Origin of the sequence: Pseudomonas sp. GD03903 (assembly GCF_029840045.1) — a bacterium.
Classification (GTDB): Bacteria; Pseudomonadota; Gammaproteobacteria; order Pseudomonadales; family Pseudomonadaceae; genus Pseudomonas; species Pseudomonas pseudonitroreducens.
Genome location: NZ_JAOCBT010000001.1, coordinates 168,171 through 224,527, shown reverse-complemented (window position 1 = coordinate 224,527; position 56,357 = coordinate 168,171). Strand labels below are relative to the sequence as shown.

The following is a 56,357-nucleotide window of genomic DNA, read 5'->3' as shown; positions in this document are numbered from 1 at the left end:
TGCCAGCGCTACTACGGCGAGGGCGATGAGTCCGTACTGCCGCGCAACGTCGCCAGCTTCAAGGCGTTCGAGAACGCCATGACCCTGGACATCGCCATGGGCGGTTCGACCAACACCATCCTGCACCTGCTGGCCGCAGCGCAGGAGGCGGAGATCGCCTTCGACCTGCGCGACATCGATCGCCTGTCGCGCAAGGTGCCGCAGCTGTGCAAGGTGGCGCCGAACATCCAGAAGTACCACATGGAAGACGTGCACCGCGCCGGCGGCATCTTCTCCATTCTCGGCGAACTGTCCCGTGGCGGCCTGCTGCACACCGACGTGCCGACCGTGCACAGCCCGAGCATGGCCGACGCCATCGCCCAGTGGGACATCACCCAGACCCGGGACGAGAAGGTCCACACCTTCTTCAAGGCCGGCCCTGCCGGCATCCCGACCCAGGTGGCGTTCAGCCAGAGCACCCGCTGGGACACCCTGGACGACGACCGCGCCGAAGGCTGCATCCGCAGCGTCGAGCACGCCTACTCCCAGGAAGGCGGCCTGGCCGTGTTGTACGGCAACATCGCCCTCGACGGTTGCGTGGTGAAGACCGCTGGCGTGGACGAATCCATCCACGTGTTCGAAGGCCGCGCAAAGATCTTCGAAAGCCAGGACGGCGCCGTGAAGGGCATCCTCGCCGACGAAGTGAAGCCGGGCGACATCGTGATCATCCGCTACGAAGGCCCGAAAGGCGGCCCGGGCATGCAGGAAATGCTCTATCCGACCAGCTACCTGAAATCCAAGGGCCTGGGTAAGGAATGCGCCCTGCTCACCGACGGCCGCTTCTCCGGCGGCACCTCGGGCCTGTCCATCGGCCACGCCTCGCCGGAAGCCGCCGCGGGCGGCGCCATCGGCCTGGTGCAGGACGGCGACAAGGTACTGATCGACATCCCCAACCGCAGCATCAACCTGCTGGTGAGCGATGAAGAACTGGCCACCCGCCGCGCCGAGCAGGACAAGAAAGGCTGGAAGCCGGCACAGCCGCGCGCGCGCAAGGTGAGCACCGCGCTGAAGGCCTACGCCCTGCTGGCCACCAGCGCCGACAAGGGCGCAGTGCGCGACAAGTCGCTGCTGGACGGTTGAGTCAGGCGGTGAGATGAAAAAGCCCGGCGAATGCCGGGCTTTTTTGTGCGCGATGAAACCAGGAGATCAACCGTCCTTCGAGTCGGTCTTGGCACAACCGCCCGTACCGGGCTTGATGCCACGCTCGGCGTCGCAGATGGTGCCCGACACCTCCCAGATCAGGCTCGATTTGGTATCTGCCTTGGGCTTCATTTCCAGCTCAAGTTCCTTCCCCTTGCTATCGGTCGCACTGGTCTTGAACTTGATGACCCCGTCCTTCACCGAATAATCACCCGTGATATTGGTGGTCACGTCGAATTTTTCTGGAATCCCATAGGCTCCGGCGTCACACCCCTTCGTGGAGCCCACTTCCGCGATGCACAGGCCAACTGCGGTTTTAACACCGGAAATCTCAGTCATCGCGGCCGCTGCTTTCGACCGGGACGAATAGTCCGAATACAAGGGCAAGGAAACCGAAGCCAGAATCCCGATGATCGCCACCACGATCATCAGCTCAATCAGAGTGAAGCCACGTTGTTGCTTATGCATTTGCATGCTCCCAGGGATTGGGCCGGAACCCCGAATGGCTCCGGATGCATTCCAGTGAAGTCACGCCAACGGGTTAAAACATTCAGAGGCGTCCGCACAGCCTGTTGAAAATTCAGCACTTTTCTCCTTCGCCGAAGGCCCTGCGCGGCACCTGCCCAGCCAGTACGTAGGAAAACAGCCTTCTCCATTTATCCCTCCTTGCCTCATGGCACTGTGCGATCCCGCTCCGGGCCAGTAAAATCGCGCTCTTTTTTCCCGGACCGCCGCCCATGAGCTCCCTCGAGAACCCGTCCGCCGCCCAGGATCAGCCCGACCTGGTCTACGGCCTGGAAGACCGCCCTGCCCTGCCCATCGCCCTGCTCGCGGCGCTGCAGCACCTGCTGGCGATCATCGTGCCGATCGTCACCCCGGGCCTGCTGATCTGCCAGGCGCTGGGCGTGTCGCCGCGCGACACCAACCTGATCGTGTCGATGTCGCTGGTGATCTCCGGCATCGCCACCTTCGTCCAGTGCAGGCGCTTCGGGCCGTTCGGCGCGGGGCTGCTGATCGTCCAGGGCACCAGCTTCAACTTCGTCGGCCCGCTGATCGCCGGCGGAGCGCTGATGGTGAAGAGCGGCACGCCGGTGGAAGCCGTCATGGCAGCGATCTTCGGCGTGGTAATGGCCGGCTCCTTCGTGGAAATGGGCGTGTCGCGCATCCTGCCATTCGTGAAGCGCCTGATCACCCCGCTGGTCACCGGCATCGTGGTGCTGATGATCGGCCTCACCCTGATCAAGGTCGGCCTGATCAGCATGGGTGGCGGCTTCTCCGCCATGGCCAACGGCACCTTCGCCAACGGCGAAAACCTGATGCTGTCGGGCCTGGTACTGGCGATCATCGTCATTCTCAACCGCATCCCGGTGGTGTGGATGCGCAGCGGTGCCATCGTCATCGCCCTGGCGGTGGGCTACGCGCTGGCCGGCTACCTGGGCCGCCTGGACTTCACCGGCATGCACGAAGCGCCGGCCTTCCAGGTTCCGGTGCCGCTGCACTTCGGCCTGGGTTTCTCCTGGAGCCTGTTCATCCCGATGCTGGTGATCTACCTGGTGACCTCGCTGGAAGCCATCGGCGACGTCACCGCCACCAGCAAGATCTCCAAGCAGCCGGTGGAAGGCCCGCTGTGGATGCAGCGCATCAAGGGCGGCGTGCTGGTGAACGGCGCCAACTCGCTGCTGGCCGGCCTGTTCAACACCTTCCCCAGCTCGGTGTTCGCGCAGAACAACGGGGTGATCCAGCTGACTGGCGTCGCCAGCCGCCATGTCGGCCTGTGGATCGCCGCGATGCTCGTCGTGCTGGGCCTGTTCCCCAGCGTCGCCGGGGTGATCCAGGCCGTTCCCGAGCCGGTGCTCGGCGGCGCGGTGATGGTGATGTTCGGCGCGGTCGCCGCTTCCGGCATCAACATCCTCGCCGGTACCCATCTGGACCGTCGCGCGCTGCTGATCATCGCCGTCAGCCTGGCGCTGGGCCTGGGCATCTCGCAGGTGCCGGAGTTCCTCGCACACATGCCCCACGCGATCCGCAACGTGCTGGAATCCGGCGTCGCCACCGGCGGCATCTGCGCGTTGCTGCTGAACTGGTTCCTGCCCGAGTCCGACGCCGCCAAGGCTTCGCACAACGGTTGATCCAACCACGACGCCACCTGCGGGTGGCGTCGTCGTTTATGCTCCCTGGCATGACCACTTCCCTGCGCATCGGCGTCATCGCCGACACCCACGGCCTGCTGCGCCCCGAAGCGCTGGCGGCGCTGCAAGGCTGCCAGCGCATCCTGCACCTGGGCGATATCGGCCCCGCCTCGCTGCTCGACGAGCTCCGCGAGCTCGCTCCGCTGGACGTGGTGCGTGGCAACAACGACAGCGACGACTGGGCTGATGCGCTGCCGGAGACCTTGCTGCTGGAGCTGGGCGGGCTGCGGCTCTACCTGATCCACGACCTCAAGCAGTTGGCCATTGATCCTGCGGCCGAAGGCATCGACGTGGTGCTGGCGGGGCATTCGCACAAGCCGCTGAACGAGGTGCGTGCTGGGGTGCTGTACCTGAATCCGGGGAGTGCAGGGCCGAGGCGGTTCAAGTTGCCGGTTGCCTTGGCGATCCTGGAGATTGTCGACGGGCAGCCAAGGGTGGAGATGGTTTCACTCGTCTGAGAGCGTTCGCGAGCAAGCTCGCTCCTACAGGTAAATTCGGCGCTCATGCCTTGCCCTCACCCCAGCCCTCTCCCAGAGGGAGAGGGGGCAGATCGTACCGGCTGATACTGTTGGTTCTCCCTGCACCGTTCGGTCCCCTCTCCCTCTGGGAGAGGGTTAGGGTGAGGGGGCGCCAGCCATGTCGATTTTGCAAATTGACGGTGGGCTTATGGTTCGAGCAACTGCGCGGCCAACTGCGCCACCGCCTCCTGCCGCTCGGTCTTCTCCGCGCGCCGCTTGCCATTGAGGCTCGACCACTCCGGATGCGCCCGCGCCTTGCGCAGCGCCTCGGGCAGCTTGCCTTCGCGCCATTGCTTGTCTTCCGGCGACTGCAGGTGAATCGCCTCCACCGCCGCGTGCCCACGGGTCTGCAACGCCGCCAGCAGTTGCCGTTGGCGCAGCGCCAACAGGCGCAGCACGCCGTCATCCACCGACAGTTCGCGGCTGCCCTTGAGCTTGCCCAGCAGGCGCTGGCCGTAATGGCCGACGGTCTGCCAGGCGCCGCCGGCAATGGCGCCCAATGCGGTCGCCGCGCCGAGGGTCAGGCCACCGACCAGCAGATCGATACCCGCTCCCGCTGCCGCGCCCGCCGCAACACCGCCACTCAGGCGAATACCGAGTTGGCGCAGGGTTTCCGGGTTGAACAGGTCATCGCCCCAGCGGCCGTCCATCAATGGCAGATCAGCCGCGCGGGCATCGTCCTTGCGGAAGGCGTAGAGGCTGAGCAGCGCCTTCACGCAGCTGTCTTCGCGCTGGCGCACCTGGTTGCGCAGCGTCTCGGTGGCGGCGCGCACTGCCGCATCGCCGGCCGGCACCAGTTGGCGGCAGGCGGCGACATCCACCAGCAGTTCGGCGATCAGCCGCGCACCGGCCTCGCGGCGAGCAACGGCTTGCGCTTCGTGATCGGCCACCAGCCGGTCCAGCTGCGGCCGCGCACGCTCCAGCAGCAGCGCCAGGCTTTCGTAGAGGCGGCGTTCACCATCCAGCGGCGGCGCCACGCTGTCGAAGCGCACCAGCGCGTGCAGACCGAGACGGGACAGCGCCTCGCGCCACTGCTCTTCACGATGCTGCGGGCTGGCGACGAAATTCAGCACCGGCAGCAGCGGCCGGGCGCAGGCGGCTAGCACCGCCAGTTCGTCGCGGTACTTGGCCAGCACTGGTTCGCGGGCGTCGATCACGTAGAGGCCCGCGTCGGAGGCGAGCAACTGGCGCAGCACCTTGGCTTCCTGCTCGAAGCGGCCGCGGGCTTCGCTACCGTCGAGGAAACGACGGAGTTTCTCCGGGCCATCCAGGCGTTCGCCGGGGCGCTCCAGGCCGTCGAGGAAATCGCGCAGGGCGATGGCGTCCTCCAAACCCGGCGTGTCGTACAGCTCCAGCAGCGGCTCGCCATCCACCGACAACCGTGCGCCTTCCACATGCCGCGTGGTACTGGGGCGATGGGATACCTCACCAAAGCCCACGTCGCGGGTCAGGGTCCGCAGCAGCGAGGTCTTGCCGACGTTGGTGTGGCCGACCACGGCCAGTTTCAGCGCATCAGTCATGCCCGGTCTCCAGCCAACCCAGCGGGGATGCCGAGGTGTGAGGCAAATTCAGGCGTTCGATGCCGGCGTGCCAGTCGCCCAGGCGCTCGGCGTCCAGCGCTTCGCCCGGCGGCGCCTGCAGCAGCCAGACGCGGGTGGCGGCGGCGCAGCGCGACAGTTCGGCGATCAACGCCAGGGTGCCGCGGTCCGGCGAACGGCGCGGGTCGCAGGCGATCACCAGGCGCGCCGGCGGGTAGCGGGTCAGTTGCTCCAGCAGGCGGCGACGCTGGGCGCCGTCGTCGAGGTCGCCGGCATTGGCAATCCCCTCCGGCAGCTTCGGCGGCCAGTTGGCTCGGTCCAGCAGTTCGATGGAGACCAGCAATGCGCCATCGGCGGTGGACGCCGGCAACTGCGCTTGTGGTTCGATCAGCTCATCCGGCGCGGCATCGCTGACGCCCAGCCGTTCGCTGGCTGGCATCAGGCGTTCGCGCAGCAGGGCGTAGCCGGGCAGCGAGACATCCAGCGCCAGCTGCGCGCGCCCGCGCTTCCAGCGCCACAGGCAGAGCAGCCAGAGCGCGCCGCGTAGCAGCACGCCATACACCAGCAGGATACCCACCAGCCAGCCGGCCCAGGCGTGGCGCGCGTTTTCACTGGCCACCAGGGCATCGCCGCTGGCGCGCACCAGATCGGAATCCGGCTGCGGGAAGCCGAGCAGCGACGGCAGTGCGCCAAGCCCGTGGGTCAGCGCGATGAAGGTGTCACCGCCAAGGATGGTGGTCTCCCAGACAAAGCCGTAGCGCCGCGTCGCCAGCAGCGCCAGCATCACGCCCAGCGCGGTCGTCAGCGCGACGAGCCACAGGCCATGGACCAGCAGGCCGAGCGCCCAGCGTGTGAGTTTCTGCCGATCCAGCAGGACCAGCAGGGCAGGCGCCAGTTGAGCAGCATGGGCGTCGCGGGCGAGCTTGCCGCTCAGCCACAGCCACAGACGACCCAGCGCCCCGGCTGCCTCGCCGCCGGCGAAGAACGCCAGCGCCCAGCCGATCAGGGTAATCAGGTGCAGACCGAGCAGGCTGGCCAGGGCCCAGAACACGTTGACCGGGCGCTGCCCGTCGCCCAGCGCGGCAAAGGCCAGGCCAGCGCCAGTGAACAGCGCCAGGGCCAGCAGCAGATAGATGGCCAGGCGTGCGCCCTGGTTCCAGGTACGCAGGGCAGCGCGCTGGCCGTCGCGTTCGGCCAGCAGCAGCGCACGGTGCTGCAGGCGCTGGGCGAGGTCGCCACCGCCGACGATGGCACGGCGATTGGCCTCGCTGTCTTCCAGGGGGCCGACCTGTTCCTCGCGCAGGCGCACAGCCTCGCACAGCCACAGGGATTGGAGGGCGGACTCGCTCACGGGTTCTCCGACATCGGTGTTCGCCAGCAAGGATAACCGCTGCTCGCCGCGGCGTCCCGGCACCGCCGGTAACACCCTGCATCGTCAACCAAACCAAGGAGGGGCTCTCGTCCGGCGCAGGCGGGCTCAGACTCAGCCGATAGCACTGCCCCTATAAAAACAACAATGAGGCCTCGCCATGCTGCGCTCGCTGCTCAGTGCCTTGCCCCTGCTGCTCGCCGCCACCACCGCGGCGGCCGTGGAAACACCGCCGGTACGCCCCTCCGACTGGGGGCCGGATACGCCGCTGATGCAGGCCGTGCCGCCGCGCCAGCTGGACGCCAGTGTCAGCGCCCGGCAGTCCGCCAGCAATACCTCGCAACTGTGGATTAGCCAGACCGACTTCCGCCTGCACGACGACATCGGCTTCTTCATCCGCAAGATGCTGATCCAGATGAGCCCGGTGGCGGGCACTGGAACACCACTGATGCTCGACGACCCGAAGTCCATGGTCGCGCGCATCCAGGCCGGGGACATCTTCGTCGCCGACGCCACCCTCGCCAGCCTGCTCAACGAAGAGCTGCGCAACGCCAACGCGCCGGTGCGCAACCTGAAACTCAGCACCCGCGCCGATGGCCAGGAAGTCCACGGCGAACTGCTGCGCAAGGGGCGCTGGCGGCCGCTGCGGATGGTCACCGGGATCGAGCAGGCCGGGCCGCTGAAGGTGGCGCTGGTGCCGCAGCGGATCTACGTCGACAACGTGGACGTCACGCCGTCACTGAGCGCCGCGTCCATCGAGATGTCCGAGGTGCTGCAACTGCACACCGCGCACATGCAGCTGATCGGCAACCGCATCCTGGTCGACCTCGACGGCCTGTTCCCGCCGCCGCGCCTGGACTTCACCGTGCGCCGCCTGAAACTCGCCGATGGTGGCATGGACCTGCTGCTGGGCAGTGAGCTGGCCGAGCTGAAATGGCCGCAGCTCAAGGCACCGAAAAGCTACATGTTCATCGAGGGCGGCGACATCAAGATGGCGCGGACCATCCTGGTGAAGGCCTACGCGCTGTTCACCAGTCTCAGCCCCGACGCACCGCTGCTGTTCAACCTCTACGATTACCGCCGCCAGCTGCAGTACGGCGAAATCCGCCTGCGCGAGGACGGCATGGTGCACATCGCCGTCTCGCCGGTGAAGGCGCCCGCCCCGGAGGAGAAAGCCCTATGAGAACCCTCCTCGCTTCCCTGCTCCTGCTGGCGTTTGCCGGCAACGCCGCCGCCGAGAGCGCCATCGACAAGCAGCAGCGCGAACTGGGCGTGCTGCGCCAGGGCTGGTTCCAGCAGACGCCGCCGGCAGCGGACTTCAAGGCCAGCCGGCCGGGCGGCCTGCGCGACTCCGGCCAGGACGGCGTGGGCATCCTGCTGAACAACGTCGACCTCTATTTTCAGGACGGCATCGGCTTCCACAGCCCGCAGCTCAAGGGCTGGCTGGTGCCGCTCAAGGCCGGCGAGCCGATCGACTTCGACCGCCCGCAGGACATGCGCATCAACGTCTCCGAGGGCGAGGTGATCCTCAGCCCCGAGCAGCTCGCCAACCTGTTCAACCAGCACATCCTCGATTACCCGGAGACCATGCTGCGCGGCTTCCAGCTGAGCGTCGAAGGCGACCGCCTGCTGGTCTCCGGCGAGGTGCAGCCGCTGGGCGTCGGCCCCTGGCTGCCGCTGCGGCTGTCCGGCACGGTGAAGCTCGACGGCGACAACCTCGACTACCAGCCCGACAGCGTGAAGGTGCTCGGCGTGCCCAGCTACGGCGCGATGAGCCTGGTGGGCCTGCGCCTGGATTCACTGGTGACCCTGGAGCGCCCCGGCGCGGTGCTGCAGGACAACGTGATGCACCTGAACTACCACCAGGTCTTCCCGCTGGTGGGCATCGATGGCCGCGTCGAATCCAGCTGGCTGGATGCCAAGGGCCTGCACCTGAAATTCGCGCCCAAGCCCGGCGCCACTTCGCTGGCCTTCGAACCGCCGCGCCAGGCAGGGCCGTCCTATATCTGGCTGCAATCGGGGGACCTGAAGATCTTCGAGATCCTCATCACCTACTCGCAGGTTCTGCTCAAGGCCGAGCGGCCCGAGCAGACGCTGTCGTTCAACCTCAAGGACTATCGCAAGGTGCTCTCCACCGGCATCACCCAGGTCAACGAGGACGGCACCTTCTTCATGCGCGTTCCGCCAGCCGCCGGCCCCGCCGAGGGTGAGCGGCTGGTATCCTCTGGCACTGGGAGTTCCCACTGATGTTCAGCACTGGAGTCACGATGTCCGAAGCCCTGCCCCTGGCGATGATCGCCGCCCTTGCCGACAACCGCGTGATCGGCGTCGACAACCGCCTGCCCTGGCACCTGCCGCAGGACCTCAAGCACTTCAAGGCAATGACCCTGGGCAAACCGGTGATCATGGGCCGCAAGACCTGGGATTCGCTGGGCCGCCCGCTGCCGGGCCGGCTGAACATCGTGATCACCCGCCAGGCCGGGCTGAAGCTGGAAGGCGCGGAAGTCTTCACCAGCCTCGACGCCGCCCTTGAGCGCGCCGCCGAATGGGCGAAGCAGGAAGAGGCCGAGGAACTGATGCTGATCGGCGGGGCGCAGCTGTATGGCGAAGCCCTTGCTCGCGCCGACCGCCTCTACCTGACCCGTGTGGGGTTGAGCCCGGCGGGTGACGCGCACTTCCCGGAAGTGGATGAAGCGCACTGGCATCTGGCGTCGAGCATCGAGCATGACGCCGAGGGCGAGACGCCGGCTTATGCGTTCGAGGTGTGGGAGCGGGCTTGAGTCTTTAGACCAAGAGCCCCTCACCCTAACCCTCTCCCAAAGGTAGAGGGGACCGACCGGCACGCATTGAAAGCTCTGCGTTAGCTGGGCGCATCAGTGAAAGCAGGACTCATCTCGGCACATACGGCCCCCTCTCCCCCTGGGAGAGGGCTGGGGTGAGGGACCGCCCAACACCGATCCTCCAATGAAAAACGCCGCCCCGGTCCCCCGGCGCGGCGTTTTTCGTTACCTCACGCCATCAGAACGCAAAGTGCTCCGCGTCCAGCCCCATCAGGCAATCCGCACCGCCCAACAGGGCCTCACGGTGCATGCTGGCGCGCGGCAGGATGCGCTTGACGTAGAACTCGGCGCTGGCCAGCTTGGCGCGGTAGAAGTCCGCGTCGCCTTCGCCAGCCGCCAGCTTCGCCTGGGCCACGCCGGCGGCCTGCACCCACAGCCCCGCCAGCAGCACGTAGGAGCAGTACTGCAGGAAGTCCACCGAGGTGGCGCCGATTTCCTGCGGGTCGCGCTGGCAGGCGGCGATCACCTCGCTGGTCAGGCTGCGCCATTCCAGCAGGCGTTGCCGCACGCTTTCTGCCAGGCCGGCCAGTTCGGTGCGGGCGCCCGCGGTCTCGCAGGCAGCCGCCAGCTCGCCGATCAGCGCATTCAACTCCGTACCGCCGTCGCCCAGCAGCTTGCGACGGATCAGGTCGAGCGCCTGGATACCGTTGGTGCCTTCGTAGATCTGCGTGATGCGGCTGTCGCGCATCAATTGCTCCATGCCCCACTCGCGGATGTAGCCGTGGCCGCCATAGACCTGCACGCCGAGGCTGGAGACCTCCTGGCCGACATCGGTGAAGAACGACTTCACGATGGGGATCAGCAGCGCCGCGCGCTTGCTCGCGGCCTTGCGCGCATCGGCCTCGGGATGGCCGTGCTCCAGGTCCAGCTCACGGGCGCACAGCGCCGACACCATCCGGCAGCCCTCAGTAAGGGTCTTCTGGGTCAGCAGCATGCGCCGCACGTCCGGGTGGACGATGATCGGGTCGGCGGCCTTGGACGGCTCCGCCGCGCCGGTCAGCGCGCGCGATTGCAGGCGCTCGCGGGCGTAGGCCAGTGCGCCCTGGCAGGAGCGCTCGGCGATGCCCAGGCCCTGCAGGCCGACCTGGAAGCGCGCATCGTTCATCATGGTGAACATGCACGCCAGGCCCTGGTTGGCCTGGCCGATCAGCCAGCCGGTGGCGCCGTCGAAGTTCATCACGCAGGTGGATGCGCCCTTGATCCCCATCTTGTGCTCGATGGCGCCACAGCTCAGGGCGTTGCGCGCGCCCGGCGTGCCGTCGGGGTTGGCGATGAATTTCGGCACGAGAAGCAGGCTGATGCCCTTCACCCCGGCCGGGGCATCGGGCAGGCGCGCCAGCACCAGGTGGACGATGTTCTCCGAGAGGTCCTGCTCGCCGCCGCTGATGAAGATCTTGCTGCCGCTGACCCGGTAGCTGCCATCAGCCTGCGGTTCGGCGCGGGTGCGCAGCAGCGCGAGATCGGTGCCGGCCTGGGGCTCGGTGAGGCACATGGTGCCGCTCCACACGCCGCTGACCATCTTGGCCAGGTAGTCGCGCTGCAGCTCCGGCGCGCCGTGCTTGTACAGCGCCAGCACCGCGCCTTCGGTCAGGCCGGAATAGACGCGGAAGGACAGCGAGGCGGCCATCAGCATCTCGTGGAAGCTGGCCGAGACCATCTGCGGGAAGCCCTGGCCGCCGAACTCGGTCGGCCCGGTCATGCTCGCCCAGCCGTTATCGCAGTATTGCCTGTACGCGTCGCGGAAGCCGTCCGGCGTGGTGACTTCGCCATTGAGCAAGGTCGCGCCCTGCTCGTCGCTGTTGCGGTTCAGCGGCGCAACCACTTCGCCGGTATAGCGCGCGCCCTCTTCCAGTACGCCGTCGATCAGCTCGCGGTCAAGGCCGTTGCCCAGCAGCTCGCAATGGCCGCTGACGTCGAACAGTTCATGGAGAACGAAGCGCATGTCGCGCAGGGGTGCCTGGTAACTCATGTTCAGTGCTCCTGTTTCACGTCGGCGAAGCGGCTATTGGCGGCGGCCAGGCGCTCGATCAGCGCGGCCGGCTGCCAGTGCGCGCCATGCTCGCCGGCCAGGTCACGCAGGCGTGCCAGCACGCTCTGCAGGCCCTGGGCATCGGCCCAGGCCATTGGGCCGGACTTGTCCTTCGGGAAGCCATAACCATTGAGGTAAACGGTGTCGATGTCGGCGCTGGTGGAAGCGATGCCTTCATCGAGGATCTTCGCGCCTTCGTTGACCAGCGCCAGCAGGCAGCGCTCGAGGATTTCCTCGGCGCCGATGTCGCGCCGGGAATAGCCCAGGCGCTCGGATTCGCGCACCACCAGGGCGTCGACTTCCGGGTCGTGCTCGGCCTGGCGGCTGCCCGGCTCGTAGTGATAGAAGCCGTTGCCGCTCTTCTGCCCGAAGCGGCCCATCTCGCACAGGCGGTTGTCCACCTGCACGGTCGGCGCGTCCTGGCCCTTGCCGGCCAGCTCGCGGGCGCGCCATTCGAGGTCGATGCCGACCACGTCGAACATGCGGAACGGCCCCATGGCGAAACCGAAGCCCTGGATCGCCGCATCAACCTGATGCGGCAGCGAACCCTCGAGGATCAGCCGGCGCGATTCCTGGACGTATTTTTCCAGCATGCGGTTGCCGATGAAGCCGTGGCAGTTGCCGGCCACCACACTGACCTTGCCCATGCGTTCGCCCAGTTCCAGCGCGGCTTCGAGCACGGCGGGCGCAGTCTTGGCACCACGCACGATCTCCAGCAGCTTCATGATGTGCGCCGGGCTGAAGAAGTGCAGGCCGAGCACCTGGGACGGCCGCGAGGTCACCGCAGCGATGGCGTCGACATCCAGGTAGGAGGTGTTGGAGGCGAGGATCGCCGAGTGTTTCAGTGCCGCGTCCAGCTCACGGAAGATCGACTGCTTGAGCTCGAGGTTCTCGTACACCGCCTCGATCACCAGGTCCACTTCACGGATAGCCGCGTAGTTCGCCGCCTGGGAGATGCGCGCACGCCGACGGGCCGCCTCGGCCTCGTCGATGCGCCCCTGGCGCACGTTGTGGGCGTAGGTGTCGGCCACGGTGCCGAGGGCCTGGGTGAGCATCTGCGGGTTGTTGTCCAGCCACAGGACCTGCACGCCGGCGTTCGCCAGGCACATGGCAATGCCCCGGCCCATGGTGCCGGCGCCGATGACGGCAGCGCTGGCGATGCGGATGTTCTGGCTCATGTTGTTCCTCTTGTCAGCCTGAAACGCTCGTTTGAAGACCACTCACCTTAGGGAAGGCGGTACTATTTTTGAAATTTTGAGTTGTGATACGTGGCATTCAGCTGATGAATATGAATACGTTCGACCTCAACCTGCTGCGGGTACTGGATGCGCTGCTGCGCGAGCGCAACGTTTCCCGCGCGGCGGAGCGCCTGGCGCTGAGCCAGCCGGCGGTGAGCAACGCACTGAACCGCCTGCGCGAGCTGCTCGATGACCCGTTGCTGGTGCGTGTCGGCCGGGCGATGCAGCCGACGCCACGGGCGCTGGAGCTGGAAGCGCCGATTCGCGACGCCCTGCAGCGCATCGGCCAGAGCCTGGCCGGTGGCGACACCTTCGACCCGGCGCGCAGCCGCCAGCGCGTTACCCTGGCGCTGACCGACTATGTGGAAGCGCTGTGCATGCCGCGCCTGCTCGACAACCTGGGTCGCGCGGCGCCGGGTATGCGCCTGAGCATCCAGCACCTGACGCCGACACTGCCAGCCGAGGCGCTGGACAAGGGCAACCTAGACCTGGTGCTGGGGCGCTTCGAGGAATTGCCGGCACGCTTCCAGCGCCGCCCCTGGGCCAGCGAAACGCTGCGCCTGCTGGCCCGACGCGGGCATCCGCAGGTGGACGGCGGGCTCGATCTGCAGACCTTTCTCCAGCAGCGCCACCTGTGGGTTTCCGGCGGGCAGACCAAGGGCATGGTCGACCAGTGGCTGGCCAGCCAGGGACTCAAGCGGGAGGTCGCCTACACCACGCCGAACTACCTGCAGGCGGCGCACCTGGTGGCGACCACGGATCTGCTGACGGTTTTACCGACGCGCCTGGCCGTCTATTTCGCGGAGCTCTTGCCGTTGCAGGTACTGGAGTTGCCGTTTGATGTCGGACAGTTCCAGCTGGAGCTGGTGTACCTCGCCCAGCGCGAGCGGGATACGGCGTTGCAGTGGTTGGTCGAGCGGATTGTCGAGGCGGCGCCGGATTGAGGGCGGGGCACGCAAATGTGAACCTTGCGCTCGGGGGCTACCCTCACCCCCGCCCTCTCCCAGAGGGAGAGGGAGCTGTCCGCACCGGCTGATGGCACGGTTACAGCCGGCACGCTCCAGTCCCCTCTCCCTCTGGGAGAGGGTTAGGGTGAGGGAAGACACAGGCTCGGGGGCGGGCGGTGTGCAGAAGAAAGCAGAAACGCGCCCGGAGGCGCGTTTCGTGGGGGTCAGAAGCGATCGCGAATGATCGTCTCTGCCAGCGGCAGGCGACCGATGCGCGGCTTGGCTTCCACGGCCTGTTTACCGACAGCGATCATCAGGCCGATGGCGTGGCTGGCCGGCAGGTTGATCAGCTTGCCCACGGCGTCGAAGTCGAAGCCGACCATCGGCACACTGTCCAGGCCACGGCCGCGGGCGGCGAGCATCAGGGTCTGGGCCACCAGGCCGCAGCTGCGCATGGCTTCGTCGCGCTGGGTCTGCGGCTTGCCTCTGTAGTAGCCGTCGATGGCGCCGACCATGTAGTTCTTCACTTCAACCGGGGCGCCGTCCCACACTCGCTCGGCGTTCTGCTCCCAGCTATCGACCTGCGCGCAGACGATCACCAGCATCGACGCCTCGGTCATCTGCACCTGGTCCCAGCCCGCCGCACGGATCTGCGCGCGCAGCTGCGGGTCGCTGACTTCCACCAGGCGCACGTGCTGCAGGTTGAAGGAAGTGGGCGCGAGCAGCGCCTGTTGCAGCAGGTCGTCCTTCTCCTCACGACTCATCACGTAGGAAGTGTCGAAACCACGGATGGAACGGCGGCTGCGGATGGCGTCTTCGATCAGCATGGAAAATCCTCTGGCTGGCATGGGCGGGAATGGCGCGCATGGTAAGCCGAGAGGAAGTCCCGTTGCAGAGCGGCGTATCGATAATGTCCATCCAGCGTTTCGATGGAACGGCGCGGGCGCCCGCCGGATCAGGCGAGTACCCGCGAGGGATCAGCTCTCCAACGCTTCCACGGGTGCGGCGGTAGCCTGCCGCTGCTTGGGCGAGGTGAAGCTCAGGTAGCCGTCCTCGACCTTGCCGAAGCGCAACAGGGCCAGGTCCAGCGCGTAGTTCTGGTAGAGCTTCCACGGCGTGCGGTCGCCCTGTTTGGGCATGCGGTCGGCAGCGCGCTGGATGTAGCCGGAGTTAAGGTTGAGGAAGGGTTCTTCCTTCACCGAACCGTCAGTCTGGCGCGGCGTGCACTGGCGCATGCCGATGGCGTCCAGGTGGTTGATCAGGCGGCAGAAGTACTCGCTGGAGAGATCGGCCTTGAGCGTCCAGCTGGCGTTGGTGTAGCCGACGATGGCGGCGAGGTTGGGCAGGTCGCGCAGCATGATGCCGCGGTAGCCCATGCTCTGGGTGACCTCGAAGGGCTTGCCGTCGATGGCCAGCTCGGCGCCACCGAACATCACCAGGTCCAGCCCGGTGGCAGTGACGATGACGTCTGCTTCCAGCAGTTGCCCGGACTTGAGCAGGATGCCTTTCTCGGTGAAACGCTCGATATGCTCGGTGACCACCGAGGCACGGCCCTGGCGCAGTGCCTTGAACAGGTCGCCGTCCGGCACGCAGCACACGCGCTCGTCCCACGGCTTGTAGCGCGGGCTGAAGTGGCGCATGTCGAAGTTCTTGCCCAGCTGCAGGTTGGCCAGCTTGAGCATCAACTTGCGCACCGCGCCGGGGAACATCTTGGAGGCCATGAAGAAGACCATCTGCATGGTCACGTTGCGCGCCCGCGCCTGGCGATACACCCACTTCTCCGGCAGGAAGTTGCGCAGGAAGTTGGAGATCGGGTCCTTCGCCGGCAGCGTGATCACGTAGGACGGCGAGCGCTGCAGCATGGTGACGTGGGCCGCCTTGTCGGTCAGCGAGGGCACCAGCGTGACGGCGGTCGCGCCGCTGCCGATCACCACGATGCGCTTGCCGCTGTAGTCGAAGTTCTCCGGCCACAGCTGCGGGTGGATGACCTGCCCGCCGAAGCTTTCGCGTCCGGCGAATTCCGGGGTGTAACCGGCGTCGTAGCGGTAGTAGCCGGTGCACATGAAGAGGAACTGCGCGCTCATGCGCACCGGCTCCGCTTCGTCGCCGCGCTGCACGCTGAGGTTCCAGCGCGCGGTGTTGCTGTCCCAGTCGGCCTTGAGCACGCGGTGGCGGTAGCGCACCTTGTCCTCGACGCGGTACTCGCGGGCGGTCTCGCGGATGTAGTTGAGGATCGCCGGGCCGTCGGCGATCGCCTTGGGGTCGGTCCAGGGCTTGAAGTTGTAGCCCAGGGTGTACATGTCCGAGTCGGAGCGGATGCCCGGGTAGCGGAACAGGTCCCAGGTACCGCCCATGGCCTCGCGGCCTTCGAGGATGGCGTAGGACTTGCCGGGACACTGCTTCTGCAGGTGACAGGCGGCGCCGATGCCGGACAGGCCGGCGCCGATGATCAGTACATCCAGGTGCTCGACGGACATGCTTGGGGCTCCTCGGCCGTTAGGCAGGCAGTGCCTGGTGAGTCTAGGAGGAATTTCCTCCCCTCACCCTACAAGCAGCCCGGGCGGCATCACGCCGACCTTTAGTCGTGCGTGGCGCCGCCGTATTCAGGCGGTCAGAGCTGCGCCTGTACCCAGTCGCGCACCTGGGCGTAGGGGTAGTCTTCCAGCGTCGCGTAGCCCGGCAAGCCGCGCGCGCGCATGCGGGTGAAGGCCGGCACGCTGATGCCACAGAGGAAGCGCGTGATGCAATCGGCGCTGGGCTCGGCGCCTCGCGCGCTGCGGTACTTCTCCAGGAAGGCAGCGCAGCGGTTATGCAGCGACTGGCCATCCAGGGCTGGCAGCACGGGCGGCTCCGGCAGGCGGGCGACATGGCCGGCGCACACCGAACAGTGGCCGCACTGGCGCGGCGCCTGCTGGTCGCCGAAGTACTGGGCGAGGCGCCAGCTCAGGCAGTCCGGGCTGCCCAGCAGATCGAGCATGGCGCCGATGCGGGCGATCTCGCTTTGCTCATGGCGCTTGAAGTAGCCGTGCAGCGCTTCGCTCAACTGATCCACAGCGAAGGACGCATCGCGCACCGAGTAAACCTCGGTCATCTGCTTGCTCTCCAACTCCACCCAGCCGCGCTCCTGAAAGTAATCCAGCGCCTTCACCACCCGCGCGCGCTCGGCGCCGTGGCGGCTGTAGAGGGTGTCGAAGTCCAGGGTCGCCCAGGTCCGCGCGCGGGCCGAAGTCGTCAGGATGGCATCGACGAACTGGCGCCGCTCGCCTTCGAAATGACTCAGCAGCTCGGCGGAGTCGACCAGCAACTTGTAGCGATATTCGGCGAAATAAGCGAAGCGCGGCGCGATGATGCCGCGCAGCTCCAGCTGCACCAGCAGCGTCTTCAGCGGCAGTTGGCGGATGTTGGACTGGTCCGACAGCGGCACCAGCATGGTTTCCCACTGGCCGCCTTGCTGCCCCCCGGAGGCCTGGCGGATTTCCTCCAGCACGGTGCGGATGCCTTCACGCTCGGGCGTGTCGCCGTAGACGAAGTTCTCCAGCACGTTGAGGCTGTCGCGGTTGGCCAGCACCAGGCACTCCGAGCGCTGGCCGTCGCGGCCGGCGCGGCCGATCTCCTGGCTGTAGTTCTCCAGCGACTTGGGCAGGTCGTAGTGCAGCACCTGGCGGATATCGCTCTTGTCGATGCCCATGCCGAAGGCGATGGTGGCGACGATGCAGTTCAGCCGGCCCTCCATGAAGCGGCGCTGGATGCCTTCGCGCTCGGGGTGCTCCATCCCGGCGTGGTAGGCGCAGGCGGGGATGCCGCGCTCGGCCAGGTGCGCGGCGACGTCCTCGGCAGTCTTCTGCTGGGTGACGTAGACGATGGCCGGCTGGCCCGGACGCTCGTGCAACCATTGCACCAGGCGGGCACGGCGGGCGGCACTGGAGATCGGCTCGATCTGCAGGTCGAGGTTGGCGCGGTAGAAACCGGTGGTGATCACGTCGCTCTCGGCGATGGCGAACTTGGCGCGCATGTCGGCGATCACCGCCGGCGTTGCCGTGGCGGTGAGCAGCAGCACCTGGGGAATGCGGAACTGTTTCTGGTAGTCGGGCAGCTTCAGGTAGTCGGGGCGGAAGTTGTGGCCCCATTCCGAAATACAGTGCGCCTCGTCCACCACCAGCAGGGAAATCGGCACCTCGCTGATGAAGTTGCGGAAGCGCTCGTTCTTCAGGCGCTCCACCGAGATCATCAGCACCTTCAATTCGCCGCTGCGCGCGCGGGCCATGGTCTGCGCGGTCTGCTCGCGGCTCTGCGTCGAATCGATGCTGGCGGCGGCAATGCCGTGGCGGGCCAGGAAGGCGAGCTGGTCCTGCATCAGCGCCAGCAGCGGCGAGACCACCAGCGTCAGGTGCGGCAGAAGCAACGCCGGCAACTGGTAACACAGCGACTTGCCCGAGCCGGTGGGAAAGATCGCCGCCGCCGAGCGCCCGGCCAGCACGGCACTGACCGCCGCCTCCTGGCCGGGGCGGAACTGGCGGAAACCGAAGACGCGTTCGAGGGTGTCGTGCATGGGGATAACTCCTTTCATGGGCGTCCACCCAGCCTGGGAAGCGCTTTTGCAGGAACGCGCCATGTTCGTGATCGCGGGTGAAGCACTCCTACAACGGCAAGAGCCCCTCACCCTAACCCTCTCCCGCAAGCGGGAGAGGGAACCGTTCAGTACAGGGTGGCAGCACAGCGTCAGCCGGTGCGACCTGCCCCTCTCCCTCTGGGAGAGGTTGGGTGAGGGCAAGCGTTGGCGCTGACTCCCCAGGACAACAGTTGCTCCTATAAAGAAGCTCGGGCGGCGAGACGAGAAATGAAAAAGCCGCCCGAAGGCGGCTCTTTCCAGAACAGGCTCGCTTACAGCTGCGGGCCGGCGTTCTTGATGGCGTCGCTCACGTCGAACTTCTTGAAGTTGTCGATGAACTTGCTGGCCAGGCCCTTGGCGGCTTCGTCGTAGGCAGCCTTGTCTTCCCAGGTGTTGCGCGGGTTGAGCAGGTTGGTCTCGACGCCCGGAACGACCTTCGGCACGTCCAGGTTGATGATGTCCAGGTGCTCGGTCTCGGCACCGATCAGAGCGCCGCTCTGGATGGCCGCGATCACGCCACGGGTGGTCGGGATGTTGAAGCGCTTGCCGACGCCATAGCCACCGCCGGTCCAGCCGGTGTTGACCAGGTAGACCTTGGAACCGAAGGCCTGGATGCGCTTGATCAGCAGCTCGGCGTAAACGCCAGCCGGGCGCGGGAAGAACGGTGCGCCGAAGCAGGTGGAGAAGGTCGACTTGATGCCGCCGCCCGAACCCATTTCGGTGGAACCGACCAGCGCGGTGTAGCCGGACAGGAAGTGGTAGGCCGCCTGCTCGTTGTTCAGGATCGACACCGGCGGCAGAACGCCGGTCAGGTCGCAGGTCAGGAAGATCACGGCATTGGGCTCGCCGCCGAGGTTCTTCTCGGAACGCTTCTCGACGTTCTCCAGCGGGTAGGCCGCGCGGGAGTTCTGGGTCAGGCTGTCATCGGCGTAATTCGGGGTGCGGTTTTCGTCGAGGACGACGTTTTCCAGCACGGCGCCGAACTTGATGGCTTTCCAGATGACCGGCTCGTTCTTCTCGGACAGGTCGATGCACTTGGCGTAGCAGCCGCCTTCGATGTTGAAGACAACGCCTTCGCCCCAGCCGTGCTCGTCGTCGCCGATCAGGTAACGGCTTTCGTCGGCGGACAGGGTGGTCTTGCCGGTGCCGGACAGACCGAAGAACAGGGTCACGTCGCCGGCTTCACCGATGTTCGCGGCACAGTGCATCGGCAGCACGTCTTTTTCCGGCAGCAGGTAGTTCTGCACGCCGAACATGGCCTTCTTCATTTCACCGGCGTAGCGCATGCCGGCGATCAGCACTTTCTTCTGGGCGAAGTTGAGGATCACGCAGCCATCGGAGTTGGTGCCGTCACGCTCGGGCACGCACTCGAAGTTGGCGACGTTGAGCACCTGCCATTCTTCACGGCCAGCCGGGTTGTACTGCTCGGGCTCGATGAACAGCGCGCGGCCGAACAGGTTCTGCCAGGCAGTGGCGGTGGTCATCTTGACGGCCAGGTAGTGATCCGCTGCGGAACCTACATGAACGTGGGAGACGAAGTGTTCCTGGGCGTTATTGAAGGCCTGGACACGGTCCCACAGGGCATCGAACTTGTCGGCCGGGAACGGACGGTTGATGGCGCCCCATGCGATGGAATCCTTGCTGCCCGGCTCTTCGACGATGAAACGGTCGGCAGGCGAGCGGCCGGTGCGGTGGCCGGTTTTCACGACCAGCGAGCCGTTGTCGGCGAGTTCGCCTTCGCCGCGGCGAATGGCTTCCTCGACCAGTTGGGCAACGCTGATATCGGTGTAAACGGCTTTGTTGGCTTGCGTCATGTGGGTCCCCGTCGGCCGAAGCCGAGTCCTCCAAACATTGCGTAGTGACTTCTGATTCCCACTACCGCGGAAAAAAGTCGCGGGATTATGCCAGAAAAGAAATGGCCAAGTGCAGCCTCTGATCTGGCGAGAGCGCCATTGGTTCGGCTATCGGACAGATAGATGCGGTCAATGGCGGGTTTCTGACGGTGTCTGGCTACCGCCGCCCGAGAACAGCTGGGCAACGTCCGAACCGTCGAAGCGATAACGCTGATTGCAGAACTGGCAGTCGATGACGATCTCGCCATCTTCCTCGGCCAGCAGGCGTTCGGCGTCCTCCTGCCCAAGACTGACCAGCGCGTTGGCCGAGCGTTCCCGCGAGCAGCTGCAGCGGAACACCAGCGGCTGCGGATCGAACAGGCGCACATCGTCCTCGTGATACAGGCGATGCAACACGGTGGCGTTGTCCAGGCCCAGCAATTCCTCGGCGGTGAGGGTATCGGCCAGGGTGGTGACGTGCTGCCAGCTGGCTTCCCGCGACTCAGCGTCGCGCTGGCGGTCGGCCGGCAGTTGCTGCAGCAGCAGGCCACGGGCGCGACGGCTGTCGGCATTGAGCCAGAAGCGGGTCGGGAGCTGCTCGGACGTGGCGAAATAGGTCGACAGGCAGTCCGCCAGGGTCGCGCCTTCCAGCGGCACGATGCCCTGGTAGCGCTTGCCGTTCTTCGGGTCGACGGTGAGGGTCAGGACGCCATGCGGCATCAGCTCGGCGAGCCCCGCGGCATTGCCGATGGCCTGCGCATCGTAGCGGGCCAGGCCGCGTACTTCGCGATCACTGGAGCACTCGACCATCAGCAGCGGCACCGCGCCGCTGGAGCGCGCCTGCAGCACCAGCAGGCCGTCGAACTTCAGGGTGCCGCAAAGCAGCGCGGCGGCGGCTAGCATTTCTCCGAGCAGCTGGGCGACCGGCTGCGGATAGGGGTGTTTGGCCAGCACTTCGGCGTAGCTGCGGTCGAGCTCCACCAGCTCACCACGGACATCGGTGTTGTCGAACAGGAAACGCTGACTTTGATCGATTCTGGACATGCTGGGCACAACGCTGCGATAGGCACAAATAAATGACAAGTTGATGGCAAAGGCCTATAAAGCGCGCTTTGCAGCACCCACCCATATTCGAGTGGTTCCGTAAGGGGGTATCGATTTTATGGACAAAACCACGCCGTTCCAAGCCACCTGGTCCTGGAAGCCCTTCATCGCCTGTCACCTGATGGCGCTCGCCCTGCTTCTGCTGTGGCTCTGGGCCCCCACCCGCAGCGCGATGGACCTGTTCGATTTCAGCCTGTTCAGCCTGCTCAACCAGCCGCTGGCGAGCAATGAAACCTGGCGCATGACCTGGGCCGTGGCCAGCACCCGGCCGTTCGACCTGCTGGTCGGGGTGATCCTCCTGCTCCTGCTGATCCGTGGCGACTGGATCTTCAAGGCGACCCAGGCCCGCGCGGCGACCTTCGGCTTCCTGTGTGCGGCGGTCGTTCTGGTGGTGGTGCGCATTCTCTACGCCAAGATCGCCCACAAGCTGGGCTGGCAGCACGCGAGCATTTCCAGCGTCGCGCCGGATGCCGTACGCCTGGAGCAGTACTTCCCGCAGTGGGAAAACACCGCGTTCGAGGTGAAGGACGAATCCGCCCGCAGCTTCCCCGGCGACCACGCCTCGGTACTGCTGATCTGGGCGCTGTTCCTCACCCTGTTCGCCCGCAACGCCCTGCAGTGGGTGGTGATCTGGGGCCTGGCGCTGCTGTTCATGCTGCCGCGCCTGGTGGCCGGCGCGCACTGGGGCCAGGACGACTACATCGGCGGCGTGCAGATGGCTCTGGTAGCCCTGGCCTGGAGCTGCTTCACCCCGTTCGCCGCCAAGGGCAGCGCCGCCCTTGTGCGCTGGACCGATCCGCTGTTCCGCCTGGCCGCGAAAATCCCGCTGCTCAATCGCCTGAGCGTCGTCGCCGCCTGACGACCGAAGGCTACCGGCGAGGCGCCCATGGCCCTCGCCGGCTGCTCATTCCTGGTCGCGGAAGCTGAACAACTGGCGGCGCTGCTTCTTGGTCGGCCGCCCGTCGGTCTGCACGCCCAGCGCCCCCGCCTTGCGCATCGCCGAAGCATCCTCGCGGCGCTTCACGCTGTCGACGGTTTCCTCATACAGCAACTGCGCCTCGGGCGCGCCACGACGCACCATCGACAGCGCCTTCACCACCACGGTGCGCTCGTCGAAGCCGGTGCGGATCACATATTCCTCGCCAACCTTGGGCTCCTTGCCCGGCTTGCAGCGCTCGCCCCGGCAGTGCACCTTGCCGCCATCGATGGCTTCCTTGGCCAGGGAGCGGGTCTTGTAGAAGCGCGCCGCCCACAGCCACTTGTCCAGACGGACCTTGTCGTCGTCTTTTTCGCTCACTTCACAACCTCGTCATGCGGGTCTGAGAGTGTACCCCGCGCCCCGCTGGCGGGGCACAACCGGCCTGACTAGAATGCCGGCAAACGCCGGGGATACCTGTCTTGAAGACTTTCGACCAGCTGTCGGTAATTGGTCTGCGCGAATGGATCGCCCTGCCCGAACTGGGCATGGTCGGCCTGCGCGCGAAGATCGACACCGGCGCCAGCACGTCCACCCTGCACGCCAGCGACATCGTGCCGTTCCAGCGCGACGGCCAGGACTGGGTGCGCTTCATCGCCCATCTGGGCACCCAGGTGCAGCGCCGTCACCGTTGCGAGGCGCCGGTGGTAACGATGAAAACCATCAGGAGCTCCAATGGCCAGGCCCAGACCCGCTACGTGATCCGCACCCTGCTGGCGCTGGGCGACCGGGCCTGGTCGGTGGAGTTCACCCTGGCCTGCCGCAAGACCATGCGCTACCGCGTACTGCTAGGCTCCAAGGCTCTGGTCCACGGCCAGCTGGTGGTCAACCCGGGCCTCACCTACGTGCAAGACAAACCCCTCATCATGGTTCCCGCCACCCTTCCAGGTGATCAATGAAAATTGCTGTGCTGTCGCGCAATCCGCGTCTGTATTCCACCCGTCGGCTGGTGGAGGCCGGGCAGCAACGCGGCCACGAGATGGTGGTGATCGACACCCTCCGCGCCTACATGAACATCGCCAGCCACAAGCCGCAGATCCACTACCGTGGCAAACCGCTGGAAGGCTTCGACGCGGTGATCCCGCGCATTGGCGCCTCGGTGACCTTCTATGGCTGCGCCGTGCTGCGCCAGTTCGAGATGATGGGGGTGTTCCCGCTCAACGAATCGGTCGCCATCGCCCGCTCCCGCGACAAGCTGCGCTCGTTGCAACTGTTGTCGCGCAAGGGCATCGGCCTGCCGGTGACCGGCTTCGCCCACTCCCCGGATGACGTGCCGGACCTGATCGAGATGGTCGGCGGCGCGCCGCTGGTGATCAAGCTGCTCGAAGGCACCCAGGGCATCGGCGTAGTCCTCTGCGAGACGGAGAAGGCCGCCGAATCCGTGCTGGAAGCCTTCATGGGGCTCAAGCACAACATCATGGTGCAGGAATACATCAAGGAAGCCGGCGGCGCCGACATCCGCTGCTTCGTGGTCGGCGACAAGGTGATCGCCTCGATGAAGCGCCAGGCGGCGGCCGGCGAGTTCCGCTCCAACCTGCACCGCGGCGGCAGCGCCAGCCTGATCAAGATCACCCCGGAAGAGCGCATGACCGCCATCCGCGCCGCCAAGGTGATGGGCCTGCACGTCGCCGGTGTCGACATCCTGCGCTCCAACCATGGGCCGCTGGTGATGGAGGTGAACTCCTCGCCGGGCCTGGAGGGCATCGAAACCACCACCGGCAAGGATATCGCCGGGGTCATCATCGAGTACCTGGAGAAGAATGGCGGGCCGCATCTGGCCCGGACCAAGGGCAAGGGGTGAGCAGGAAGTTAGCATCGGCGCGGGGCTTTGCCCTCACCCCAGCCCTCTCCCTGGGGGAGAGGGGGCCGTCCGTGCCGGCTGACGCCTTGGTTTCATCCTGCACCTATCGATCCCCTCTCCCTCCGGGAGAGGGTTAGGGTGAGGATCAGGGGCCGCATGGCAGCCAAACCAACATGAAGCACCGAGCCCTCGAAGTTCCAGCTCCAAGCTTCATTGCCCCACGGAACCCTTCGCGAGCAAGCTCGCTCCTACAGTTCTCCTGAAGTAACCGGAATCCATTCATGCCTGTTTCCCGCCCCCACGCCGAACTCAAATGGTCGCCCATCGAAGGCCGTGTCGCGCTGGTCGCGCCGGCGTCGGCAATCGCCGAAGAGGTGCTCGAAGCGACCCTGCGCCAGCTGGAAGTACAAGGTGTGGAGTACCACCTTGGCGCCCACGCCGAGGCGCGCTATCGCTATCTGGCGGGAACGCCTGAAGAACGCCTGGAAGACTTCCACGCTGCCTTCGAACGGGACGACGTCAGCGCCGTCTGGTGCCTGCGCGGTGGCTACGGCTGTGGACAGCTCATCCCCCAGCTGGACTGGCGGCGCATCCAGGCCGCCTCGCCGCGTCCGCTGATCGGCTTCTCGGACATTTCCATCCTGCTCAGCGCCTTCCATCGCCAGGGCTTGCCGGCTATCCACGGCATGGTCGCCACCGGCCTGGGCCTGCAACCGCTGAGCGCACCCAGCGAGCAGCGCGAGCGCCTGGCCTCACTGGCGTCGATCAGCCACGTACTGGCCGGCGGCCCAGGCAAGCTGGCAGCCCAGCACCTCGCGGGGCCGAAACGCGCCGTGCAAGGCGAAATGATTGGCGGCAACCTCACCGCGCTGGCCTGCATGGCCGGCACCGCGGGTGCGCTGTACGTACCGGACGGAGCGATCCTGATCCTCGAGGACGTCGGCGAGCCCTACTACCGTATCGAGCGCAGCCTCTGGCAACTGTTGAACAGCCTGAACGGCGCACGTCTGGGCGCCATCTGCCTCGGCACTTTCACCGACTGCCCGCGCAAGGGCGTGGCCCACAGCCTGGAAGAGATCTTCGCCGAGTACGCCGCGACGCTGGGTGTCCCGCTCTACCACGGTCTGCCCAGCGGCCACGGCGCACAGAACCGCGCCTGGCCCTATGGGCGCCAGGCGGTGCTGGAAGGAAAATCCCTGCGCTGGGATTAGAGTCTGCTTAGTATCTCGCGAGCTGGAGCAGAACAAGGCGAGAACAACTGAGAAAGCGCAGTTGATTGCAGTCAATGAGCACTTCCCGGCTGGCCGCAACGCCGTTATGCCGACGCGCAGCAGATCGCAAGCAGGCTCTTAATGCGCGTCGCGCGGCAGCAGCAACCCCAACGGCAGGCAGACGCGCGCTTCCACGCCACCACCCTCGCGGTTGCGCAGCTCGATGCTGCCACCGTGCTGTTCGGCAATGCGCTTGACGATGGCCAGGCCGAGGCCGGTGCCCTTGCCGCCGCGCGCCTTGTCGCCACGGAAGAAGGGATTGAAGATGTTGTCCAGCTCCTGCGGATCGACCCCCGCGCCGCGGTCCAGCACGCTGAGCACCACGTAGGGCGCCCCGCCACCGCCAGCCACGTGGGCCGCTACCTCGACCTTGCCGCCACCGTGGTTGAGGCCGTTCTCGATCAGGTTGCCCAACAGGCGCTTGATCGACACCCGACGGAAGCGGAACAGCGGCAGCGTCTCCAGGCACAGGCGCACGCGGTTGCCGGTCTGGTTGAAGGCATCGGCCACCTCGCGGATCAGGTCGGCAAGGTCACCTTCTTCCACCGGCTCGTCGCGGCCATCGCGGATGAAGGCGAGGAACTGGTCGAGGATGGCATCCATGTCCTCGATGTCACGCACCATGTCTTCCACCATCTCGCGATCGCTTTCGGGCATCAGTTCCAGCGACAGGCGCAGGCGCGTCAATGGCGTGCGCAGATCGTGGGAAACCCCCGCCAGCATCAGCTCGCGCTCGCGCCCACCCTGCTCGACATCGTCGGCCATCTGGTTGAACGCGCGGTACACCTCGGCCATCTCGCTGGGTGTTTCCGGCCCCAACGGCAGGCGCACGCTACGGCCCTTGCCGAACTCGCGGGAGGCAAACACCAGGCGCTTCAGCGGCTGGCTGAGCAGGCGCACGAAAATCCACGCGGCAGCCGTGGACAGCAGGCCGATGCCGAGGAACCAGCCCAGTACACTCCAGATCTGCTGGCCGCGCAGCGGGTGCGGATAGAGCGGCACGCCGATCCAGCCGTCGCCCAGGGTCGGCGCGCGCACCCAGAGCATCGACGGATGGTGGATGCGCAGCCGCGTTTCGGTATCGATACCCAGCTCCATGCGCATCTGCCGCTGGAAGATTTCCGTGTACGGCCAGTGCACTTCCTCCGGCTGCCCCTGCTCATGGGGCGCCCACTTCAGCCCGGCGGACTGGGCGATGGCCTCGCGCGATTTCTCGTCCGCCGCCCAGTAGGCGCGCACGGTCAATGCCGCGCCATGGCTGTACTGGCGGTCGACCAGCATGTCTTCGTTCATCAGCAGGTAGACCAGGGTCAGCGCCTTGGAAAACAGCACGACGATAAGCACCAGCCAGAGGGTGCGGGCGAAGAAGCTTTGCGGGAACCAGAGGGGGGTTTTCATAGGGCAGCGGCAGGCTGCAGGCCATAGGCGTCAGGCCAAAGCGGAAAGGACACACCCCGCCTGTAGCCTGCCGCTTGTAGCCTGCAGCTTAGCGTTTGGCTCCATCCGGCACGAACACGTAACCCACACCCCAGACGGTCTGGATGTAGCGCGGCTTCGACGGATCGGGCTCGATGAGTCGGCGCAGGCGGGAAATCTGCACGTCGATGGAACGCTCCAGGGCGTCCCACTCGCGGCCGCGGGCCAGGTTCATCAGCTTGTCGCGGGTCAGCGGTTCGCGAGCATGCTGCACCAGGGCCTTGAGCACGGCGAACTCACCGGTGGTGAGCATGTGCACTTCCTCACCCTTCTTTAGCTCGCGGGTGGCCAGGTGCAGTTCGTAGTCGCCGAAGGTGACGATCTCGTCCTCGCCCGCCGGCGCGCCCGGCACCAGCGGCGTCTGGCGGCGCAGCACGGCCTTGATCCGCGCCAGCAGCTCGCGCGGGTTGAACGGCTTGGCCAGGTAATCGTCGGCGCCCTGCTCCAGGCCGGAGATACGGCTGGACTCGTCACCCTTGGCGGTGAGCATGATGATCGGGATCTGGTTGTTCGACTCGCGCAGGCGCTTGCATGCGGAGAGGCCATCCTCGCCGGGCATCATCAGGTCCAGCACCACCAGCTGGAACAGCTCGCGGGCCAGCAGGCGGTCCATCTGCTCGGTGTTTTCGACGGCGCGGACACGGTAACCCTGCTCATCGAGGAAGCGCTCCAGCAGTCGGCGCAGGCGCGCGTCGTCATCGACCACGAGGATCTTTTCGCCTTCCGGCAGGGTGGCAGCGTTCGTCATGGAAACTCCCAGAATCTGATTCGGCGGGCATTATCGCCCAGCAGCCGTGCATCACGGCTTGTCCATTGTTAGCAGATTTTTCCCCGACCAGCCGCCCACCCGGTGAAATTGTCGTGGGTATAATGCGGCGCTTTTGCGGCGGGGCGTTGTCACAGAGCCTGTCGTGAGGCCGGGAACCCCGGTCCTGACGTCCCGTAATTCGATTGTTTTGTCAGGTGGATTCATGGACAGCATCAACACCCGTATCGCCGAAGAGCTTTCCGCACTGCCCTCCGGCCGCGTTCAACCGCAGCAAGTCGCCGCTGCCGTCGCCCTGCTCGACGAAGGCTCCACCGTCCCCTTCATCGCCCGCTACCGGAAAGAAGTCACCGGCAGCCTGGATGACACCCAACTGCGCATGCTCGAAGAACGCCTGCGCTACCTGCGCGAGCTGGACGAGCGCCGTGGCGCGATCCTCGCCAGCATCGAGGAACAGGGCAAGCTGACCCCGGAACTGGCCCGCGAGATCAATCTCGCTGACACCAAAACCCGCCTCGAAGACCTCTACCTGCCCTATAAGCAGAAGCGCCGCACCAAGGGCCAGATCGCCCTGGAAGCCGGCCTGGGCGAGCTGGCCGATGCGCTGTTCGCCGACCCGAGCCTGACCCCGGAAAGCGAAGCCGCGCGCTTCGTCGATGCCGAGAAAGGCTTCGCCGACACCAAGGCCGTGCTCGAAGGCGCCAAGTACATCCTCATGGAACGCTTTGCCGAGGACGCGACCCTGCTCGACCGCCTGCGCGGCTTCCTCAAGGACAACGCCACCCTGACCGCACGCCTGGTGCCGGGCAAGGAAACCGAGGGCGCCAAGTTCAGCGACTACTTCGAGCACGACGAGCCGCTGAAGAACGCCCCGTCGCACCGCGCCCTGGCAATCTTCCGTGGCCGCAACGAAGGCGTGCTGAGCGTGGCCCTGAAAGTCGGCGAAGAGTTGCCGGGTACCTCGCACCCCTGCGAAATCATGATTGGCGAGCGCTTCGGCATCGCCAACCAGGGCCGCGCCGCGGACAAGTGGCTCTCCGAGGTGGTGCGCTGGACCTGGAAGGTCAAGCTCTACACCCACCTGGAAACCGACCTGCTGGGCGAGTTGCGCGAAGGCGCCGACCTGGAGGCGATCAACGTGTTCGCGCGCAACCTGCACGACCTGCTGCTGGCCGCCCCGGCCGGCCCGCGCGCCACCCTGGGCCTGGACCCGGGCCTGCGCACCGGCGTGAAGGTCGCCGTGGTCGATGCCACCGGCAAGCTGCTGGACACCGCCACCGTCTACCCGCACGTGCCGAAGAACCAGTGGGACCAGACCATTGCCGTGCTCGCCGCGCTGTGCGCCAAGCACCAGGTGGAGCTGATCGCCATCGGCAACGGCACCGCCAGCCGCGAGACCGACAAGCTGGCCGCCGAACTGATCAAGAAGTATCCGGCGCTCAAGTGCACCAAGATCATGGTCAGCGAGGCCGGCGCTTCGGTGTACTCGGCGTCCGAACTGGCCGCCAGGGAATTCCCGGAGCTGGACGTGTCGCTGCGCGGCGCCGTCTCCATCGCCCGTCGCCTGCAGGACCCGCTGGCCGAGCTGGTGAAGATCGAACCGAAATCCATCGGCGTCGGCCAGTACCAGCATGACGTCTCCCAGCTGCAGCTCGCGCGCAGCCTGGACGCGGTGGTGGAAGACTGCGTGAACGCCGTGGGCGTGGACGTGAATACCGCCTCCGCCGCCCTGCTGGCGCGCATCTCCGGCCTGAACAGCACCCTGGCGCAGAACATCGTCGCGCACCGCGACGCCAACGGCGCCTTCAAGACCCGCGACGAACTGAAGAAAGTCAGCCGCCTGGGCGAGAAGACCTTCGAACAGGCCGCCGGCTTCCTCCGCGTGATGAACGGCGACAACCCGCTGGACGCCTCCGCGGTGCACCCGGAAACCTACCCGCTGGTACAGCGCATCGCTGCCGACACCGGCCGCGACGTGCGCTCGCTGATCGGCGACTCGGGTTTCCTCAAGCGCCTGGACCCGAAGAAATTCACCGACGAACAATTCGGCCTGCCCACCGTCACCGACATCCTCAAGGAACTCGACAAGCCCGGCCGCGACCCGCGCCCGGAGTTCAAGACCGCGGAGTTCCAGGAAGGCGTCGAGAGCCTGAAGGACCTCACCCCCGGCATGGTCCTCGAAGGCGTGGTGACCAACGTCACCAACTTCGGCGCCTTCGTCGATATCGGCGTCCACCAGGACGGCCTGGTGCACATCTCCGCGCTGTCGGAGAAGTTCGTCAAGGACCCGTACGAAGTGGTCAAGGCCGGTGACATCGTCAAGGTCAAGGTCATGGAAGTGGACATCCCGCGCAACCGCGTCGGCCTGTCCATGCGCATGGGCGACACCCCCGGCGAGAAGGTCGACGGCCCGCGCGGCGGCGGCCGTCCCGGCAACGGCGCATCGCGTGGCGAACGCAGCGCCCCGCGCCAGCAGGAGAAGGCTCCGGCAAACAACGCCATGGCCTCGCTGTTCGCCAACGCCAAGCAACTGAAGAAGAAGTAAGGAAGGTCCATGAGCGAGATGCCCGCCCGCGAGCTGATGATCAGCCGCTTCAGCGACACCCTTGGCGTGCAGCCGATCCGGGTCGCCGATGGCGAAGCCGAGGTGCTGCTGCCGATGGCCGAGCACCTGCGCAACCGCGGCAACGTCATGCACGGCGGCGCACTCTTCACGCTGATGGACATGACCATGGGCCTGGCCTGTTCCAGCTCCCATGGTTTCGACCGGCAGAGCGTCACCCTGGAATGCAAGATCAACTACATCCGCGCGGTCGCCGAAGGCGAAGTGCGCTGTGTGGCGAAGGTCCTGCATGCCGGGCGGCGCACGCTGGTAGTGGAAGCCGACATCCACCAGGGCGACAAGCTGGTCGCCAAGGGACAAGGCACCTTCGCCCAGCTGTAATTCGCCCCGCGACAACTGACCTATGCTGTACGCCGGAGCCCCGGATTTGCGGGCACCGGCACAACGTCTGCGAAAAACCAGGCGACCACGCCGGTTGTTCTCCCCTTGTAGACCGCCCAGTCCACCCCCATAGTGGGGCGATTGCCGTGTGAAGGACTTCCAACTTGAGCGACCAACTCTCCCGCCGCCTGGCCCTGCTTGGCGATGCCGCCAATCTGTCCCTGCTCACCCAGTGCCTGCACGGTATCGAGCGCGAATGCCTGCGCGTCGATGAACGCGGCAAGCTCGCCCTGACCCCGCACCCGCGCGCCCTCGGCTCGGCACTGACCAACCCGCAGATCACCACGGACTACTCCGAATCGCTGCTGGAGTTCATCACCCCGACCTCCACCAGCGTCGAGAAGACCCTGGAAGAACTGGGTGACATCCACCGTTTCGCCAATCAGAAACTCGATGGTGAATACCTGTGGAGCCCGTCCATGCCCTGCGAGCTGCCGGATGAAGAGACCATCCCGATCGCCCGCTACGGCAGCTCGCACATCGGCCGTCTGAAGTACGTCTACCGCAAGGGCCTGGCCCTGCGCTACGGCAAGACCATGCAGTGCATCGCCGGCATTCACTACAACTTCTCTCTGCCCGAGGGCATCTGGGAGCTGCTGCGCCAGGACGAAGGCAGCGAGAAGAGCCCGCGGGACTTCCAGTCGCACCGCTACATCGCGATGATCCGCAATTTCCGTCGCTACAGCTGGCTGCTGATGTACCTGTTCGGCGCCTCGCCGGCCCTCGACGCCGGCTTCCTGCGCGGCCGCCCACACGGCCTGGAAGCCTTCGACGAACACACGCTTTACCTGCCCTACGCCACCAGCCTGCGCATGAGCGACCTGGGCTACCAGAACAACGCCCAGGCCGGCCTGACGCCCTGCTACAACGACCTCGACAGCTACATCGACAGCCTGCGCCGCGCGGTGAGCACGCCGTACGCGCCGTACGAGAAGGTCGGCACCAAGGTCGACGGCGAATGGGTGCAGCTCAACACCAACATCCTGCAGATCGAGAACGAGTACTACTCGAGCATCCGTCCGAAGCGCGTCACCTACACCGGCGAGCGCCCGATCCAGGCGCTGATGGCCCGCGGCGTGCAGTACGTCGAGGCGCGCTGCCTGGACATCAACCCGTTCCTGCCGCTGGGTATCGACGTCACCGAGGCGCGCTTCCTCGACGCCTTCCTGCTCTACTGCGCGCTGTCCGACAGCCCGCCGCTGGGCGGTTGCGAGTGCGGTTCGGCGACCAGCAACTTCCTCAAGGTGGTCAAGGAAGGGCGGCGTCCGGGGCTGAAGCTCGAGCGCGGCGGCCAGCAGATCGCGATGCAGGACTGGGCCAACAGCCTGCTCGACGCCATCGCACCGATCATCGATCTGCTCGATCGCGCCAACGCCGGCAGCCTGCACGCGCAGAGCCTGGCCGAGCAGCGCGCCAAGGTCGCGGATGCCGACCTGACGCCTTCGGCGAGGGTTCTCGCCGAGATGCGCGAGCGCGGCGAGAGCTTCGAAGCCTTCGCCCTGCGCTACAGCCGCCAGCACGCCGAATTGCTGCGCAGCGAGCCGCTGAGCGCCACGGAGCAGGCACGCTTCGAAGGCATGGCCAGCACTTCCCTGGCCGAACAGGCGGAGCTGGAGAACCAGCCCGAAGGCGATTTCGACACCTTCGTCGCCGCCTACCAGGCGAGCATCCTCGGTCTGCTCAGCGTCTGACGGTGCAAGAAATCGCTGACGTGCAGCTCATAGAGTTCTGATCGGCAACCTGCGAGGGCGGAGGGGAGAATCCTCTCCTCCTTGCGGATCGCCGCCGGCCCGACCGGCGCGATCCGCGCAAGACCTCGCAGGAAACCTTCCCATGCCCTCCCAATCCCCCTCATGGACGCTTCATCAACTGGAAGTCGCCTACCAACAGGGCTATCTGGAAGCGCTGCTCAAGCGCGCACCCCGCTGCCCCGCCCACGAGGTGCTGGCGGCCAGTTGGGAAGCAGGCTGGCGGGATGGCGCCGAACGGCTGCGCCAATGGCAGGACAGGCTGCCTGCCGCCACTGCCGCGCCGCGCAAGGTGCCGCGCCTGAGCGCGCGGATCAGGCGAACCGAACCGGACGAGCGCAGCTGATCAGAGCGTCTTCTCGAACACCTGGGAATTGCGCTGGTAGTTGTACAGCGACGCCCGAGCCGCCGGCAGACGTTCCACGCTACTGGGCTGGAAACCGCGCTCGCGGAACCAGTGGGCGGTCCTGGTGGTAAGCACGTAGAGGGTCTTCAGACCGAGGTTGCGTGCGCGCTGCTCGATACGCTCGAGCAGGTCGTCGCCGCGCCCGCCGTGGCGGTATTCCGGATTCACCGCCAGGCACGCCAGCTCGCCCGAATCGGAATCGGCGATCGGATAGAGCGCCGCGCAGGCGATGATCAGCCCTTCGCGCTCGACGATGCTGAACTGTTCGATCTCGCGCTCCAGCACTTCACGTGAACGGCGTACCAGGATGCCCTGCTCTTCCAGCGGGCGAATCAGTTCCAGCAATCCGCCGACATCCTCGATGCCTGCTTCGCGCAACTGCTCGAATTGCTCCTGGGCGACCAGGGTGCCGTTGCCGGTGCGGGTAAAGAGCTCGCTGAGCAGCGAACCGTCCTCGGTGTAGCTGACGATATGGCTGCGCCGCACACCCGCGCGGCAAGCCTGGGCGGCGGCGTCGAGCAACTCGCCCTGATAACTCGAGCCGAGGCGCTCCAGGTGCGCAGGCACCTGCTGCGGGCGCAACTCGCGCACCAGCTTGCCGGCCTCGTCCATCAGACCGCGCTCGGCTCCGTAGAGGATCAGCTTGTCCGCCCCCAGGTCGATGGCCGCACGCATGGCCACGTCTTCGCAGGCAAGGTTGAAGATTTCCCCGGTGGGCGAATAACCCAGCGGCGAGAGCAGCACGATGCTGCGCTCATCGAGCTGGCGGTTGATGCCCTTGCGGTCGATCCGCCGCACTTCGCCGGTGTGGTGATAGTCGATGCCATCGACCACGCCGATCGGCCGCGCGGTGACGAAATTGCCCGAGGTCACGCGCATCCGCGAACCCTGCATGGGCGAGGCCGCCATGTCCATCGACAGGCGTGCCTCGATGGTGATGCGCAGGCTGCCCACCGCGTCGATCACGCAGCCCAGGGTCGGCGCATCGGTGACCCGCAGGCCGCGATGGAAACGCGGCGCCAGTCCATGGGAGGCCAGGCGCGCCTCGATCTGCGGGCGCGAACCATGCACCAGCACCAGGCGCACGCCCAGGCTGTGCAGCAGCACCAGGTCGTGGACGATATTGCCGAAGTTGGGGTCTTCGACGCCCTCGCCGGGGAGCATCACCACGAAGGTGCAGTCCCGGTGCGAGTTGATGTAGGGGGAGGCGTGACGCAGCCAGTTGACGTAGTCGTGCATTGCTTGAAAAGCCTGTCGTTCGAGTGGGCGAAAATCTGTCGGATGCGGCCGAAAGGCGGCCAGTGGCGGCGCGGTTATCGTCGTCGCAGGAACATCGACAGGTTTCTCCTCTTGGGTACGTTGGGCCCGCTTTCCGGGCGCTCTACAGGCAACTGCCTACGCGGGGCTCGCTATAGACAGTAATGACGGATCAAGCCGCGCAGCAACGCTACGGTCGGCTCGATGCGGTCCAGTTCAAGGTGTTCATCGGGCTGGTGGGCACAGGCGATGTCGCCGGGGCCCAGCACCAGGGTCTGGCAGCCGAGCTGCTGAAGATACGGTGCTTCGGTGCCAAAGGCTACCGCTTCCGCCGTGTGCCCGGTCAGACTTTCGGCCAGTCGCACCAGCTCGCTCTGCGCCGGCTCCTCGAACGGCGGCACGGCAGGGAACAACGGTGCGTAATCGATCTTCACGGCATGGCGCTCGGCAACCGGCTGCAGGCGCTCGCGGATCGCCTGGCGCAGCGCCTCTGGCGCCATTCCCGGCAGCGGGCGCAGATCGAACTCCAGGGCGCACTGGCCGCAGATGCGGTTGGGGTTGTCGCCGCCGTGGATGCAGCCCAGGTTGAGCGTCGGCTGCGGCACGCTGAACTGCGGGTTGTTGAATTCCTGCTGCCACTGGCTGCGCAGGCTCTGCAACTCGCCCATCACCGCCTGCATGGCCTCCAGCGCGCTGCGCCCCAGGCTCGGGTCGGAGGAATGGCCACTCTGCCCGAGGATGTCGATGCGCTCCATCATCACACCTTTATGCAGGCGGATCGGCTTGAGGTTGGTCGGCTCGCCGATCACCGCGGCGCGCCCCAGCGGGCGCCCGCCGTCGGCCAGTGCGCGGGCGCCGGCCATGGAGCTTTCCTCGTCGCAGGTGGCGAGGATGATCAGCGGCTGCCTGAACGGCTGTTCCAGCAGCGGCAGCAAGGCCTCGATGACCAGGGCGAAGAAGCCCTTCATGTCGCAGGAGCCCAGGCCGAACCAGCGCCCATCGCGCTCGGTCAGGCCCAGTGGGTCGCTTTTCCACAGGGCTTCGTCGTAGGGCACGGTGTCGGTGTGCCCGGCCAGCACCAGGCCGCCGGGGCCGCTGCCCAGGGTGGCGATCAGGTTGAACTTGCCCGGCGACACCGGCTGCATCTCGCAGGCAAAGCCCAGGTCCACCAGCCAGTTGCCAAGCAACTCGACCACCGGGCGGTTGGACTGATCCAGCGCGGGCTGGGTACAGCTGACGGAAGGAACCGCGATCAGCTCGGCAAAGCGTTGTTTCAGGGGCGGCAACGGCATGGCGTCCTCCGAAGATGTGTTCCCACTATGGACCAAGCCACGCTGCGGTAAAACCTCGCGGCGCCCGGCAGGAACGCCGAAGTCCTGTAGACTGCATGACTTTGAAGTCTTTTTCGCGCCCGTCGTTCCGTCCTTCCTACAGCAGGTCGGGAATCCGGGCGCGGCCGCTCTGACCCGGACCCCCGCCATGCAGAAAGAAACCGAAATCAAACTGCGCGCCAGCCGCGAGACCCTCGAAGCCCTGCGCGAGCATCCCGCACTGAAGAAGCGCAACAAATCCGGCTGGGAGCCCCGCGAGCTGTTCAACCAGTACTACGACACCCCCGGCCGCGACCTGGCCCGCGCCCGCGTGGCGCTGCGCATGCGCAAGGACGGCGAGCAGTTCATCCAGACCCTGAAGACCCGCGGCCAGAGCGTGGCGGGCCTGTCCGAGCGCAATGAGTGGGACTGGTACCTGGAGAAGAACAAACTCGATCTCAAGAAGCTCGACGACCAGTGCTGGCCGGCGGCCCTGGCTGACCTGGACAAGAAGAGCCTGAAGCCGATCTTCAGCACCGACTTTACCCGCCAGCGCGCCGAGATCGCCTGGGGCCGCGGCAAGGCCAAGGTGGTGATCGAGGCCGCGCTGGACCTGGGCAAGGTCATCGCCGGCAAGCAGCAAGAGGAAATCTGCGAGCTGGAGCTGGAGCTGCGCCAGGGCGAGCCCGAAGCGCTGCTGGAGCTGGCCATCGAACTGGCTGCCGACCTGCCCCTGATGCCCTGTGATATCAGCAAGGCCGAGCGCGGCTACCGCCTGTTCGACCCGGCCAGCTACAGCATCCAGCCCGACACCCAGAAGCTGCTGCATGAAACCCCGCTGGACGGCGCCTTCGCCGCCCTGTCCTGGTCGTTGCTGGGCAGCAGCCAGCGCCTCGCCGAGCAATACCGCTTCAACGGCCACTGGAGCCTGCTGGAAAGCTGGCTGCAACAGCTGGTCGACCTGCGCGCCCTGCTCGGCAGCCTCGGCCAGGCCGTCCCGCGAGCCAGCACCCGCGAGCTGCGCGCCGCCCTCGACGCGCTGATCAGCGACTGGCAGCCGCGCATCGAACAGGGCCGCGACGACGAGAGCGTGCGCCAGCAGATGCCCTCCGCCTTCCTTGAGGAACTGGCCAAGGTTCGCTGGGGTCAGTTCTCCCTGAGCACCTCGCGCTGGTTGCTGGGCAAGGCCTGGACCACCGAGCGCAACGATCGCGCCAACCGCCTGGGCGGCTCCGCCGTCGGCAAGTGGCTGCAGCGCACCCTGGCCGAAGAGGCTCAGGCAATGCCGCTGCAACGCGCCCAGCAATTGCCCGAAGTGCTCGCCGACCAACAGCCGCGCCTGCAGCGCATGCTGGTCTGGCTGCGCCTGGCGCGCAGCGTGCTGGAGCTGCCGGAAACCGACCGCCTCTACGGCGAACTGGCCAAGCTGCAGGAGCTGCTCGCCACTCCCGACGCCGAGGGTCGCCTGGATGCCCTCGCAGCCCAGGCCCATACTGTGTTGACTCTCAAATCCTGGAAGGCGCTTTTGAAATAAGCTTCAGAGGAGCCGCGCTTTCGGAGCTCTTCGTAGGAGCGAGCTTGCTCGCGAATCAAGTGGTGCCGTGCTCGACCTGGTTCGCGAGCTAGCTCGCTCCTACAGGAAACTCTTTCCGGCCCGTCGCTCCCGCCACGACCAACAGGAGTTCCGATGTCCGTCTTTGCCCCCTCCGCCCAGGACCGTCTGCTCGATCTGGGCGACATTCTGCGCGAACTGGTCACGCAGGGCCGCGTCGATCAGCACGACGCCGAACAGTGCCTGGCGATCCGCCGCAGCGCGGTGAAGAACCAGCAGCATCCGCTGGAGTTCCTCGCGGCGCAGCAGGTCGAAGACCGCCAGCGGCCGGGGCGCAAGCTGGACCTGGACACCCTGGTGCGCTGGCTGGCGGAGTTCTCCGGGCAGCCCTACCTGCGCATCGACCCCCTGAAGATCGACGTCGCCGCACTGACCCCGCTGATGTCCTACGCCTTCGCCCAGCGCCACCACATCCTCGCGGTGGCGGTGAGCCCGGACGAGGTCACCATCGCCAGCGCACAGCCCTTCGTGCACGCCTGGGAGAGCAACCTCACCCACGTGCTCAAGCGCCCGATCAAGCGTGTGGTGGCCAATCCGGTGGACATCCAGCGCTTCACCGTGGAGTTCTATCGCCTCGCCAAGTCGGTGACCGGTGCCAGCTCGCAGGACCAGAAGATCAGCGGTATCGGCAACTTCGAACAGCTGCTCAACCTGGGCGCCAGCGACCAGGAACCCGACGCCAACGATGCGCACATCGTCACCATCGTCGACTGGCTGTTCCAGTACGCCTTCCAGCAGCGCGCCAGCGATATCCACATCGAGCCGCGTCGCGAGCAGGGCACAGTGCGCTTCCGCATCGACGGCGTGCTGCACAACGTCTACCAGTTCCCGCCACAGGTCAGCATGGCGGTGGTCAGCCGCCTCAAGACCCTGGGCCGGATGAACGTCGCCGAGAAGCGCAAGCCGCAGGACGGCCGCGTCAAGACCAAGACCCCGGACGGCGCCGAGGTGGAGCTGCGCCTGTCGACGCTGCCCACCGCCTTCGGCGAGAAGATGGTGATGCGGATCTTCGACCCCGAAGTACTGCTCAAGTCGTTCGACCAGCTCGGCTTCTCGCCGGACGACCTGCGTCGCTGGGAGGCCATGACCAGCCAGCCCAACGGCATCATCCTGGTTACCGGCCCCACCGGTTCGGGCAAGACCACCACGCTCTACACCACGCTCAAGCAGTTGGCGACCGACGAGGTGAACCTCTGCACCATCGAGGACCCGATCGAGATGATCGAACCCTCGTTCAACCAGATGCAGGTGCAACACAACATCGACCTGACCTTCGCCAGCGGCGTGCGCGCCCTGCTGCGTCAGGATCCGGACATCATCATGGTCGGCGAGATCCGCGACCTGGAAACCGCCGAAATGGCGATCCAGGCGGCGCTGACCGGCCACCTGGTGCTCTCCACCCTGCACACCAACGACTCGCCCACCGCCATCACCCGCCTGCTGGAACTGGGCGTGCCGTACTACCTGATCCGCGCCACCGTGCTCGGCGTCATGGCCCAGCGCCTGGTGCGCACCCTCTGCCCGCACTGCAAGGCGCCGATGGAATTGCGCGAGGAGGACTGGCAGGAGGTCACCCGCCCCTGGAACGCCCCGCTGCCCACCAGCGCGCAGCAGGCAGTGGGTTGCCTGGAATGCCGCGACACCGGTTACCGTGGGCGTGCCGGCGTCTACGAGATCATGCTGCTGAGCGAATCGCTGAAGGAGTTGATCACGGCCGACACCGACCTCATCCCGCTGCGACGCCAGGCCTTCAAGGAGGGCATGCGCAGCCTGCGCCTGTCCGGTGCGCAGAAGGTCGCGGCAGGCCTGACGACCATCGAGGAAGTCATGCGGGTGACACCGCAGAGCGAGCAGAAGTAAGCCGCCCGTCAGTCGCCTGAGGAAAAGTCCCCGGGCGCCTGCTGCACTTTCCCGCATACCAGCCCACTGCGCCGGTTCGGTTACACTCGACCCACTTCATCCACGCCAGACAAGGAGTCTTTTGCATGGAAATCGGCAGTGTCGCCCTGCTCTTCGTCATCCTCGCCATCGTCATCGTCCTCATGGGTTTCAAGGTCGTGCCCCAGGGCTTCGAATGGACCATCGAGCGCTTCGGCCGCTACACCGTCACGCTCAAGCCGGGCCTGAGCATCATCATTCCGGTGGTGGACCGCGTCGGCCAGAAGATCAACATGATGGAACGCGTGCTGGACATCCCGCCGCAGGAGGCGATCAGCGCCGACAACGCCATCGTCGAGATCGACGCCGTGTGCTTCTACCAGGTGGTGGATGCGGCGCGCGCCGCCTACGAAGTCAGCGGCCTGGAAAACGCCGTGCGCAACCTGGTGATGACCAACATCCGCACCGTGCTCGGCTCCATGGAACTGGACCACATGCTCAGCCAGCGCGACTCGATCAACGAGCGCCTGCTGCGCACCGTCGATGAGGCCACCGCGCCCTGGGGCCTGAAGGTCACCCGAATCGAGATCAAGGACATCAGCCCGCCGGCCGACCTGGTCGAAGCCATGAGCGGGCAGATGCGCGCCGAGCGCCTCAAGCGCGCGCAGATTCTCGAAGCCGAAGGCAAGCGCGCCGCGGACATCCTCACCGCCGAGGGCGAGAAGCAGGCGCAGATCCTCAAGGCCGAAGGCCAGCGCCAGGCCGCCTTCCTCGAAGCCGAGGCCCGCGAGCGCCAGGCCGAGGCCGAAGCCAAGGCAACCCAGGTGGTTTCCGAGGCCATCGCCACCGGCAACGTGCAGGCGATCAACTACTTTGTCGCGCAGAAGTACGTCGACGCGCTGGGCAAGCTGGCCAGCTCGAACAACAGCAAGATCGTGCTGATGCCGCTGGAAGCCAGCCAGGTGATCGGCTCGGTGGCCGGCATCGGCGAGATCGTCAAGGCCACCTTCGGCGAAACCAAGGGCCGTAGCTGATGGCTGCCTTTCTCCAGAACCTCGGTTTCTGGGACTGGCTGGGCCTGGGCATCGTCCTGCTGATCCTGGAAATCTTCGGCGCCGGCGGCTACCTGCTGTGGATCGGCATTGCCGCCGCGCTCACCGGCGTGCTGTCCTTCCTCGTGCCGGGTCTCGACTGGATCTGGCAGTGCCTGGCCTTCGGCGTGCTGGCGATCCTTACCGCGCTGTACTGGTGGAACCACCAGCGCATCAGCAAGCGCACGGCCGAACCTTCCAGCCTGAACCGCCGCGGCAGCGAGCTGCTGGGCCGGCAGTTCGCCCTGCATGACGCCATCGTCGGCGGGCGCGGCAAGATCCGCGTCGGCGACAGCGTGTGGCTGGTCAGTGGGCCAGACCTGCCGGCCGGCGCGCAGGTGCGGGTGACCGGGCAGGATGGTGTTCTGCTGCTGGTCGAACCTGCCTGACGACGGAGCGAACACGTGCGTGTAGGAGCGAGCTTGCTCGCGAACCCACCCCGCTGCGGACTTTGGTTCGCGAGCACGAGTGTAGGATGGGTGGAGCTTGCGATACCCATCGATATAACCGGTAAGCACATTGATGGGTATCGCTTCGCTCCACACCATCCTACATAGCGGAAACAGCGCCTTAAGCTGATCTCAACAAAAAAGCCCGCCAATCGGCGGGCTTTTGCATGCAGACGAAACTCAGCTCGCGGCCGGCTGCGCCGGAGCGCGGCGGTAGGCCCAGACCATCAGCCCAATGCCGCCGAGGATCATCGGCACGCACAGCACCTGGCCCATGGTCAGCCAGCCCCACGCCAGATAGCCCAACTGGGCATCCGGTACGCGGACGAACTCGACGATGAAGCGGAAGATGCCGTAGCACAGCACGAACAGGCCGGACACCGAGGCGGTCGGGCGCGGCTTGCGAGTGAACAGCCAGAGCACGACGAACAGCGCCACGCCTTCGAGCGCGAACTGGTACAGCTGCGACGGATGACGCGGGTCCGGGCCGCCAGTGGGGAACACCATCGCCCAGGGCACGTCGGTCACCTTGCCCCACAGCTCACCATTGATGAAGTTGCCGATGCGCCCCGCGCCCAGGCCGATCGGCACCAGCGGCGCGATGAAGTCCATCAGCTGGAAGAAGCTCTTGTTGTTGCGCTTGCCGAACCACCAGGTCGCCAGCATCACGCCGATCAGCCCGCCGTGGAACGACATGCCGCCCTTCCACACCTCGAAGATCAGCGTCGGGTTGGCGATGTACTCGTCGAGGTTGTAGAACAGCACGTAGCCCAGGCGACCGCCCAGGACCACGCCGCACGCCACCCAGAACACCAGGTCGGAGAGTTTCTCCTTGGTCCAGGTCGGGTCGAACTCCTTGAGCTTGCGCGAGGCCAGCAGCCAGGCGCCGCCAATGCCGATCAGGTACATCAGGCCGTACCAATGGATTTTCAGCGGCCCGAGATCGAGGGCAACCGGGTTGATCTCTGGATAAGGCAGCATCCGCTTCTCCTAGCAGGAACTCAGATCAGGAAACTCAAGCCCACGCTGAACAACAGCAGGGCGAACAATCGCTTCAGGACAGTGGCCGGCAGGCGATGCGCCAGCCGCGCCCCGATGCGCGCGAAGAACATACTGGTGACGGCGATGCCCAGCAGCGCCGGCAGGTAGACGAAGCCCAGGCTCAGCTCCGGCAGTTTGTCGTTGTGCCAGCCGACGATGATGAAGGATATCGCGCCGGCAATGGCGATCGGCAGGCCGCACGCCGAGGAAGTGGCAACCGCCTGTTGCATGGAGACGCCGCGCCACGAGAGGAAAGGCACGGTCAATGAGCCGCCGCCAATGCCGAAGATCGCCGACGCCCAACCCACCACGCCGCCGGCCACGCCCAGGCCGAAGCGCCCCGGCAGGCCGCGCTCGCCCCTGGGTTGCAGGCCGAGGGCCATCTGGATCGAGACGAGAATGGCAAAGGTGCCGATGATTTTCTGCAAGACCGGTCCCTGGATCTTCGATGCGGTCACCGCGCCGAGCGCGCTGCCGACCAGGATGCCGACGGTCATCCAGGCAAACACGGGCCAGCGCACCGCGCCACGCCGATGGTGTTCGAGGATCGAATTGATCGAGGTGAAGATGATGGTCGCCAGCGACGTCCCGACCGCCATCTGGGTCAGCACATCGGGCGAGAAGCCATGGGCGGTGAAGCTGAACACCAGGGCAGGCACGATGATCAACCCGCCGCCGACGCCGAACAGGCCGGCGAGCACGCCAGCACAGGCGCCAAGCACCAGGTAGAGCACGAACTCCATGGGCAACCTCGGGCAACAAAGCGGGCATGGTAGCCGAAGGCTCCCGGGCGCTCCAGCCACTCCGGGTCATCGGCGGATGTTGATAGACTGCCGGAACACCACGGAGTTCGCCCCATGTGCCTGATCGTCTTCGCCTGGCGTCCCGGCCACGCCACGCCCCTGATCGTCGCGGCCAACCGCGATGAGTTCTACGCCCGCCCGACCCTGCCGCTGGCGGCCTGGGAGGACTACCCCGGCGTCTATGCCGGCCGCGACCTGGAGGCCGGCGGCACCTGGCTGGGTGTGGCCGCAGGTGGGCGTTTCGCCGCCCTGACCAACGTGCGCGATCCCGCCCAGCCGGTGGGTCCGCGCTCCCGCGGCGAGCTGGTGGCCGCCTTCCTGCAAGGCCGGCAGTCACCACTGGAGTACCTGCAGCAGGTCGGCCGTCGCGCCTGCGACTACAGTGGCTTCAACCTGTTGGTGGGGGACAGTAGCCAGCTCTGCTACTTCAATCCTCGCGTCGGCCCGCCGGTAGCGGTCGCGCCGGGAGTGCATGGGCTCTCCAATGCCGCGCTGAACACACCCTGGCCCAAGCTGCTGAGCGCTCGCAGCAAGCTGGAAGCGACGCTGGAGAGGCCGGACACCGGCTCACTGCTGGCGCTGCTGGCCGACCAGCGCCAGCCCGGCGAGGCCGAGCTGCCGGATACCGGCGTCGGCCTGGCGACGGAGCGCCTGCTCTCCAGTGTGTTCATCGCCAGCCCGACCTACGGCACCCGCGCCAGCACCGCACTGATCGTCCAGGCGGACGGCCGCCGCGAGCTGCTGGAGCACAGCTTCGGCCCCAGCGGCGCACGCCTGGGCGAGGTCGCGCTGAGCGTTTAACAGGCGACGATGCAGTCGCGCTGGCGCTTGGCGCGGTAGAGCCCGTCGTCCAGGCGGCGCAGCATGGCCGTCAGGTCCTCGCCAGGCTGCAGCGCAGTCACCGAGAAGCTGGCGGTGAGTTGTGTCGGCAACGAGATGTCCGCCCGGCGCAGGCTCAGGCGCAGCCGCTCGGCCAGTTCACGCGCCGCCTCAGCGGTGGTTTCCGGCAGCAGCACGATGAATTCCTCGCCACCCCAGCGGGCAAAGCAGTCCTCTTCGCGCAGGCGCCGCCGCACCACCTCGGCGACCGCGACCAGCACGCGGTCGCCAGCCTGATGGCCGAGGCTGTCGTTGATGCGCTTGAAGTGGTCGAGGTCGAACATCATCAGCGAGCAGCCATGGCCGTGACGCTGCAGGCGCTGCCATTCGGCATGCAGCTGTTGTTCGAAGCGCCGCCGGTTGGCGATCTGCGTCAGCGGATCGATCTCGGAGAGACGCAGGGCAACGGCGGCCTGCTCGGCCAGCGCCTGGTTGGCCTGGCGCAGGGCTTCGGTACGGGTCTGCACCAGCAGCTCCAGGCTCAGGTTGAGCTGGTGCAGTTCGTGGTTCTTCTCCTGCAGCGCCAGCTCTGCCAGCTTGCGCTCATGGATGTTGCGGTGCGCGCCGATCATCCGCGTCGGCTTGCCATCCGTGTCGAACTCGAAGAAGCGCCCGTGATCGCTGACCCACAGGTAGCTGCCGTCCAGGCAGCGGCAGCGATACTCTTCACGGTAGACGCCGCTGCGACCCTGCACATAGGCATCGAAGGCGAACATGACCCGGCCGAAATCCTCGGGATGGATGATCTCGTGCCAGGTGGCGACGTTTTCCGGAAGGCTGTCGGGGTCATGGCCGAGCATGACGTACCAGCTCGGGCTACGGGTGACGTGGTTGCTGCGAATGCCCCAGTCCCAGATGCCATCGCTGACGATGCTCAAGGCATAGCGCAGGGTGCGGGCGCTGGTATCGGCCTCCGTGCAAGGCGTGACGTCGAGCTCTTCCATAAGCTTCGTCCTGGCCGGTGTGCCGGCCTCGTCGTCTTCGAGCCCCCGGAAATGCACGGATCCGGAAGGCGTTTTTCGCCAGCGTCAGGCCTGGATGGTTGCCGCCGGATTGATCACGCGGCCCAGCCCCAGGTTGCGCAGGGCCAGGTGCAGCGAACTGTGGATAACCTGCGGGTTGTCGAAGGTCATCAGTTGGCCGAGCAGCTCGCGGGCTCTGGACAAGGTCATCTGGCGCAACAGCCATTTAACCTTGGGCAAGTTGGTGGCGTTCATCGACAGCGAGTCGAACCCCATCGCCATCAGCAGTACGGCAGCCGCCGGATCGCCGGCCATTTCGCCGCAGATACTCACCGGCTTGCCTTCGTCGTGCGCACCATTGACCACGATCCGCAGTGCTTGCAGCACGGCCGGATGCAGGTAGTCGTAGAGATCGGCGACCCGTGGGTTGTTGCGGTCGACCGCCAGCAGATACTGGGTCAGGTCGTTGGAACCGACCGAAATGAAGTCCACCTGACGCGCCAGCTCACGGATTTGGTACACCGCAGCTGGAATCTCAATCATCATGCCGATCGGCGGCATGGGGATGTCCACGCCTTCGTCGCGCACCTCGCCCCAGGCGCGGTGGATCAGGTGCAACGCTTCTTCCAGCTCGTGGGTGCCGGAGATCATCGGCAGCAGGATGCGCAGGTTGTCCAGGCCCTCACTGGCCTTGAGCATGGCGCGGGTCTGCACCAGGAAGATTTCCGGGTGGTCGAGGGTGACGCGGATGCCGCGCCAGCCGAGGAAGGGGTTGTCTTCCTTGATCGGGAAGTAGGACAGCGCCTTGTCACCACCGATGTCCAGGGTACGCATGGTCACCGGCAACGGATGGAAGGCGGCGAGCTGCTCGCGGTAGATGGCGAGCTGCTCCTTCTCGCTGGGGAAGCGGTCGTTGATCATGAACGGCACTTCGGTGCGGTACAGGCCGACGCCCTCGGCGCCGCGCTCCTGGGCACGCGCCACGTCCGCCAGCAGGCCGGTGTTGACCCACAGCGGCATGCGATGGCCGTCCAGCGTCTCGCAGGGCAGCTCGCGCAGTGCGGCCAGGCCCTTGCTCAATTCCTTTTCTTCGGCGACCACTTCGCCGTACTGCTTGACCAGCTGCGGCGACGGGTTGGTATAGATCTCGCCGTGGTAGCCGTCGACGATCAGGTCGATGCCGTCGACCTTGGAATACGGCAGGTCGACCGCGCCCATGACCGTGGGAATACCCATGGCGCGAGCGAGAATGGCAACGTGGGAGTTGCCCGAGCCGAGTACCGAGATCAGACCCACCAGCTTGCCCTCGGGCACTTCGCCGAGCATCGCCGGCGACAGTTCCTCGCTGACGATGATGGTCTGGTCGGGGTAGGTCAGTGTCTGCTTACGCTCTTCCTGCAGGTAGGCGAGGATGCGCCGGCCGATGTCCTTGACGTCGGAGGCGCGCTCGCGCAGGTAGGCGTCGTCCATCAGCTCGAAGCGCTGCACGTGCTCCATGACCACCTGGCGCAGGGCGCCCTGGGCCCACTGGCCGGTGCGGATGATGCGTTTGACTTCGAGGCCGATGGAGGCGTCGTCGAGCATCATCAGGTAGACATCGAACAGCGCGCGCTCTTCCTTGCGCAGCTGGGTGGCCAGCTTGCTGGAGAGATTGCGCATATCCTCGCGGACTGATTCCAGCGCCTGCTTGAAGCGCTCGATCTCGGCCTCGACGTCGTCGATGGGCTTGTCCGGAACGACTTCCAGGTCAGCCGGCGGCAGCACCACCACGGCCTTGCCCACGGCCACGCCGGGAGCGCCGGGAACGCCGACGAACTTGGCTTCGCTGATGCCCTTGCCGAGCTTGCCCAGGCCGCGGATCGAGCCGGTGGCCTCGGCATGGGCGATAACGCCAGCGAGCTGCGCGCTCATGGTGACGAGGAAGGCTTCCTCGCCTTCGTCGAACTGGCGCTTCTCTTTCTGCTGCACGACCAGAACGCCCATCACCCGACGATGGTGGATGATCGGCGCGCCGAGGAAGGAGGCATAGCGCTCCTCGCCGGTCTCGGCGAAGTAGCGGTAACGGGGGTGTTCGGAGGCGTTCTCGAGGTTCAGCGGCTCCTCGCGGGTGCCGACCAGACCGACCAGGCCCTCGTTGGGCGCCATGCTGACCTTGCCGATGGAGCGCTTGTTCAGGCCCTCGGTGGCCATCAGCACGAAGCGGTTGCTCTCCGGGTCCAGCAGGTAGACCGAGCAGACCTGGGTGCCCATCGCCTCCTTCACGCGCTGCACGATGATGCCCAGCGCCGCCTTGAGGTCCTTGGCGGAGTTCACTTCCTGGACGATCTTACGCAGCGTGTTGAGCATGGCGTGGGGGTCTAACTCCTTGAATTTCGTGCTAGTCGCGCGCCAGCAGGCGCGGTGCCAATTCCTTCAGGGCCCGGCGGTAGACCTCGCGCTTGAAGGTCACGACCTGGCCCAGCGGGTACCAGTAGCTCACCCATTTCCAGCCGTCGAATTCGGGCTTGCCGGTCACATCCATGCGCACCCGGCTTTCCTCGCCGGTCAGGCGCAGCAGGAACCACTTCTGTTTCTGCCCGATGCACAGCGGCTGGCTGTTGGTACGCACCAGGCGTTGCGGCAGCCGGTAACGCAGCCAACCGCGGGTACAGGCAAGGATCTTGACGTCCTGCTCTTCCAGGCCGACTTCTTCGTTCAGTTCTCGGTACAGCGCTTCCTCAGGGGTTTCGCGGGCGTTGATGCCGCCCTGGGGAAATTGCCAGGCTTCCTGGTTGATGCGCCGTGCCCACAGTACCTGTCCGACATCGTTGCAAAGGATGATGCCGACATTGGGGCGAAAACCATCGGGATCGATCACGGCGGTACATCCTCGAAATCGCGTGTGCCCGCATTGTTCCACAAAGCTTGTGACAGCGGCAACGCGGGCTGCGGCGTCCTGTGCTGGCTGGGCAAAAGCCGTTACTCTAGGCGACTTTTCGGTATTGGCAACTGACGGTAATCCAACGTGCGACTGGCTCTCTTCGATCTCGACAACACCCTCCTGGCCGGCGACAGCGACCATAGCTGGGGCGAATGGCTGTGCCAGCGCGGACTGGTGGACGCTGGCGAGTACCAGGCGCGCAATGACGCTTTCTATGCCGATTACATGGCCGGCACCCTCGACGTGTTCGCCTACCAGGCCTTCACCCAGGCGATTCTGGGCCGCACCGACCTGGCGCAACTGGCCGCCTGGCACCGCCAGTTCATGGAAGAAGTCATCGAGCCCATCGTCCTGGCCAAGGGCGAGGCCCTGCTGGCCGAGCACCGCGCTGCCGGCGACAAGCTGGTGATCATCACCGCCACCAACCGCTTCATCACCGCACCCATCGCCGAGCGTCTGGGCGTGGAAACCCTGATCGCCACCGAGTGCGAGATGCAGGACGGTCGCTATACCGGCCAGACCTGCGGAGTGCCCTGCTTCCAGGGCGGCAAGGTGACCCGCCTGAACCGCTGGCTCGAAGAAACCGGCCTGGGCCTGGACGACGCCTATTTCTACAGCGACTCGCGCAACGACCTGCCGCTGCTGGAGCTAGTCGCCAACCCAGTGGCCGTCGACCCCGACGACACTCTGCGGAGCATCGCCACCGAGCGCGGCTGGCCGGTGCTCAGCCTGCGTGTCTGAGCGCTCAGAAGCCCTTGTTGACCATCAGGTGGAAGATCGCCAGGAAGGCCAGGAACGCCGGCCAGCCCAGGGCGAACCACCAGCGCATATAGAGGAAGGTTTGCGGCGCTAGCGCCGTGCCTTCCCGGTGTGCCGCCTCGGCCAGGTCGCGCACGCGAATCTGCAGCCAGACCACGGGCAACCAGCAGGCGCCGGCGAACACATACAGCCCCAGGCTCCACAGCAGCCAGCCCGAATCCAGCGGCCAGCCGGCCATATGCGCCATGGCGATGCCGCTCAGCGGCTGGAACACCGCCGTAGTAGCGATGAACAGCCAGTCGGCGGTGACCAGGTGGCGGAAGGTGATGCGGATCGCTTGCAGATTGCCGCTGCGCCAGGCGCGCCAGCTGTAGTAGGCCGAGCCCAGGCCGGTGCCGAACAGCAGCGTGGAAGACAGGATGTGCAGGGTCTTGAGCAGCAGGTAGAGGTTCACGCGGCGGGCATCACACCGGTTTGCTGATCATCAGCACCAGGATTGCGATCACGCACAGCAGCGCCAGCGCGAAGAAGGCCAGGCCGAACTTCCACTGGCGTGAGGCGCCCGCGGCGATCGGCTCGCCGCTGCTCTGCGCCACCAGTGCCAGGTCGCGGATGCGCCACAGGCGCGTGGTGAACAGCAGCCAGAAGATCGTCGCGACGATCAGCAGGCAGGCACTGCCCAGCAGCCAGGTCTGCCCCAGCGGCCAGCCGACGGTCTGCACCATGCGATAGCCGGTCACCGGCAGGCTGGCGACGCTGCCGGCCACCAGCACCCAGCCGATCAGGCCGATGCGCTGCAGCGCCTTGGCGATCACCCCGGCGTCGCCACCACGCCAGCTGCGCCAGCCGTACCAGGCCAGGCCGATGATGGCCAGGAACGGCAGCACCGCGGCGATGCCGTGGAGGATGCGGAAGGTCTGCAGGCTTTCCATTTCAATTCCCTGTGAAGAAGGCGGCGTTCCGACAAGCCTAGCAGCAGTCGCGCCGCCTCTGCCTGATCCTCAGCCGAGGAACAGGCGGTAGGCCGGGTTGTCCGTCTCGTCCCAGTAGGGGTAGCCGATCTCTTCCAGCGCGGCCGCCACCAGGTGACGCTCATCCTCCGGCACCTGCAGGCCCGCCACCACGCGACCGTCGGCGGCGCCGTGGTTGCGGTAGTGGAACAGGGTGATGTTCCAGCGCCCGCCCAGGCGATTAAGGAAGTTGAACAGCGCGCCGGGACGTTCGGGGAACTCGAAGCGGAACACCTGCTCGCCGGAAACGCGCGGCGAATGGCCGCCGACCATGTGACGGATGTGCAGCTTGGCCAACTCGTTGTCGGTCAGGTCGAGCACCGGGAAGCCCTGCTCCTGCAGTTGCTGCACCAGCGCCGCGCGCGGGTCGTTCTCCGGGTGCGTCTGCACGCCGACGAAGATGTGCGCTTCGCTGTCGGTGTTGTAGCGATAGTTGAACTCGGTGATCTGGCGTTTGCCGATGGCCTCACAGAAGGCCTTGAAGCTGCCCGGGCGCTCGGGGATGGTCACGGCGATGATCGCTTCGCGCTTCTCGCCCAGCTCGGCGCGCTCGGCCACGTGGCGCAGGCGGTCGAAGTTGATGTTGGCGCCCGAATCGATGGCGACCAGGGTCTGGCCCTTCACGCCTTCGCGCTCGACGTACTTCTTGATCCCGGCCACCGCCAGCGCGCCGGCGGGCTCGGTGATGGAGCGGGTGTCGTCGTAGATGTCCTTGATCGCCGCGCAGATCTCGTCGGTGCTGACGGTGATCACTTCATCGACGTAGTCCTTGCACAGCTCGAAGTTGTGCTGGCCGATCTGCGCCACGGCGACGCCGTCGGCGAACAGCCCGACCTGCCCCAGCACCACGCGCTCGCCAGCGGCCATGGCGGCCTGCAGGCAGTTGGAGTCGTCCGGCTCGACGCCGATGACCTTGATCTCCGGGCGCAGGTACTTCACATAGGCGGCGATGCCGGCGATCAGGCCGCCGCCGCCGACGGGCACGAAGATCGCGTCGAGGCTGCCCGGATGCTGGCGGAGGATTTCCATCGCCACGGTGCCCTGGCCCGCGATCACATCCGGGTCGTCGTAGGGGTGGATGTAGACGTAGCCCTTCTCTTCCACCAGTTTCAGCGAATGCGCCAGCGCATCGGGGAAAGCATCGCCGTGCAGCACGGCCTTGCCGCCGCGGGCGCGTACGCCCTGGACCTTCAGCTCCGGCGTGGTGCGCGGCATCACGATGGTGGCCTTGATGCCCAGCTCGCGTGCAGCCAGCGCCACGCCCTGGGCGTGGTTGCCGGCGGAGGCGGTGACGACGCCGCGGGCGAGTTCTTCCGGGCTCAGCTGCGCCAGCTTGTTGTAGGCGCCGCGAATCTTGAAGGAGAACACCGGCTGCAGGTCTTCGCGCTTGAGCAGAATCTGGTTGCCCAGACGCTCGGAGAGCTGGCGGGCGGGCTGCAGGGGCGTTTCCACGGCAACGTCGTAGACACGCGAGGTGAGGATCTTCTTGACGTATTGTTCGAGCATCGGAAGGGCTATTTCGGCGGCTTTTCGAGGAACCGCGAGTCTACTCCAGGCGGCGCCGGGCGGGCCACCGAACAATCCGCGCGGAGATGACCATAACAGTTGCCCGGCGGCGCAACACCGGCACGCCATCGACCGCTATAATCCGCCCTCTCGAACTTTCTCCGGCGCCCTTGCGCCCTTCCAGGTAAGAAGACCCTTCGCCATGAACCAGGATCAGCTCAAGCAGGCTGTGGCCCAGGCCGCCGTCGACCACATCCTTCCGCACCTCGACAGCAAGAGCATCGTCGGCGTGGGCACCGGCTCCACCGCCAACTTCTTCATCGACCTGCTGGCCCGGCACAAGGCCGAGTTCGACGGCGCCGTGGCCAGCTCCGAAGCCACCGCCCAACGTCTGAAGGGCCACGGCATCCCGGTCTACGACCTGAACACGGTCAGTGAGCTGGAGTTCTACGTGGACGGTGCTGACGAAACCAACGAGCGCCTGGAGCTGATCAAGGGCGGCGGCGCTGCCCTGACCCGCGAGAAAATTGTTGCCGCCGTGGCCAAGCAGTTCATCTGCATCGCCGACGCCAGCAAGCTGGTGCCGATCCTCGGCGAGTTCCCGCTGCCGGTGGAAGTCATCCCCATGGCCCGCAGCCACGTCGCTCGCCAACTGGTGAAGCTGGGCGGCGACCCGGTGTACCGCGAGGGCGTACTGACCGACAACGGCAACATCATCCTCGACGTGCACAACCTGCGCATCGACAGCCCGGTACAGCTGGAAGAGGCGATCAACAATATCGTCGGCGTGGTCACCAACGGCCTGTTCGCCGCCCGCCCGGCCGACCTGCTGCTGCTGGGCACCGCCGAAGGCGTGAAGACCCTCAAGGTCTGAGCCCCAGGCGCCATCCGCCGGGTGGCGCCTTCCAGAGCCACTGCTGCCGTCTACGCTGGGATGACCTCAAGCCCCAACGGAGACGCAGCATGGCCGCCAAATACCATCTGAAGAAGGCCAGCGATGGCCAGTTCCACTTCAACCTGCACGCCAGCAACGGCGAAATCGTCCTGACCAGCGAGCTGTACAAGGCCAAGACCTCGGCCATCGACGGCATCGAGTCGGTGCGCAAGAACTCCCAGCGCGAAGGCGCCTTCGAAATCAAGGCCGCCGCCAACGGCAAGCACTATTTCGTCCTCAAGGCCACCAACGGCCAGGTCGTCGGGCAGAGCCAGATGTATGCCAGCAAGGCCAGCGCCGAGGCCGGCGTCGCGGCGGTCAAACGTTACGCGGTGGATGCACCGATCAGCGACGACAGCTGACCAAGGCACCGTTTCGGTGAGCGCTCTCACATTTCCGCTCCCCACGGCCGGCGTTGCCGCTGGCCGTGTATCACCTTTGTTACAGTGGCGCGACACCCTCGGTCACTGACGCGTCAAATTCCGCCCATCTCCGGCGAACCGGCCTGCATCCTGCTTTCCTCCGGCGCACGCATCAACGACCGATGCGATTTCAATCGACACAGAGGAAAGTGCCGTGTTCAAACCCTTAGCCGTTGCGGTAAGCCTGGGCTGCGCAGCGTTGGCAAGCGACGCCAACGCCTACGAATACGGGGAGTATGCCGGGGACACCCTGGACACCCTGATCAACGATTACCCCGGCCGTTACCGCGGTACTGCCAGCTTTGCCGGCGCCACCGCGCTGATGCAGTCGCGCCTGGGCTTCGGCTACCAGACGCAGGTCCAGGACTTCACCTGGGCCGGCAACCGCAGCTCGCAGAACGTCATTGCCAGCGCCCCGGGCACCAGCGGCCAGTACGTGGTGCTGGGTGCCCACTACGACACCTACTACGGTCGTCCGACCCTGCAGGGCGTGGACGACAACGGCTCGGGTGCCGCCGTGCTCACGGAGATCGCCCGCAACCTGGGCGGAATCGCCCTGGAGAACGGCCTGGAAGTGGTCGGCTTTGGCGCCGAAGAGGAAGGCCTGCGCGGCTCGCGCGCCTACGTCGCTTCGCTGAGCGATGAGCAGCGCAGCAACCTGCTGGGGATGATCAACCTCGACAGCCTGATCACCGGCGACAAGATGTACGCCCACGCCGGCTTCAACAGCGTCGACAATCCCGCGCTGGGCGTTTACCGCGATCAGCTCCTGCGCATCGCCCAGGAACTGAAGATCCCGCTGTTCACCAACCCCGGCCTGAACGAGGAATACCCTGCCGGCACCGGTTGCTGCAGCGACGGCGAGAGCTTCGAGGGCCTGAACGTTCCGGTGCTGTTCATCGAAGCCACCAACTGGGAACTGGGCGAGCTGGACGGCTACGATCAGACCGACAACCCCGCCATCCCCGGCGGCGCCACCTGGCACAACCCGGCGCTGGACAACGAGCAGGTACTCACTGGCGCCTTTGGCCGGGAGCGCATCGACCAGCGCCTGCGCGACTTCTCCCGCCTGCTTACGCGCCTGGTGCTGGAGCTGACCAACGCCGACCTGCTCGCCTCTACGGCCTCCGGCGGCGCCATGGCGCGGCAGATGGAAGACCAGTTGCAGCGCCAGCACCTGGCCCTGACCCGCCTGCACGACCGTCGCTGGTTGACGCTGCTGGGCAGCTCGCGCCCTGTCGGCAGCTTCGACGGCGCCGTCGGCGTGGAGGGTGAAACCACCCCCGAGAGCGGTTTCGACATGCCCGGCGACCCGCGCTCGCACCGCGCCGGGGTGAACCTGCTGGGTGACTACCGCGCCAGCGAGGCGCTGACCGTTGGCGGCAGCCTGAGCTTCCAGCGCAGCCGCGACAACCTCGACCACAGCGCACGCCTGGAAGCCGAAACCTGGCAGCTCGGCCTCTACGCCCTGCTCAACGACGGCGGCCCAGCCTGGCTCGGCGGCGAGCTGAGCGCCGGCTATGCGGACTTCGACAGCAAGCGCTCGGTGTACCTGAAGGCGAAGAACGGCCCGGTGCTGCTCGACCAGCGCATCGACGGCGACAGCAACGCCTGGTTCTGGGGCGCGCGGGTCGACGGCGGCTACGACTTCGACATCGCCGGCATCAAGACCGGGCCGCAGGGCGGCCTGGACTACGTGCACTACAAGATCGACGACTTCAAGGAGGATGACGACCTGCGCACCGCGCTGGGTTACGAGAAGCAGGACTACGACTCGCTCGAAGCCAGCCTTGGTTGGGGCCTGCGTGGCGAGCTGCCACTGGGTAAACGCATGGCCGTGCAGCCGTACGCCAGCGTGCGCTGGGTGAAGGAATTGGCCGACGGCCGCCTGGACGACATCGCGCTGACCGCCCTGGGCGATGGCCGCACTCGCGTCGCCGACCTCGGCGATGTCGACAAGGACTTCGGCCGCGCCCAGGCCGGCGCTCTGCTGGCGGTCACCGAGCAGTTGGGCGTGTTCGCCGAGGCCAACTCGCGCTTCGCCCACAGCGAAGGCAGCCAGGCGTCCTACTCCCTCGGCGTGCAGTGGCAGTTCTGATCGCTGGAATGCGAGGCGCCCTCAGTGCGCCTCGCGCTTCTTGAATACGTAGAAGAGATTGGGCTCGCTCACCAGGTACAACGTGCCTTGGTCGTCCATGGCAATGCCTTCGGCCTGCGGCACGCTGCGCCGCAAGCCCTGCATGCCGCGCAGCAGCGACAGCGAGCTGATCGGTTCGCCGTCGGCACTCAGCTCCAGTACCAGCCGGGACTCATCGGACAGCGCCAGCAGGTGCCCGCTGCGCTCGTCGTACTGCAGGCTGGACAGATCACGGACGAACAGGTTGCGGTTGTGCTCGAGGTCTTCCACGACATGCACAACGGTGGGCTGCTCCGACTGCTCGTAGGGGAAGCCACGCACCTCGTAGATATGCACCGGCTTGCGCTCCTTGGCGACGAACAGGCGCTTGCCCTGCGAGTCATAGGCCAGCCCCTCGAAGCCGCTGTTGCCGCCGCGTCCCAACGCCAGCGCGAGCTGCTGGGCGTTCTCGGCGTACAGCTCCTTCGTGTCATCGCGCAGTTCCACACGCAGCAGCCGCTGGTGTGTCTCGTCGGTAATCACATAGACGTTGCGGCTGATGTATTCGATGGCTTCGGTATCGCCGAAGCCGTGCAGCGCGATCCTGCGCAGCAGCTTGCCCTCCAGCGACAGCTCGACCAGTTCGTTGTGCTTGTTGGTGACGGTGAAGAGGGTCTGCCGGTCCGGGTCGTAGGTCAGCGCCGAGACGTTGTCCTCCAGGCCCTCGATCGGCTGCGCCTCCAGCACCACGCGGTAGTCGGGCAGCCAGATGGAGGTGTCCTGCCACTGGGCGGCATGGCGCCACTCGTTGAACTTGAACCAGGCGCGCTCGTAGACGCGGAAGCTCTGGCCCAGCGCGAGCAGCAGGGCCAGGGCGAACAGCACCAGCAGCAGGAACAGACGGCGGGGTTTGAGCAGACGGCGCATGGAGGTCTCGGGTGGGATTGGCGGGGCAGATTGGCAGCAGCGCCTGAAGCCAAACTTAAAGGCCACCAGAGGTTGCGGGCAGGCTAGAGTCAGGTTAGCGCAAGTCTGTCCGGTGTTTCTTTCGCAAGAGACTGCAAGAGGCGTATCGATGGCCCAGCATCTACTCCCCGAACAACGCCAGCAGGCGACCCTGCACACCGTGGTGCTGGCGACCGAGGTGCTGCACCACGCTGGCGTGCCGCGCCCGAAGCTGCTGGAAGGCAGCGGCATCGGCGAGGCGGACCTGCTGACTCCGGAAAAACTCATCACCCACGCGCAGGAGCTCCGGGTCTTCGCCAACGCCCTGAACTGCCACCACGACCCGGCGCTGGGTCTTTATCTCGGCTTGCGCATGCATGTCTCGGCGTACGGCATCCTGGGCTACAGCATGCTCGCCAGCCGCACCCTGCGCGATGCGCTGCAACTGGCACTGTCGTTCCCCGAGCTGCTCGGCACCTACTTCCGCCTGGCGCTGACGCCACAGGGCGACGAGGTGCACCTGACCGCCGACGGCTACCGCTACGCGCCGGAGCTGACGGTGTTCAACACCGAGCTGTGCCTGACCTCGCTGCTGACGGTGATCCGCGACCTGCTCGGCGAATCGGTGCGCCCGCGCCGGCTGCTGCTCGCCTACCGGCCGCCGCTGCACGCCGAGACCTACACCGAGCGCCTGGGCTGCCCGGTGGACTTCGGCGCGCCGACCAGCGCGCTGTGCTTCAGCCCGGCACTGCTGGATCGGCCGCTACCGCTGGCCGATCCGGTCAGTTGCCACAATGGCGTGCAGCAGTGCCTGCGCATGAGCGCCATGCTCACTGCCCGCGGCGATGTGATCGACCAGTTGCGCCAGCACCTCGCCAGCCACCTGCACGACACCGCCAGCCTGGACACCGTGGCCCGCCACCTGCACCGCTCCACCCGCACCCTGCGCCGCCACCTGCAGCAGCAGAACACCAGTTATCAACAGGTGCTCGACGAGGTGCGCTTCGACCGCGCTCGGCAATTGCTCAAGGACACCGACCTGCCGATCTACCTGATCGCCGAGCAACTGGGCTACAGCGAGACAGCCAGCTTCCGCCATGCCTTCCAGCGCTGGAGCGGGGCGAGTCCGAGCCTGTATCGAGGCTGATGCCCAGTCGCTCTTCGTCGGCTGGCGTGGAGCGATACCCATCAGCCCAGCACCTGCAGCATGGGTCGGTGCGGACTCGAACCCAGGCTTCAGCTTTCACCCACAGCACCGGCAAGGATGGATGGAACGGCGATTTCGATCCCGTTCGCGAGCAAGCTCGCTCCTAAAAAATCGGCATCCCGCTGACGCCCGAAATCCAGCATTGCAGGGCGCATTTTCAACTTGGCCTGATTTATCCCTTATTGGCCTGATCTATCGTTCTGCCCATCCCGGCGCTTGGTCATTATCAATCCGCAGCTAGGTGAAACGGTCCTAGAAACCGTAAAACCTCAACAATAACAACTGCTTAACTGCATGGTACAAGCATGACCAGCGCGATCACCATCGAGCGGATATGCATGGAGTTCGGTACACCCGGACAAGGCCTCAAGGCCCTGGATGACGTGTCACTGGAAATCCGCGCCAACGAGTTCTTC

50 protein-coding genes (2 of these 50 cut by a window edge) are annotated in these 56,357 nt (G+C 66.1%); 26 read left to right on the top strand and 24 right to left on the bottom strand.

What is annotated here, in order from left to right; translation table 11 throughout:
- Window positions 1-1,119 carry the 3' portion of a dihydroxy-acid dehydratase gene (gene ilvD / locus N5C91_RS01050; protein WP_279827068.1) on the top strand. Its footprint begins 720 nt before the window's first position, so the window shows 1,119 of its 1,839 coding nt (coding positions 721-1,839); the start codon falls outside the window, past its left edge; its stop codon occupies window positions 1,117-1,119.
- Window positions 1,120-1,185: 66 nt separating this feature from the next.
- On the opposite strand, the gene N5C91_RS01045 is transcribed toward ilvD, so the two are convergent.
- Window positions 1,186-1,647, bottom strand: a complete 462-nt coding sequence (locus N5C91_RS01045; protein WP_279827066.1) for a prepilin-type N-terminal cleavage/methylation domain-containing protein — start codon at window positions 1,645-1,647, stop codon at window positions 1,186-1,188.
- Between the two features lie 269 nt (window positions 1,648-1,916).
- On the opposite strand from N5C91_RS01045, the gene N5C91_RS01040 reads away from it, so the two are divergent.
- Both N5C91_RS01040 and N5C91_RS01035 read left to right on the top strand, forming a co-directional pair.
- Window positions 1,917-3,308, top strand: a complete 1,392-nt coding sequence (locus N5C91_RS01040) for a nucleobase:cation symporter-2 family protein (RefSeq protein WP_279827064.1) — start codon at window positions 1,917-1,919, stop codon at window positions 3,306-3,308.
- 50 nt (window positions 3,309-3,358) lie between these two features.
- Complete coding sequence (locus tag N5C91_RS01035) at window positions 3,359-3,826, top strand: metallophosphoesterase family protein (protein ID WP_279827062.1); 468 nt, start codon at window positions 3,359-3,361, stop codon at window positions 3,824-3,826.
- A gap of 206 nt (window positions 3,827-4,032) precedes the next feature.
- On the opposite strand, the gene N5C91_RS01030 is transcribed toward N5C91_RS01035, so the two are convergent.
- Both N5C91_RS01030 and N5C91_RS01025 read right to left on the bottom strand, forming a co-directional pair.
- On the bottom strand, window positions 4,033-5,406 hold the full coding sequence (locus N5C91_RS01030) for a GTPase/DUF3482 domain-containing protein (protein ID WP_236199185.1): 1,374 nt from the start codon (window positions 5,404-5,406) through the stop codon (window positions 4,033-4,035).
- A complete protein-coding gene (locus N5C91_RS01025) occupies window positions 5,399-6,775 on the bottom strand; it encodes a DUF2868 domain-containing protein (RefSeq protein ID WP_279827061.1) in 1,377 nt (458 codons plus the stop codon). Before N5C91_RS01025 ends, N5C91_RS01030 begins: the two co-directional genes overlap by 8 nt.
- 178 nt (window positions 6,776-6,953) lie before the next feature.
- Here N5C91_RS01025 and N5C91_RS01020 point away from each other — a divergent pair, with 178 nt between their 5' ends.
- From N5C91_RS01020 to N5C91_RS01010, 3 genes are read left to right on the top strand one after another with little or no spacing between them, the layout of a single operon-like run.
- Entirely contained in the window at window positions 6,954-7,976 is a 1,023-nt protein-coding gene (locus tag N5C91_RS01020; protein ID WP_236199187.1) for a hypothetical protein, read from the top strand.
- A complete protein-coding gene (locus N5C91_RS01015) occupies window positions 7,973-9,040 on the top strand; it encodes a hypothetical protein (protein WP_279827059.1) in 1,068 nt (355 codons plus the stop codon). Before N5C91_RS01020 ends, N5C91_RS01015 begins: the two co-directional genes overlap by 4 nt.
- 20 nt (window positions 9,041-9,060) lie before the next feature.
- The gene (locus N5C91_RS01010) at window positions 9,061-9,573 is read left to right on the top strand and encodes a dihydrofolate reductase (RefSeq protein ID WP_236171090.1); all 513 of its coding nucleotides are present in this window, start codon (window positions 9,061-9,063) and stop codon (window positions 9,571-9,573) included.
- Window positions 9,574-9,811: 238 nt separating this feature from the next.
- Here N5C91_RS01010 and N5C91_RS01005 read toward each other — a convergent pair whose 3' ends face one another.
- Together N5C91_RS01005 and N5C91_RS01000 are read right to left on the bottom strand one after the other, a co-directional pair.
- Window positions 9,812-11,602 carry an acyl-CoA dehydrogenase C-terminal domain-containing protein gene (locus N5C91_RS01005; protein ID WP_236171089.1) on the bottom strand — a complete coding sequence of 597 codons (1,791 nt, stop codon included), beginning with the start codon at window positions 11,600-11,602 and terminating at the stop codon, window positions 9,812-9,814.
- Window positions 11,603-11,604: 2 nt separating this feature from the next.
- A complete protein-coding gene (locus N5C91_RS01000) occupies window positions 11,605-12,840 on the bottom strand; it encodes a 3-hydroxyacyl-CoA dehydrogenase (protein WP_279827056.1) in 1,236 nt (411 codons plus the stop codon).
- A gap of 104 nt (window positions 12,841-12,944) precedes the next feature.
- Here N5C91_RS01000 and N5C91_RS00995 point away from each other — a divergent pair, with 104 nt between their 5' ends.
- The gene (locus tag N5C91_RS00995) at window positions 12,945-13,844 is read left to right on the top strand and encodes a LysR family transcriptional regulator (RefSeq protein ID WP_279827053.1); all 900 of its coding nucleotides are present in this window, start codon (window positions 12,945-12,947) and stop codon (window positions 13,842-13,844) included.
- A gap of 227 nt (window positions 13,845-14,071) precedes the next feature.
- Here N5C91_RS00995 and N5C91_RS00990 read toward each other — a convergent pair whose 3' ends face one another.
- The 5 genes from N5C91_RS00990 to hslO form a co-directional block, all read right to left on the bottom strand.
- Window positions 14,072-14,674 (bottom strand): nitroreductase family protein, encoded by a 603-nt coding sequence (locus tag N5C91_RS00990; protein WP_236171086.1) that lies wholly within the window; start codon window positions 14,672-14,674, stop codon window positions 14,072-14,074.
- A gap of 150 nt (window positions 14,675-14,824) precedes the next feature.
- Complete coding sequence (locus N5C91_RS00985) at window positions 14,825-16,324, bottom strand: NAD(P)/FAD-dependent oxidoreductase (RefSeq protein ID WP_279827049.1); 1,500 nt, start codon at window positions 16,322-16,324, stop codon at window positions 14,825-14,827.
- A gap of 134 nt (window positions 16,325-16,458) precedes the next feature.
- Window positions 16,459-18,396 carry an ATP-dependent DNA helicase gene (locus N5C91_RS00980; RefSeq protein WP_279827046.1) on the bottom strand — a complete coding sequence of 646 codons (1,938 nt, stop codon included), beginning with the start codon at window positions 18,394-18,396 and terminating at the stop codon, window positions 16,459-16,461.
- A 332-nt stretch (window positions 18,397-18,728) separates the two neighbouring features.
- Window positions 18,729-20,270, bottom strand: coding sequence for a phosphoenolpyruvate carboxykinase (locus N5C91_RS00975; protein ID WP_236171083.1), 1,542 nt, complete (start codon window positions 20,268-20,270; stop codon window positions 18,729-18,731).
- A 168-nt stretch (window positions 20,271-20,438) separates the two neighbouring features.
- On the bottom strand, window positions 20,439-21,332 hold the full coding sequence (hslO, locus tag N5C91_RS00970; protein WP_279827043.1) for an Hsp33 family molecular chaperone HslO: 894 nt from the start codon (window positions 21,330-21,332) through the stop codon (window positions 20,439-20,441).
- Between the two features lie 118 nt (window positions 21,333-21,450).
- On the opposite strand from hslO, the gene N5C91_RS00965 reads away from it, so the two are divergent.
- Window positions 21,451-22,251: a phosphatase PAP2 family protein gene (locus tag N5C91_RS00965; protein WP_236171081.1), complete on the top strand. Its 801-nt coding sequence runs from the start codon at window positions 21,451-21,453 to the stop codon at window positions 22,249-22,251.
- Between the two features lie 45 nt (window positions 22,252-22,296).
- On the opposite strand, the gene N5C91_RS00960 is transcribed toward N5C91_RS00965, so the two are convergent.
- Entirely contained in the window at window positions 22,297-22,689 is a 393-nt protein-coding gene (locus N5C91_RS00960; protein WP_236199194.1) for a S4 domain-containing protein, read from the bottom strand.
- 134 nt (window positions 22,690-22,823) lie between these two features.
- Between N5C91_RS00960 and N5C91_RS00955 the strand changes: the two genes are divergently transcribed.
- From N5C91_RS00955 to N5C91_RS00945, 3 genes are all read left to right on the top strand, one after another.
- On the top strand, window positions 22,824-23,267 hold the full coding sequence (locus tag N5C91_RS00955) for an ATP-dependent zinc protease (protein ID WP_275094684.1): 444 nt from the start codon (window positions 22,824-22,826) through the stop codon (window positions 23,265-23,267).
- A complete protein-coding gene (rimK, locus tag N5C91_RS00950) occupies window positions 23,264-24,169 on the top strand; it encodes a 30S ribosomal protein S6--L-glutamate ligase (protein ID WP_038803545.1) in 906 nt (301 codons plus the stop codon). The genes N5C91_RS00955 and rimK overlap by 4 nt, the downstream gene beginning before the upstream one ends.
- 281 nt (window positions 24,170-24,450) lie before the next feature.
- Window positions 24,451-25,380: an LD-carboxypeptidase gene (locus N5C91_RS00945; RefSeq protein ID WP_279827031.1), complete on the top strand. Its 930-nt coding sequence runs from the start codon at window positions 24,451-24,453 to the stop codon at window positions 25,378-25,380.
- Window positions 25,381-25,518: 138 nt separating this feature from the next.
- Here N5C91_RS00945 and N5C91_RS00940 read toward each other — a convergent pair whose 3' ends face one another.
- Complete coding sequence (locus tag N5C91_RS00940; RefSeq protein WP_236171079.1) at window positions 25,519-26,838, bottom strand: ATP-binding protein; 1,320 nt, start codon at window positions 26,836-26,838, stop codon at window positions 25,519-25,521.
- Window positions 26,839-26,926: 88 nt separating this feature from the next.
- Window positions 26,927-27,664, bottom strand: coding sequence for a two-component system response regulator OmpR (gene ompR, locus N5C91_RS00935; RefSeq protein ID WP_279827028.1), 738 nt, complete (start codon window positions 27,662-27,664; stop codon window positions 26,927-26,929).
- A 223-nt stretch (window positions 27,665-27,887) separates the two neighbouring features.
- On the opposite strand from ompR, the gene N5C91_RS00930 reads away from it, so the two are divergent.
- From N5C91_RS00930 to N5C91_RS00915, 4 genes are all read left to right on the top strand, one after another.
- Entirely contained in the window at window positions 27,888-30,227 is a 2,340-nt protein-coding gene (locus N5C91_RS00930) for a Tex family protein (RefSeq protein WP_279827025.1), read from the top strand.
- 9 nt (window positions 30,228-30,236) lie between these two features.
- Window positions 30,237-30,626: a PaaI family thioesterase gene (locus N5C91_RS00925; protein ID WP_236199197.1), complete on the top strand. Its 390-nt coding sequence runs from the start codon at window positions 30,237-30,239 to the stop codon at window positions 30,624-30,626.
- A gap of 164 nt (window positions 30,627-30,790) precedes the next feature.
- Window positions 30,791-32,377 carry a glutamate--cysteine ligase gene (gene gshA / locus N5C91_RS00920; RefSeq protein WP_279827021.1) on the top strand — a complete coding sequence of 529 codons (1,587 nt, stop codon included), beginning with the start codon at window positions 30,791-30,793 and terminating at the stop codon, window positions 32,375-32,377.
- 142 nt (window positions 32,378-32,519) lie between these two features.
- Window positions 32,520-32,780 carry a hypothetical protein gene (locus tag N5C91_RS00915; protein WP_236199199.1) on the top strand — a complete coding sequence of 87 codons (261 nt, stop codon included), beginning with the start codon at window positions 32,520-32,522 and terminating at the stop codon, window positions 32,778-32,780.
- Here the strand turns inward: N5C91_RS00915 and argA are convergent, their stop codons facing one another.
- Both argA and argE read right to left on the bottom strand, forming a co-directional pair.
- Entirely contained in the window at window positions 32,781-34,079 is a 1,299-nt protein-coding gene (gene argA, locus N5C91_RS00910) for an amino-acid N-acetyltransferase (protein ID WP_236171074.1), read from the bottom strand.
- Window positions 34,080-34,249: 170 nt separating this feature from the next.
- Window positions 34,250-35,389: an acetylornithine deacetylase gene (gene argE / locus N5C91_RS00905; protein WP_236171073.1), complete on the bottom strand. Its 1,140-nt coding sequence runs from the start codon at window positions 35,387-35,389 to the stop codon at window positions 34,250-34,252.
- 187 nt (window positions 35,390-35,576) lie between these two features.
- Here argE and N5C91_RS00900 point away from each other — a divergent pair, with 187 nt between their 5' ends.
- The 4 genes from N5C91_RS00900 (at window position 35,577) to N5C91_RS00885 (ending at window position 40,377) form a co-directional block, all read left to right on the top strand.
- Complete coding sequence (locus N5C91_RS00900) at window positions 35,577-36,941, top strand: inorganic triphosphatase (protein WP_236199201.1); 1,365 nt, start codon at window positions 35,577-35,579, stop codon at window positions 36,939-36,941.
- Between the two features lie 153 nt (window positions 36,942-37,094).
- Entirely contained in the window at window positions 37,095-38,879 is a 1,785-nt protein-coding gene (locus tag N5C91_RS00895; RefSeq protein WP_236171071.1) for a GspE/PulE family protein, read from the top strand.
- Between the two features lie 125 nt (window positions 38,880-39,004).
- Complete coding sequence (locus tag N5C91_RS00890; RefSeq protein WP_236171070.1) at window positions 39,005-39,931, top strand: SPFH domain-containing protein; 927 nt, start codon at window positions 39,005-39,007, stop codon at window positions 39,929-39,931.
- Complete coding sequence (locus N5C91_RS00885) at window positions 39,931-40,377, top strand: NfeD family protein (RefSeq protein WP_236199202.1); 447 nt, start codon at window positions 39,931-39,933, stop codon at window positions 40,375-40,377. The genes N5C91_RS00890 and N5C91_RS00885 overlap by 1 nt, the downstream gene beginning before the upstream one ends.
- Before the next feature lie 240 nt (window positions 40,378-40,617).
- Here N5C91_RS00885 and lgt read toward each other — a convergent pair whose 3' ends face one another.
- A complete protein-coding gene (gene lgt / locus N5C91_RS00880) occupies window positions 40,618-41,418 on the bottom strand; it encodes a prolipoprotein diacylglyceryl transferase (protein ID WP_236174372.1) in 801 nt (266 codons plus the stop codon).
- Between the two features lie 20 nt (window positions 41,419-41,438).
- A complete protein-coding gene (locus N5C91_RS00875) occupies window positions 41,439-42,221 on the bottom strand; it encodes a sulfite exporter TauE/SafE family protein (RefSeq protein WP_236174371.1) in 783 nt (260 codons plus the stop codon).
- Window positions 42,222-42,335: 114 nt separating this feature from the next.
- Between N5C91_RS00875 and N5C91_RS00870 the strand changes: the two genes are divergently transcribed.
- A complete protein-coding gene (locus N5C91_RS00870; RefSeq protein WP_236199204.1) occupies window positions 42,336-43,082 on the top strand; it encodes an NRDE family protein in 747 nt (248 codons plus the stop codon).
- Here N5C91_RS00870 and N5C91_RS00865 read toward each other — a convergent pair.
- The 3 genes from N5C91_RS00865 to N5C91_RS00855 all read right to left on the bottom strand — a co-directional run bounded on the left by N5C91_RS00865 (window position 43,079) and on the right by N5C91_RS00855 (window position 46,979).
- The gene (locus tag N5C91_RS00865; RefSeq protein WP_279827004.1) at window positions 43,079-44,104 is read right to left on the bottom strand and encodes a sensor domain-containing diguanylate cyclase; all 1,026 of its coding nucleotides are present in this window, start codon (window positions 44,102-44,104) and stop codon (window positions 43,079-43,081) included. The genes N5C91_RS00870 and N5C91_RS00865 overlap by 4 nt on opposite strands.
- Before the next feature lie 84 nt (window positions 44,105-44,188).
- Complete coding sequence (gene ptsP / locus N5C91_RS00860; protein WP_236174368.1) at window positions 44,189-46,468, bottom strand: phosphoenolpyruvate--protein phosphotransferase; 2,280 nt, start codon at window positions 46,466-46,468, stop codon at window positions 44,189-44,191.
- Between the two features lie 31 nt (window positions 46,469-46,499).
- Window positions 46,500-46,979, bottom strand: coding sequence for an RNA pyrophosphohydrolase (locus tag N5C91_RS00855; protein WP_017520843.1), 480 nt, complete (start codon window positions 46,977-46,979; stop codon window positions 46,500-46,502).
- Window positions 46,980-47,126: 147 nt separating this feature from the next.
- Between N5C91_RS00855 and N5C91_RS00850 the strand changes: the two genes are divergently transcribed.
- A complete protein-coding gene (locus tag N5C91_RS00850; protein ID WP_236199206.1) occupies window positions 47,127-47,783 on the top strand; it encodes an HAD family hydrolase in 657 nt (218 codons plus the stop codon).
- 4 nt (window positions 47,784-47,787) lie between these two features.
- On the opposite strand, the gene N5C91_RS00845 is transcribed toward N5C91_RS00850, so the two are convergent.
- From N5C91_RS00845 to ilvA, 3 genes are all read right to left on the bottom strand, one after another.
- Window positions 47,788-48,255, bottom strand: a complete 468-nt coding sequence (locus N5C91_RS00845) for a DUF2269 domain-containing protein (protein ID WP_279826996.1) — start codon at window positions 48,253-48,255, stop codon at window positions 47,788-47,790.
- 10 nt (window positions 48,256-48,265) lie between these two features.
- On the bottom strand, window positions 48,266-48,733 hold the full coding sequence (locus N5C91_RS00840) for a DUF2269 domain-containing protein (RefSeq protein WP_236174365.1): 468 nt from the start codon (window positions 48,731-48,733) through the stop codon (window positions 48,266-48,268).
- Between the two features lie 69 nt (window positions 48,734-48,802).
- Window positions 48,803-50,446 (bottom strand): threonine ammonia-lyase, biosynthetic, encoded by a 1,644-nt coding sequence (gene ilvA, locus N5C91_RS00835; protein WP_275094711.1) that lies wholly within the window; start codon window positions 50,444-50,446, stop codon window positions 48,803-48,805.
- 73 nt (window positions 50,447-50,519) lie between these two features.
- Here ilvA and rpiA point away from each other — a divergent pair, with 73 nt between their 5' ends.
- The 3 genes from rpiA (at window position 50,520) to N5C91_RS00820 (ending at window position 53,771) form a co-directional block, all read left to right on the top strand.
- Window positions 50,520-51,191, top strand: coding sequence for a ribose-5-phosphate isomerase RpiA (gene rpiA, locus N5C91_RS00830; RefSeq protein WP_236174363.1), 672 nt, complete (start codon window positions 50,520-50,522; stop codon window positions 51,189-51,191).
- A gap of 89 nt (window positions 51,192-51,280) precedes the next feature.
- A complete protein-coding gene (locus N5C91_RS00825; protein WP_236199210.1) occupies window positions 51,281-51,613 on the top strand; it encodes a YegP family protein in 333 nt (110 codons plus the stop codon).
- Window positions 51,614-51,827: 214 nt separating this feature from the next.
- On the top strand, window positions 51,828-53,771 hold the full coding sequence (locus N5C91_RS00820; protein ID WP_279826989.1) for an autotransporter domain-containing protein: 1,944 nt from the start codon (window positions 51,828-51,830) through the stop codon (window positions 53,769-53,771).
- 21 nt (window positions 53,772-53,792) lie between these two features.
- Here the strand turns inward: N5C91_RS00820 and N5C91_RS00815 are convergent, their stop codons facing one another.
- Window positions 53,793-54,716 carry an SdiA-regulated domain-containing protein gene (locus tag N5C91_RS00815; protein ID WP_279826986.1) on the bottom strand — a complete coding sequence of 308 codons (924 nt, stop codon included), beginning with the start codon at window positions 54,714-54,716 and terminating at the stop codon, window positions 53,793-53,795.
- 148 nt (window positions 54,717-54,864) lie between these two features.
- On the opposite strand from N5C91_RS00815, the gene N5C91_RS00810 reads away from it, so the two are divergent.
- Together N5C91_RS00810 and N5C91_RS00805 are read left to right on the top strand one after the other, a co-directional pair.
- Window positions 54,865-55,881, top strand: coding sequence for an AraC family transcriptional regulator (locus tag N5C91_RS00810; protein ID WP_236174359.1), 1,017 nt, complete (start codon window positions 54,865-54,867; stop codon window positions 55,879-55,881).
- 365 nt (window positions 55,882-56,246) lie between these two features.
- Window positions 56,247-56,357: the 5' portion of an ABC transporter ATP-binding protein gene (locus N5C91_RS00805; RefSeq protein WP_236199213.1), read on the top strand. Its footprint extends 939 nt past the window's final position; only the first 111 of its 1,050 coding nucleotides appear in the window; its start codon is at window positions 56,247-56,249; its stop codon lies beyond the right edge, outside the window.

What these genes read in the sequence shown, in the direction of transcription:
- ptsP (WP_236174368.1), bottom strand. Translation starts at nt 46,468, where the DNA reads ATGCTCAACACGCTGCGTAAGATCGTCCAGGAAGTGAACTCCGCCAAG.
- argE (WP_236171073.1), bottom strand. Translation starts at nt 35,389, where the DNA reads ATGCCGTTGCCGCCCCTGAAACAACGCTTTGCCGAGCTGATCGCGGTT.
- N5C91_RS00980 (WP_279827046.1), bottom strand. Translation starts at nt 18,396, where the DNA reads ATGCACGACACCCTCGAACGCGTCTTCGGTTTCCGCCAGTTCCGCCCC.
- N5C91_RS00885 (WP_236199202.1), top strand. Translation starts at nt 39,931, where the DNA reads ATGGCTGCCTTTCTCCAGAACCTCGGTTTCTGGGACTGGCTGGGCCTG.
- N5C91_RS00945 (WP_279827031.1), top strand. Translation starts at nt 24,451, where the DNA reads ATGCCTGTTTCCCGCCCCCACGCCGAACTCAAATGGTCGCCCATCGAA.
- N5C91_RS00985 (WP_279827049.1), bottom strand. Translation starts at nt 16,324, where the DNA reads ATGTCCGTCGAGCACCTGGATGTACTGATCATCGGCGCCGGCCTGTCC.
- hslO (WP_279827043.1), bottom strand. Translation starts at nt 21,332, where the DNA reads ATGTCCAGAATCGATCAAAGTCAGCGTTTCCTGTTCGACAACACCGAT.
- N5C91_RS00925 (WP_236199197.1), top strand. Translation starts at nt 30,237, where the DNA reads ATGAGCGAGATGCCCGCCCGCGAGCTGATGATCAGCCGCTTCAGCGAC.
- N5C91_RS00815 (WP_279826986.1), bottom strand. Translation starts at nt 54,716, where the DNA reads ATGCGCCGTCTGCTCAAACCCCGCCGTCTGTTCCTGCTGCTGGTGCTG.
- N5C91_RS00965 (WP_236171081.1), top strand. Translation starts at nt 21,451, where the DNA reads ATGGACAAAACCACGCCGTTCCAAGCCACCTGGTCCTGGAAGCCCTTC.
- N5C91_RS00990 (WP_236171086.1), bottom strand. Translation starts at nt 14,674, where the DNA reads ATGCTGATCGAAGACGCCATCCGCAGCCGCCGTTCCATCCGTGGTTTC.
- N5C91_RS00995 (WP_279827053.1), top strand. Translation starts at nt 12,945, where the DNA reads ATGAATATGAATACGTTCGACCTCAACCTGCTGCGGGTACTGGATGCG.
- ilvA (WP_275094711.1), bottom strand. Translation starts at nt 50,446, where the DNA reads ATGGCGTGCCGGTGTTGCGCCGCCGGGCAACTGTTATGGTCATCTCCG.
- ompR (WP_279827028.1), bottom strand. Translation starts at nt 27,664, where the DNA reads ATGACGAACGCTGCCACCCTGCCGGAAGGCGAAAAGATCCTCGTGGTC.
- N5C91_RS00915 (WP_236199199.1), top strand. Translation starts at nt 32,520, where the DNA reads ATGCCCTCCCAATCCCCCTCATGGACGCTTCATCAACTGGAAGTCGCC.
- N5C91_RS00840 (WP_236174365.1), bottom strand. Translation starts at nt 48,733, where the DNA reads ATGGAAAGCCTGCAGACCTTCCGCATCCTCCACGGCATCGCCGCGGTG.
- N5C91_RS01000 (WP_279827056.1), bottom strand. Translation starts at nt 12,840, where the DNA reads ATGAGCCAGAACATCCGCATCGCCAGCGCTGCCGTCATCGGCGCCGGC.
- N5C91_RS00940 (WP_236171079.1), bottom strand. Translation starts at nt 26,838, where the DNA reads ATGAAAACCCCCCTCTGGTTCCCGCAAAGCTTCTTCGCCCGCACCCTC.
- N5C91_RS00865 (WP_279827004.1), bottom strand. Translation starts at nt 44,104, where the DNA reads ATGGAAGAGCTCGACGTCACGCCTTGCACGGAGGCCGATACCAGCGCC.
- N5C91_RS00890 (WP_236171070.1), top strand. Translation starts at nt 39,005, where the DNA reads ATGGAAATCGGCAGTGTCGCCCTGCTCTTCGTCATCCTCGCCATCGTC.
- N5C91_RS01035 (WP_279827062.1), top strand. Translation starts at nt 3,359, where the DNA reads ATGACCACTTCCCTGCGCATCGGCGTCATCGCCGACACCCACGGCCTG.
- N5C91_RS01045 (WP_279827066.1), bottom strand. Translation starts at nt 1,647, where the DNA reads ATGCATAAGCAACAACGTGGCTTCACTCTGATTGAGCTGATGATCGTG.
- N5C91_RS00900 (WP_236199201.1), top strand. Translation starts at nt 35,577, where the DNA reads ATGCAGAAAGAAACCGAAATCAAACTGCGCGCCAGCCGCGAGACCCTC.
- N5C91_RS01015 (WP_279827059.1), top strand. Translation starts at nt 7,973, where the DNA reads ATGAGAACCCTCCTCGCTTCCCTGCTCCTGCTGGCGTTTGCCGGCAAC.
- N5C91_RS00870 (WP_236199204.1), top strand. Translation starts at nt 42,336, where the DNA reads ATGTGCCTGATCGTCTTCGCCTGGCGTCCCGGCCACGCCACGCCCCTG.
- argA (WP_236171074.1), bottom strand. Translation starts at nt 34,079, where the DNA reads ATGCACGACTACGTCAACTGGCTGCGTCACGCCTCCCCCTACATCAAC.
- rimK (WP_038803545.1), top strand. Translation starts at nt 23,264, where the DNA reads ATGAAAATTGCTGTGCTGTCGCGCAATCCGCGTCTGTATTCCACCCGT.
- N5C91_RS00875 (WP_236174371.1), bottom strand. Translation starts at nt 42,221, where the DNA reads ATGGAGTTCGTGCTCTACCTGGTGCTTGGCGCCTGTGCTGGCGTGCTC.
- N5C91_RS01030 (WP_236199185.1), bottom strand. Translation starts at nt 5,406, where the DNA reads ATGACTGATGCGCTGAAACTGGCCGTGGTCGGCCACACCAACGTCGGC.
- N5C91_RS01040 (WP_279827064.1), top strand. Translation starts at nt 1,917, where the DNA reads ATGAGCTCCCTCGAGAACCCGTCCGCCGCCCAGGATCAGCCCGACCTG.
- N5C91_RS01010 (WP_236171090.1), top strand. Translation starts at nt 9,061, where the DNA reads ATGTCCGAAGCCCTGCCCCTGGCGATGATCGCCGCCCTTGCCGACAAC.
- N5C91_RS01020 (WP_236199187.1), top strand. Translation starts at nt 6,954, where the DNA reads ATGCTGCGCTCGCTGCTCAGTGCCTTGCCCCTGCTGCTCGCCGCCACC.
- N5C91_RS00825 (WP_236199210.1), top strand. Translation starts at nt 51,281, where the DNA reads ATGGCCGCCAAATACCATCTGAAGAAGGCCAGCGATGGCCAGTTCCAC.
- N5C91_RS00895 (WP_236171071.1), top strand. Translation starts at nt 37,095, where the DNA reads ATGTCCGTCTTTGCCCCCTCCGCCCAGGACCGTCTGCTCGATCTGGGC.
- N5C91_RS00930 (WP_279827025.1), top strand. Translation starts at nt 27,888, where the DNA reads ATGGACAGCATCAACACCCGTATCGCCGAAGAGCTTTCCGCACTGCCC.
- lgt (WP_236174372.1), bottom strand. Translation starts at nt 41,418, where the DNA reads ATGCTGCCTTATCCAGAGATCAACCCGGTTGCCCTCGATCTCGGGCCG.
- rpiA (WP_236174363.1), top strand. Translation starts at nt 50,520, where the DNA reads ATGAACCAGGATCAGCTCAAGCAGGCTGTGGCCCAGGCCGCCGTCGAC.
- N5C91_RS00810 (WP_236174359.1), top strand. Translation starts at nt 54,865, where the DNA reads ATGGCCCAGCATCTACTCCCCGAACAACGCCAGCAGGCGACCCTGCAC.
- N5C91_RS01005 (WP_236171089.1), bottom strand. Translation starts at nt 11,602, where the DNA reads ATGAGTTACCAGGCACCCCTGCGCGACATGCGCTTCGTTCTCCATGAA.
- N5C91_RS00975 (WP_236171083.1), bottom strand. Translation starts at nt 20,270, where the DNA reads ATGACGCAAGCCAACAAAGCCGTTTACACCGATATCAGCGTTGCCCAA.